At 43.6% G+C, this 57,671-nt stretch carries 49 protein-coding genes and 1 pseudogene (1 of these 50 running past the window's edge); 23 read left to right on the forward strand and 27 right to left on the reverse strand.

All coding sequences use genetic code 11. From position 1 onward, the window contains the following. From QL898_RS10385 to QL898_RS10395, 3 genes and pseudogenes are all read left to right on the forward strand, one after another. Window positions 1-110 (forward strand): annotated as a pseudogene (locus tag QL898_RS10385) (IS1595 family transposase); the annotation flags it as partial. 209 nt (window positions 111-319) lie between these two features. Beyond that, on the forward strand, window positions 320-2,017 hold the full coding sequence (locus tag QL898_RS10390) for an ATP-binding protein (protein ID WP_102093131.1): 1,698 nt from the start codon (window positions 320-322) through the stop codon (window positions 2,015-2,017). 204 nt (window positions 2,018-2,221) lie between these two features. Further along, the gene (locus QL898_RS10395) at window positions 2,222-2,401 is read left to right on the forward strand and encodes a hypothetical protein (RefSeq protein WP_201548390.1); all 180 of its coding nucleotides are present in this window, start codon (window positions 2,222-2,224) and stop codon (window positions 2,399-2,401) included. Window positions 2,402-2,439: 38 nt separating this feature from the next. Here QL898_RS10395 and QL898_RS10400 read toward each other — a convergent pair whose 3' ends face one another. Next, the gene (locus QL898_RS10400) at window positions 2,440-3,915 is read right to left on the reverse strand and encodes an ATP-binding protein (RefSeq protein ID WP_290176740.1); all 1,476 of its coding nucleotides are present in this window, start codon (window positions 3,913-3,915) and stop codon (window positions 2,440-2,442) included. Between the two features lie 426 nt (window positions 3,916-4,341). On the opposite strand from QL898_RS10400, the gene rpsP reads away from it, so the two are divergent. The 4 genes from rpsP (at window position 4,342) to rplS (ending at window position 6,777) form a co-directional block, all read left to right on the forward strand. After that, on the forward strand, window positions 4,342-4,611 hold the full coding sequence (gene rpsP / locus QL898_RS10405) for a 30S ribosomal protein S16 (RefSeq protein WP_290176741.1): 270 nt from the start codon (window positions 4,342-4,344) through the stop codon (window positions 4,609-4,611). A gap of 165 nt (window positions 4,612-4,776) precedes the next feature. Beyond that, entirely contained in the window at window positions 4,777-5,310 is a 534-nt protein-coding gene (rimM, locus tag QL898_RS10410) for a ribosome maturation factor RimM (protein WP_290176742.1), read from the forward strand. Window positions 5,311-5,387: 77 nt separating this feature from the next. Next, the gene (trmD, locus tag QL898_RS10415) at window positions 5,388-6,152 is read left to right on the forward strand and encodes a tRNA (guanosine(37)-N1)-methyltransferase TrmD (protein WP_290176743.1); all 765 of its coding nucleotides are present in this window, start codon (window positions 5,388-5,390) and stop codon (window positions 6,150-6,152) included. Window positions 6,153-6,357: 205 nt separating this feature from the next. Next, window positions 6,358-6,777 (forward strand): 50S ribosomal protein L19, encoded by a 420-nt coding sequence (gene rplS / locus QL898_RS10420; RefSeq protein ID WP_290176744.1) that lies wholly within the window; start codon window positions 6,358-6,360, stop codon window positions 6,775-6,777. Between the two features lie 239 nt (window positions 6,778-7,016). Here the strand turns inward: rplS and QL898_RS10425 are convergent, their stop codons facing one another. After that, on the reverse strand, window positions 7,017-7,577 hold the full coding sequence (locus tag QL898_RS10425) for a DUF4442 domain-containing protein (protein WP_290176745.1): 561 nt from the start codon (window positions 7,575-7,577) through the stop codon (window positions 7,017-7,019). 512 nt (window positions 7,578-8,089) lie between these two features. Here QL898_RS10425 and QL898_RS10430 point away from each other — a divergent pair. Together QL898_RS10430 and uvrC are read left to right on the forward strand one after the other, a co-directional pair. After that, window positions 8,090-9,613, forward strand: coding sequence for a DUF3360 family protein (locus QL898_RS10430; RefSeq protein WP_290176746.1), 1,524 nt, complete (start codon window positions 8,090-8,092; stop codon window positions 9,611-9,613). A 154-nt stretch (window positions 9,614-9,767) separates the two neighbouring features. After that, window positions 9,768-11,612, forward strand: coding sequence for an excinuclease ABC subunit UvrC (gene uvrC / locus QL898_RS10435; protein WP_290176747.1), 1,845 nt, complete (start codon window positions 9,768-9,770; stop codon window positions 11,610-11,612). A 134-nt stretch (window positions 11,613-11,746) separates the two neighbouring features. Here the strand turns inward: uvrC and QL898_RS10440 are convergent, their stop codons facing one another. The 8 genes from QL898_RS10440 to urtA form a co-directional block, all read right to left on the reverse strand. Continuing rightward, window positions 11,747-12,319 (reverse strand): dihydrofolate reductase, encoded by a 573-nt coding sequence (locus QL898_RS10440; protein ID WP_102093125.1) that lies wholly within the window; start codon window positions 12,317-12,319, stop codon window positions 11,747-11,749. A gap of 64 nt (window positions 12,320-12,383) precedes the next feature. Continuing rightward, window positions 12,384-13,253 (reverse strand): thymidylate synthase, encoded by an 870-nt coding sequence (locus tag QL898_RS10445; RefSeq protein WP_290176748.1) that lies wholly within the window; start codon window positions 13,251-13,253, stop codon window positions 12,384-12,386. A 148-nt stretch (window positions 13,254-13,401) separates the two neighbouring features. Beyond that, window positions 13,402-14,286, reverse strand: a complete 885-nt coding sequence (gene lgt / locus QL898_RS10450; protein ID WP_290176749.1) for a prolipoprotein diacylglyceryl transferase — start codon at window positions 14,284-14,286, stop codon at window positions 13,402-13,404. 320 nt (window positions 14,287-14,606) lie between these two features. Then, window positions 14,607-15,305, reverse strand: a complete 699-nt coding sequence (gene urtE, locus QL898_RS10455) for an urea ABC transporter ATP-binding subunit UrtE (protein WP_057761967.1) — start codon at window positions 15,303-15,305, stop codon at window positions 14,607-14,609. Window positions 15,306-15,383: 78 nt separating this feature from the next. Beyond that, window positions 15,384-16,238 carry an urea ABC transporter ATP-binding protein UrtD gene (gene urtD, locus QL898_RS10460; protein ID WP_290176750.1) on the reverse strand — a complete coding sequence of 285 codons (855 nt, stop codon included), beginning with the start codon at window positions 16,236-16,238 and terminating at the stop codon, window positions 15,384-15,386. Then, window positions 16,238-17,308 carry an urea ABC transporter permease subunit UrtC gene (gene urtC / locus QL898_RS10465; protein WP_201549058.1) on the reverse strand — a complete coding sequence of 357 codons (1,071 nt, stop codon included), beginning with the start codon at window positions 17,306-17,308 and terminating at the stop codon, window positions 16,238-16,240. The genes urtD and urtC overlap by 1 nt, the downstream gene beginning before the upstream one ends. A gap of 10 nt (window positions 17,309-17,318) precedes the next feature. After that, window positions 17,319-19,157 carry an urea ABC transporter permease subunit UrtB gene (gene urtB, locus QL898_RS10470; protein WP_290176751.1) on the reverse strand — a complete coding sequence of 613 codons (1,839 nt, stop codon included), beginning with the start codon at window positions 19,155-19,157 and terminating at the stop codon, window positions 17,319-17,321. Window positions 19,158-19,371: 214 nt separating this feature from the next. After that, window positions 19,372-20,724 carry an urea ABC transporter substrate-binding protein gene (gene urtA, locus QL898_RS10475; protein ID WP_201549056.1) on the reverse strand — a complete coding sequence of 451 codons (1,353 nt, stop codon included), beginning with the start codon at window positions 20,722-20,724 and terminating at the stop codon, window positions 19,372-19,374. Window positions 20,725-21,136: 412 nt separating this feature from the next. Here urtA and QL898_RS10480 point away from each other — a divergent pair, with 412 nt between their 5' ends. Next, complete coding sequence (locus QL898_RS10480; RefSeq protein WP_290176752.1) at window positions 21,137-22,789, forward strand: DUF4139 domain-containing protein; 1,653 nt, start codon at window positions 21,137-21,139, stop codon at window positions 22,787-22,789. Between the two features lie 108 nt (window positions 22,790-22,897). Further along, a complete protein-coding gene (locus QL898_RS10485; protein WP_290176753.1) occupies window positions 22,898-23,725 on the forward strand; it encodes an NRDE family protein in 828 nt (275 codons plus the stop codon). A 91-nt stretch (window positions 23,726-23,816) separates the two neighbouring features. On the opposite strand, the gene QL898_RS10490 is transcribed toward QL898_RS10485, so the two are convergent. Further along, entirely contained in the window at window positions 23,817-24,335 is a 519-nt protein-coding gene (locus QL898_RS10490; RefSeq protein WP_057761956.1) for an RNA pyrophosphohydrolase, read from the reverse strand. 475 nt (window positions 24,336-24,810) lie between these two features. Here QL898_RS10490 and QL898_RS10495 point away from each other — a divergent pair, with 475 nt between their 5' ends. Further along, on the forward strand, window positions 24,811-25,224 hold the full coding sequence (locus QL898_RS10495; RefSeq protein ID WP_201549050.1) for an OsmC family protein: 414 nt from the start codon (window positions 24,811-24,813) through the stop codon (window positions 25,222-25,224). A 14-nt stretch (window positions 25,225-25,238) separates the two neighbouring features. Next, window positions 25,239-25,664 carry an MAPEG family protein gene (locus QL898_RS10500; RefSeq protein WP_201608040.1) on the forward strand — a complete coding sequence of 142 codons (426 nt, stop codon included), beginning with the start codon at window positions 25,239-25,241 and terminating at the stop codon, window positions 25,662-25,664. Window positions 25,665-25,709: 45 nt separating this feature from the next. Here the strand turns inward: QL898_RS10500 and QL898_RS10505 are convergent, their stop codons facing one another. The 7 genes from QL898_RS10505 to QL898_RS10535 form a co-directional block, all read right to left on the reverse strand. Beyond that, window positions 25,710-26,744 carry a tRNA-dihydrouridine synthase gene (locus QL898_RS10505; RefSeq protein ID WP_290176754.1) on the reverse strand — a complete coding sequence of 345 codons (1,035 nt, stop codon included), beginning with the start codon at window positions 26,742-26,744 and terminating at the stop codon, window positions 25,710-25,712. 75 nt (window positions 26,745-26,819) lie between these two features. Beyond that, on the reverse strand, window positions 26,820-28,319 hold the full coding sequence (locus QL898_RS10510) for a UvrD-helicase domain-containing protein (RefSeq protein WP_057761950.1): 1,500 nt from the start codon (window positions 28,317-28,319) through the stop codon (window positions 26,820-26,822). 216 nt (window positions 28,320-28,535) lie between these two features. Further along, a complete protein-coding gene (tatC, locus tag QL898_RS10515) occupies window positions 28,536-29,453 on the reverse strand; it encodes a twin-arginine translocase subunit TatC (RefSeq protein ID WP_290176755.1) in 918 nt (305 codons plus the stop codon). Further along, the gene (tatB, locus tag QL898_RS10520; RefSeq protein WP_290176756.1) at window positions 29,453-30,163 is read right to left on the reverse strand and encodes a Sec-independent protein translocase protein TatB; all 711 of its coding nucleotides are present in this window, start codon (window positions 30,161-30,163) and stop codon (window positions 29,453-29,455) included. The genes tatC and tatB overlap by 1 nt, the downstream gene beginning before the upstream one ends. A 26-nt stretch (window positions 30,164-30,189) precedes the next feature. After that, window positions 30,190-30,429 carry a Sec-independent protein translocase subunit TatA gene (gene tatA / locus QL898_RS10525; RefSeq protein WP_290176757.1) on the reverse strand — a complete coding sequence of 80 codons (240 nt, stop codon included), beginning with the start codon at window positions 30,427-30,429 and terminating at the stop codon, window positions 30,190-30,192. A 218-nt stretch (window positions 30,430-30,647) separates the two neighbouring features. Beyond that, window positions 30,648-31,517 carry a bifunctional phosphoribosyl-AMP cyclohydrolase/phosphoribosyl-ATP diphosphatase HisIE gene (gene hisIE, locus QL898_RS10530; protein ID WP_290176758.1) on the reverse strand — a complete coding sequence of 290 codons (870 nt, stop codon included), beginning with the start codon at window positions 31,515-31,517 and terminating at the stop codon, window positions 30,648-30,650. Between the two features lie 170 nt (window positions 31,518-31,687). Beyond that, a complete protein-coding gene (locus QL898_RS10535; protein ID WP_102093896.1) occupies window positions 31,688-32,131 on the reverse strand; it encodes a thioesterase family protein in 444 nt (147 codons plus the stop codon). Between the two features lie 435 nt (window positions 32,132-32,566). Here QL898_RS10535 and rpmI point away from each other — a divergent pair, with 435 nt between their 5' ends. The 5 genes from rpmI to QL898_RS10560 all read left to right on the forward strand — a co-directional run bounded on the left by rpmI (window position 32,567) and on the right by QL898_RS10560 (window position 37,726). Further along, window positions 32,567-32,764 carry a 50S ribosomal protein L35 gene (gene rpmI, locus QL898_RS10540; protein WP_057761939.1) on the forward strand — a complete coding sequence of 66 codons (198 nt, stop codon included), beginning with the start codon at window positions 32,567-32,569 and terminating at the stop codon, window positions 32,762-32,764. A gap of 119 nt (window positions 32,765-32,883) precedes the next feature. Then, window positions 32,884-33,240 carry a 50S ribosomal protein L20 gene (gene rplT / locus QL898_RS10545; protein ID WP_011281252.1) on the forward strand — a complete coding sequence of 119 codons (357 nt, stop codon included), beginning with the start codon at window positions 32,884-32,886 and terminating at the stop codon, window positions 33,238-33,240. Between the two features lie 327 nt (window positions 33,241-33,567). Further along, complete coding sequence (gene pheS / locus QL898_RS10550; RefSeq protein WP_201549041.1) at window positions 33,568-34,623, forward strand: phenylalanine--tRNA ligase subunit alpha; 1,056 nt, start codon at window positions 33,568-33,570, stop codon at window positions 34,621-34,623. A gap of 188 nt (window positions 34,624-34,811) precedes the next feature. Further along, window positions 34,812-37,211, forward strand: a complete 2,400-nt coding sequence (gene pheT / locus QL898_RS10555) for a phenylalanine--tRNA ligase subunit beta (RefSeq protein ID WP_290176759.1) — start codon at window positions 34,812-34,814, stop codon at window positions 37,209-37,211. Between the two features lie 215 nt (window positions 37,212-37,426). Continuing rightward, entirely contained in the window at window positions 37,427-37,726 is a 300-nt protein-coding gene (locus tag QL898_RS10560) for an integration host factor subunit alpha (protein ID WP_057761935.1), read from the forward strand. Between the two features lie 246 nt (window positions 37,727-37,972). On the opposite strand, the gene QL898_RS10565 is transcribed toward QL898_RS10560, so the two are convergent. Continuing rightward, window positions 37,973-38,329: a hypothetical protein gene (locus tag QL898_RS10565; protein ID WP_201549039.1), complete on the reverse strand. Its 357-nt coding sequence runs from the start codon at window positions 38,327-38,329 to the stop codon at window positions 37,973-37,975. A 528-nt stretch (window positions 38,330-38,857) separates the two neighbouring features. Here QL898_RS10565 and QL898_RS10570 point away from each other — a divergent pair. Next, a complete protein-coding gene (locus QL898_RS10570; protein ID WP_290176760.1) occupies window positions 38,858-39,745 on the forward strand; it encodes a neutral zinc metallopeptidase in 888 nt (295 codons plus the stop codon). A 196-nt stretch (window positions 39,746-39,941) separates the two neighbouring features. On the opposite strand, the gene QL898_RS10575 is transcribed toward QL898_RS10570, so the two are convergent. The 3 genes from QL898_RS10575 to trxA all read right to left on the reverse strand — a co-directional run bounded on the left by QL898_RS10575 (window position 39,942) and on the right by trxA (window position 42,609). Then, the gene (locus QL898_RS10575; protein WP_101204904.1) at window positions 39,942-40,169 is read right to left on the reverse strand and encodes a hypothetical protein; all 228 of its coding nucleotides are present in this window, start codon (window positions 40,167-40,169) and stop codon (window positions 39,942-39,944) included. Between the two features lie 319 nt (window positions 40,170-40,488). Next, entirely contained in the window at window positions 40,489-41,757 is a 1,269-nt protein-coding gene (gene rho / locus QL898_RS10580; protein ID WP_055125334.1) for a transcription termination factor Rho, read from the reverse strand. A 525-nt stretch (window positions 41,758-42,282) separates the two neighbouring features. Beyond that, the gene (trxA, locus tag QL898_RS10585) at window positions 42,283-42,609 is read right to left on the reverse strand and encodes a thioredoxin (protein WP_057761928.1); all 327 of its coding nucleotides are present in this window, start codon (window positions 42,607-42,609) and stop codon (window positions 42,283-42,285) included. A 480-nt stretch (window positions 42,610-43,089) separates the two neighbouring features. Between trxA and QL898_RS10590 the strand changes: the two genes are divergently transcribed. Together QL898_RS10590 and QL898_RS10595 are read left to right on the forward strand one after the other, a co-directional pair. After that, window positions 43,090-43,803, forward strand: a complete 714-nt coding sequence (locus tag QL898_RS10590) for an RluA family pseudouridine synthase (protein ID WP_290176761.1) — start codon at window positions 43,090-43,092, stop codon at window positions 43,801-43,803. Window positions 43,804-43,900: 97 nt separating this feature from the next. Beyond that, on the forward strand, window positions 43,901-45,526 hold the full coding sequence (locus QL898_RS10595) for an NAD(P)/FAD-dependent oxidoreductase (protein WP_290176762.1): 1,626 nt from the start codon (window positions 43,901-43,903) through the stop codon (window positions 45,524-45,526). A gap of 11 nt (window positions 45,527-45,537) precedes the next feature. Here the strand turns inward: QL898_RS10595 and QL898_RS10600 are convergent, their stop codons facing one another. Continuing rightward, a complete protein-coding gene (locus QL898_RS10600) occupies window positions 45,538-46,485 on the reverse strand; it encodes an NAD(P)-dependent oxidoreductase (RefSeq protein ID WP_290176763.1) in 948 nt (315 codons plus the stop codon). Between the two features lie 435 nt (window positions 46,486-46,920). On the opposite strand from QL898_RS10600, the gene rapA reads away from it, so the two are divergent. Both rapA and QL898_RS10610 read left to right on the forward strand, forming a co-directional pair. Beyond that, the gene (rapA, locus tag QL898_RS10605; RefSeq protein ID WP_290176764.1) at window positions 46,921-49,809 is read left to right on the forward strand and encodes an RNA polymerase-associated protein RapA; all 2,889 of its coding nucleotides are present in this window, start codon (window positions 46,921-46,923) and stop codon (window positions 49,807-49,809) included. Window positions 49,810-50,169: 360 nt separating this feature from the next. Beyond that, window positions 50,170-51,072: an acyl-CoA thioesterase II gene (locus tag QL898_RS10610; RefSeq protein WP_057761915.1), complete on the forward strand. Its 903-nt coding sequence runs from the start codon at window positions 50,170-50,172 to the stop codon at window positions 51,070-51,072. A gap of 86 nt (window positions 51,073-51,158) precedes the next feature. Here the strand turns inward: QL898_RS10610 and mutY are convergent, their stop codons facing one another. The 4 genes from mutY to QL898_RS10630 form a co-directional block, all read right to left on the reverse strand. Next, window positions 51,159-52,403 (reverse strand): A/G-specific adenine glycosylase, encoded by a 1,245-nt coding sequence (gene mutY, locus QL898_RS10615; protein WP_290176765.1) that lies wholly within the window; start codon window positions 52,401-52,403, stop codon window positions 51,159-51,161. A 153-nt stretch (window positions 52,404-52,556) separates the two neighbouring features. Next, window positions 52,557-53,495, reverse strand: coding sequence for a GIY-YIG nuclease family protein (locus QL898_RS10620; RefSeq protein WP_290176766.1), 939 nt, complete (start codon window positions 53,493-53,495; stop codon window positions 52,557-52,559). 23 nt (window positions 53,496-53,518) lie between these two features. Beyond that, a complete protein-coding gene (gene ylqF / locus QL898_RS10625) occupies window positions 53,519-54,475 on the reverse strand; it encodes a ribosome biogenesis GTPase YlqF (protein ID WP_290176767.1) in 957 nt (318 codons plus the stop codon). A 125-nt stretch (window positions 54,476-54,600) separates the two neighbouring features. Beyond that, on the reverse strand, window positions 54,601-57,671 hold the 3' portion of the coding sequence (locus QL898_RS10630; RefSeq protein WP_290176768.1) for a DUF2339 domain-containing protein. 148 nt of this gene lie beyond the right edge of the window; the window shows 3,071 of its 3,219 coding nt (coding positions 149-3,219); its start codon lies beyond the right edge, outside the window; it ends in the stop codon at window positions 54,601-54,603.

Genomic DNA, 57,671 nt, shown 5'->3' on the forward strand with positions numbered 1-57,671 from the left:
AAGAACATTTTCACCTCTATTTAAAGGAATGTGAGTGGCGTTTTAATCACAGTGACCCAAAGTCGCAATTACTACAATTAAAACAATGGGTTAAACAGGGTTTGAACTAGTTATCTAGGACAGCCCCCTCATTATTATAGACGCTGACTAAATATATGTCATACATATAAGTCTTTGGATGATTGCTGCATATGAATTAAAATGCGGTAATTAAAAGTCTATCTCTATTCGATCATGCTCGATATCATCAAACACATAGCACTATCTATATGTTTGATGATATTAGCAATCCCTATTTATTAAGTTGGTCACGGCACGTATGTCATTAGTCTCTTCTTTAAAACACAGTATTTTTGTTCGTATCTATGCTGGGCTACTTATAGTATGCTTGTGTGTGGCACTCTTTGCGCAGTTATTGATGGATACCATCAATAAGGAGCGTGTGCAGTCCTATCGTGAAAATATGGCAATGGGGGCGTTCCATTTGGTGAGTGAAGGAATCTCTCACCAAAATAGCGAGGAAGAGCGTGAATATTGGTTATCAGATGCGAGCAGTTTGTTTGGTACTACTTTTAAAGTCTTGCCTATTGACGAAGTAGACTTTAGTGCCAGTGAGCTACGCCGCTTTAAAAATGATAATACCGTTGTACGTTATTTTAACCAGCCTGTATATGCAGATGTTTATTATCGTTTGCCGGATAACAAGAGTGTTTTAACAGCGAGAATCTCTCAAGTTACCGAACAGCAAGTGCGGGCAATCGCGGTCTTTTTGTTAGACGATTTGTCTTATCACATGACACTGTCGGACAAACGCGCACGTTTGGCTGAATTGGAGAAAAAGTTTTCTTTTCCTTTAGCGTTCAAAGCAGTCAATACACTTGAGTTAGATTCAGATCAGATGTCTCGTCTGCGTCGTGATGAAGTGGTCATATCGCTGCAAGATACTAACAGTAGTACGAGTAACTCTGCGATTAGGGTAATAGTACCCTCTGAAATCAATGATATGGCAATTTTGATTGGGCCTATACCGTTATTTAATTGGTTCCCGCTTAACTTAATTATTAGTATGATTCTTATTAGCATGTTCCTAATTAGCTTAGGTGTATATGCGCTCATCTTCCCGCTTGAACGTAAGCTACAATTGATTCAGGTAGGTGTGAATGAGGTCAGTCAAGGTAACCTTGATATTCAAGTACAGGTTATTGGTCAAGATGAAATAGCACGTTTGTCAGCGACTTTTAATGCCATGACCTCGCATATTAAGCGTTTGATTGAATCACAGCGAGAGCTTACCCGAGCGGTTTCACATGAGCTTCGTACGCCAGTGGCTCGTATTCGATTTGCAGTAGATATGCTTGCTGATACGGATGACGAAGACTCACGTTTTATGCAGCGTGATTATATTGATGAAGATATTGAGTCGCTTAATGGTTTGATTGATGAGATTTTGACCTATGCTAAGCTTGAGGAAGGGTCACCAAAGTTAGATTTAGAACCAGTGAACTTAAGAGAACTGTTAGAGCAGATCGAGCGCGAAACCAATGCACTCGGTAAACCGATTAAAATAGTAACCAGTTTGCCAAATGCAAAAGTAACAGCAGTGGCGGACAGACGCTACTTACACCGTGTGATTCAGAACCTTGCAGGTAATGCGTTACGCTATGCAGAAACAACCATTATTATTAGTGCTGGTGTCAAAAAAGGCAATGCCTTCGTCAGTGTCGAAGATGATGGACATGGTATTCCTGAAGCGGATCGCGAAAAAGTATTCATTCCATTCTCACGCTTAGATGACAGCCGTACACGCGCGTCAGGTGGCTACGGTTTAGGCTTGTCTATTGTATCGCGCATTGCCTTTTGGTTTAATGGTAGTATGAAGGTAGATGAGAGTCGTGAATTAGGCGGTGCAAGGTTCGTAATGACATGGCCTATTAAACCATTGACGCAAATTCTTGCTGCTGATGAGTTAACGCAAGAGAAAAGCGAGCGTGACTTCGATACTAAGTTGTCAGATTAAACCAAGTTATAGGGCTAAGCTATAAGAGCAAGCTATCAGACTAAATCATCAGACTAAATCATCAGACTACGCCATAATTATTAGTCATGATACTAAAGACAATCAGCGCCATTTTAATGGTATAGCACGATAGCGCTTTATAGCCAGGTGACGCACTTGTCGCTATTTTTAAGACAGTTGGGCAATGTCATAGGAGGGCATAGGATGCCATATTTATTTGGTGGCTTGGTAGTGTTGAATGCGATTACGCTAGGCTATTATTTGTTCTTAAAACAGCCGTCAACGACCCAAACACTACAAGCAGCTCAGGCTGAAATTACCCAGCCATTAGCTTTTACTAACAGTGCTGAGTATATCCCGCCGGCTATTGGTAGCAAAGACTAGTTTTGACCTCTTTGCTTATTTAGCTTGAAGTCTGATGACTATTTTGACTCAGGCACCGTACTGCCTACCTCAGTCACTTCGTCTATGTCAGCCGCTAGCCTAGTATCTCCAGCGACTTTGGAGAGTAGGGGAATACGTACGCATACTTGTAGCCCACCTTCAGGGTGGTTAATGGCTTCGACGGTACCGTGATGTAATCGTGCAATACGATCAACAATCGCAAGACCTAGTCCGCTACCTTGAGTAGTCCGTGCTGTTTCTCCACGTTCAAACGGTTGCATAATCCGCTCTAATTGATCGTCAGCGACGCCATCACCGCAATCACGCACACAAATTACTAATTGTTCTTGTGCTTCTTTGTTCACCACATTTTCGCTGACCACATCCGTATCTTCGTCTTCCACAGTGTCTATAAATGTCGGTACGACCGTTGCCGATAAATAAATAGGTGGTTTTCCATAACGATTGGCATTATTGACCAAGTTGATAATCAAGCGTTTAATAGACAATGGCCTTACAGGAACGACCTTGTCGCACTCTGATTCATATACAAACTTCATTGGCGCAAACTGCACCATGATTTCGTTAAATATGATGTCTAAATTGGTCAGACTGACTGGCTCATCAGAACCATCTTTCATAAATGAGATGAATTGCTCCAAAATAGCATCCATATCCTCAATATCGTAAATCAGCCCTTCACGGAAAAAGTCATCTGGTAGCATCTCTGCGGTCAAACGCATACGAGTCAGCGGGGTGCGCAGGTCGTGTGAGATACCGGCGAGCATAATCGTTCGCTCTTTCTGAGCTTGATTTAATGTCGTAAACAGTCGATTAAACGCCATATTAACCTGACGTATTTCTGTGGGGCCTTTTTGAGTTGGCAGTGTAGTTGCATGACCAAGACGAATATAATTAGTAGCTGCGCGCTGTAAGTAGCGTAGAGGACGATTTAACTGACGGGCTAATAGAATAATCGTTAGCAGCGATAGGATAGGCAGTCCAATCAAGAATAGGACTAATAACGTTGGGCTATATTGTGAATAGTAAACCACAGGCTCACGTATCCAAAAACTGCTATCACGGCTATCTTGTACCCATAGCTGGGGTGTTGGCTTAAATTTAAAATAAACTTCTACAGGGCGACCGAGCTGTGCACCGATTTCACGTTGTAGTACGTCAGTGAAAAAGCTCACGAATGGCTTGTCAGCGACTTCTGGAAAGTCGCTCGGATTATTTACCACGACGACATGAGAGTGCTGGTAAATCCATTGGCGTACTTCGGGACGACCTTGCCAGTCTTTATTAACACTATTGATCAGCTGCAACTCACTCGTCAAATAACGCGCATGGTTTTTTAACTCTGGCAGATACAGACTACGCCAAAAGAACAAAATTGATAAGCTCACACTAATAAGCACGATAAAGGCAACCATCAAGGTCGTTAGCCAAGTGTTGGAATAAGAGCGTGGTAGCCAACTTTTACGACGTGGCTTTGAGTTTGGAGAAATCATATGTGTCCAACAGAGTAAAAGAAAAATTATTGTGATATAGCGTGTAGTTTTCTGAATATAATCGTTTTAAGGCTAGTCCATGCATCAATCTATAGCGATATATCATAGAATAGCATAACCAATAAATAGTACTGATACAGTATGCAATCGACGAGCGAGCCAGATAGTTATCGGAATAGATGTAAAGTTAAGCTTAAGGATAAATGTATTTAGTAATCATCTATTTTTCAAAGAGAGCGATAGTAATCTATAGAACCTAAAGAAAAACTGTAAAAATGAGCCATTATCATCAGTTATATTTTACTTAGGCCGACATTTAAGCTATTGTTAATAAATAATTAAATATGCACAGTTTATGTTTTCAACAAATAAAGACTGTGATATAATTATGCCCTTTTTGGTATACCTGCGAAAGAGAGAATTCACATGGTTGTTATTCGTTTAGCACGGGGCGGTGCCAAGAAACGCCCATTTTATCAAGTAGTTGTTGCTGATCAACGCCGCGCGCGTGACGGTCGCTATATTGAAAACATCGGCTTTTTTAACCCACTCGCTAAAGAGTCTGAAGAAGCAGTACGCCTAAACATGGAAGCGTACAATGCGTGGATCGCAAAAGGTGCACAACCTTCAGATCGCGTTGCTTCATTAGCAAAAGCTTACAACAAGTCTGCAGCTCAAATTGAAGCAACTGCTTAAGTTTTGGTTGTTACTGAGACGTTCGTAGCAAAACTATGACATGACTCAGTAGACTTTAGAATACATAGCGTAACTGGTCTGACCAGGGTGCGCCATTAACTGTTTATCGCTTTTGACGCAATTGTTTTTGCAATTGCTGTTTTAATCATTGTTAGGTTAGCTGCTATGTCATCCACTCCAAACACTAGTGCCCTTATGAAAATTGGTCAGCTTAAGAAGCCTTATGGCATTAAAGGCTGGCTTTGGGTATTCAGTGATACGGATGACCGTACAGCAATATTCGACATGAAGCCGTGGTGGATGAAAACTGCCACTGGCATGAAACCTTTAACTGTGAAGGCTTGGCGTGAGCAAGGAACAGGAATTGTGGCTCAATTTGAGCAGATTCCTGATCGTAATGTTGCTGAGACTATGAACGGTGTTACCGTTTGGGTCGAACAAAACGTTCTACCTGAAACAGCTGAAGACGAATATTATTGGTCGGATTTGGTCAGTCTGCGCGTGATGAACGAGCAGGATGAGTATCTAGGTAATATCACTGAAATGTTTGAAACCGGTGCCCATGACATCATGCGTGTAACGGCAAATTCAGACAGTTTGGATAATGAAGAACGCCTGATTCCATGGCATAAGCAGACTGTGATAGAAGTCAATATGACTGAAAAAACAGTGCTTGTGGCATGGCCGAGTGATTACTGATAGCGTTTCTGGCTTTTTAGTCAGACATTATTAGTACTTACACCGATTGTTTTAGCCTTAACGCAAGTAGACATCAGATGTATTTTGCCGTAATTAGTATTTTTCCTGAGATGTTTGCCACGATTCGTGAATTTGGAATCACGGGCCGAGCAGTGACTCAAGAGCAAGTTACGATTGAATGCATTAATCCACGTGATTATACCACCGATAACTATCGCCGTATTGATGAGCGCCCTTATGGGGGTGGTCCTGGGATGGTGATGATGGCTGAGCCATTATCGAAAGCCATTGAGGATGCACGATTGCGTGCCAGTCAGCATGGTTGCCGTGTCGATAGTGAGCACTGTCCGGTGATTTATATGTCGCCGCAAGGACAGACGCTTAGTGAGAGTAGCGTAGTCAATATGACTGATTACGATGGCATGATTTTATTATGCGGTCGTTATGAAGGTATTGACGAGCGTTTACTATCACAATATGTCGACATGGAAGTATCGTTAGGTGACTACGTGTTGACTGGTGGCGAGTTGCCAGCAATGGTGCTGATGGATAGTGTGATACGTCGTCTGCCCGATATCATGGGTGATGACAAGTCAGCGGAGCAAGACTCTTTTGTCGATGGCTTGCTTGACTGTCCACACTATACTAAGCCGCATGAGTTTGCGGGTATGGCAGTTCCTGAGGTATTACTTTCAGGTCACCATGCCAATATCGCCAAGTGGCGTTTTAGTCAGCAAGTCAGTCGTACGCAAACGCGTCGTCCAGACTTATGGCAAGCGTTTACCCCAACGGTAGAGCAAACGAAGTGGCTGAAAGCATTGGCCAAAGCAGATAAAAAGTAGGTTTTTAAAATCTAACTTTATCGTTACCAAGTTTGATAAACAGTTAAGAAACAGAATTTTGAGCAATAATAAAACGAGTCATAGCATAGTGGCCGTTGGTTATAACCCATTTACGTTGTGTCTCACTATAAAGAGATGCGATTAATTATTACAAACAGGTGATATGCGTCAAGCCTCTATTATCTAATGTGAGGAGATAACTCTCATGAGCAACAAGCATCCATTGGTTCAGGTCATCGAAAATGCTCAATTGATTGAGCGCCCAAGCTTTGCACCCGGCGATACCGTTGTGGTACAAGTAAAAGTACGTGAAGGTGAGCGTGAGCGTTTACAGGCTTTTGAAGGCGTTGTAATTGCTAAGCGTAACCGCGGTTTAAACTCAGCGTTTACCGTACGTAAAATTTCAAGCGGCGTTGGTGTTGAGCGTGCATTCCAGTTGCACTCACCAATCATCGATAGCATTGAAGTGAAACGCCGCGGTGCTGTTCGCCGTGCGAAACTGTACTACTTACGTGAGCGTTCTGGTAAATCAGCACGTATCCGCGAAAAACTTGCGCCACGTCCAGCTCAGAAAAAGACTGATGCTGGCGTACCTGATGCCGTTGATACTGCACCTGGTATTTAAGCACAAGTTTGCCGTTTTGAGTTAGTCCTATAATTTTAGGATTGGCTCAAGACAAGGTAATAGTAGATACAAGCCCTTATTCATAGGTTTATTTATAAATAAGCGGGCCATACCAAAAAAGACGAAACCCCAATCTATGCGAAAGCTAGATTGGGGTTTTTGTATGTATAGCATTAATAATTTGAGTTTTATCAGCTCTAATATTACCTGCTCTAATAGTGCCAGTTGTAGGCTAAAGTTTATTGAGCATCAAATGTATCGATGCGATTGACTTGCTCTTTGGACTTACTGTATTTGCGCAGTCTGATGTATAAAGTCTTGGTGACAGTTGCAATAAGCTTTTGCTGCTCATCCACGATGTCGACTTTATACTCACGAAATACCGCTTCACCTTCTTTTGCCAGCTCTTGAATAGTGATGATTTCAGAGCTAGGTATTTTCATGCGTGCAGTGACTTTGTTATTACCAGGCGCAACAAAATCAATGTGCGAGCTTTTGTCCCAGACCACATAATTGCTACCCAGTTGATGCATCAGCATGAGCATATAAAAAGGGTCAACCATCGAATATAAGCTACCGCCGAACTGAGTACCGACGATATTTTTGTTCAGAGTGTTTAGTCCCATGCTTACCACGCACAAACCCTGATCGAGACTGACATGATCGATTTTGATACCTGCGCCAATGTATGGTGCATAAGTGTTAAGGCGCAGCTTTAATAAATGCGGTGTCAGCAATGGCATGATGCTTTGCTTGGCCCGACGCTTCAAAGTCTCAAGGTTGGTAGGTAATACGCTCATAAATTTGTCCTGTTGCCTTTTCTCAATTTTTTGATTGTATTAATAATGCGGTTTTAAACAGTATCACTGAGAAATAAATCAATAAAAAGTATTTATCATAATTAAAAAGTACTCAGCCCGCTAGCTCTAAAGCGTAACCAAAATGACATATTTATGCCCACTTACAGGTAACAATCGTTATTTATTATAACTATCTTTGCTATTCATCTATGTGATAAAAAATCATCTAGATGTAAATAATTATCAATAAAACGGTCGCTTATTCTAATTCAAAGTCTATAAAAGAGAGATTTTTTCCTCATGGTTTTCTATTAAGGTTAATTTTGTCTTAAATAGAAACTTTAGTTTATATATTATAATGAGATATATAGTATCTTTAAATGGTTTTAGGTTCGCATTTCATCAAGTCTTGGCATACAATAGTTCGCAGTTTGTAATAGGCGCTTTGGTCTATGACATTAGAGCAGAGCGTGTGCAGTTAATCAAAGACGTAATCGACACAAGGAAATGTGATGAGTAACCCTCAGACCCCCTCTTCAGGGTCTAATACGCCGACCTCGAACATAAACCACGACAATCAAGTACAAGGCAGTTATGTAGATTTGCATAAGCCCAGTTCTAGTTTCGACAGTCGTGATGCTTATTTAAACCATGAATTACAAATCATGCAGCCGAAACGCTGGCGTCCTAATTTACCATTCCGTGATTACCGTTTTGAATACGAAGATACTATTCCAGCAATGGCCGCGACCATCGGTAAAGTTGTTATGGTGGGCGCCATTGCAGCAACCTTTGCAGGTCCACTTGGCCTAGGTGATGCGTTTGTTCTAGAAAACGTGCGCTATGAGCTATTGATTGTCTCCTTCTTTATTATTTTATTTTCGGGCTTTTTATTGCCGACGGCCAACCTTGCTGGTACTCACGGTCCATTAATCCCTCTGATTCCTATTGTGGTAGCAGCTGGTGGGCACCCGATGGCCTTTGGTCTGCTTATTGGTGCTTTTGGTCTGCTCCTCGCAATTAGTAAAGGGGGGAGTCTGCTTGCTAATTTGACCAGTAAAGGTGTGTGCGGTGGCCTCTTGATTTACTTGGGCTTTATCGGAACGACGTCACAGGTCAAAAACCTCTTCGCTTGGGCAGAAGGGATTGGCATGTCGCATATTGCTTTCTTTATTATTCTGGCGACTATCCTACTGTATGCATTGCTTGAGCATTGGCAAAAACGCTGGCTCGCGGTTCCGCTAAGCTGTGTGCTGGGTGGTGGTCTTGCATTTGCATTGGGTGCACCTTTTGAGTTCAAAACAGCACCAGGATTACCAAACATGAACCCAATGTATTGGTGGGGCGAAAACACAGGTTGGATGTTAGGTCTGCCGACGATTGAAAGCTTCATTGTAGTACTGCCGTTTGCTATTTTGGCCGTGGCAATGTGGTCGCCAGATTTCTTGGGCCATCAGGTGTTCCAAAAAATCAGCTATCCTAAGCGTACTGAAAAAGTGCTTATGGATATTGATGACACCATGACTAGCGCATCATTTCGTCAGGTAGTCGGCTCTGTATTGGGCGGTGCCAACTTTGCGTCATCGTGGGGAACGTATATTGTTCCTGCAGCGATTGCTAAACGTCCGATTCCTGCTGGTGCTTTATTAACGGCTCTATTCTGTATCATCGCAGGGGTTTGGGGCTATCCGATGGATTTGGCCATTTGGCAGCCAGTGATGTGTGTGGCCTTGATCGTTGGGGTATTTATTCCATTACTAGAAGCTGGTATGGAGATGACGCGTGAAGGTAAAACCACGCAATCTGCTGCGATTGTGGTGTTTGCCTCTGCATTGGTTAACCCAGCCTTTGGTTGGTCGCTCACGTTGTTGCTTGATAACTTGGGACTGATTGGCTCTAAAGAACGTAGTGCAAATTTGACTAAAATGAGCCGCTGGATCATACCGGGTATTATGTTTGTGGTACTGACAGGCGTCATGGCTATCGTCGGTATGCTGCCGGGTATCCCAGCACTGATGGCAAACTTCCGTCATTAATAGTATGTGATTGTATAAACGATAATAGAACAAACTAAGCCGGCGAAAGCTGGCTTTTTTATGAGTAGCACTGCGATAATAATTGGCTTGTAAAACAATGACTCCCGCCCCATAACTAGCAGTATTACTAAGATTTTTAAGAGCAATAAATTCTATGGTTAATGTCTCAGAATCGAGTCCTATCGATGATAAAAAAGCCCGTCTTAAGCATTTGATTAAACGCCTTCCTAACTTGCCAGGAGTGTATAAGATGCTGGGTAAGAACGGCGATATATTATACGTTGGTAAAGCTAAGTCGCTAAAAAGCCGAGTAAATAGCTATTTTGCCAAAACGATTGATCATCCAAAGACACGGGCGCTAGTGGCGCGGATTCATAATATTGAGACTATCATCACGCGTAGTGAGACCGAAGCGCTGTTGCTTGAACAGAATCTGATCAAAGAGCATCGTCCACCTTATAATGTACTGCTGCGTGATGATAAATCCTATCTGTATGTGTTTATCTCAGCCGATAAGCCTTATCCACGCTTGGCTTATGGTCGCGGCAAAGGCAATCATCAAAAAGGTCGATTCTTTGGCCCGTTTCCCTCTGCACATGCGGCAAAAGAAACGTTGGTGTTGATGCAGAAGATGTTTCAAATGCGTCAATGTACCAATACCTTTTTTAAGCAGCGTCAGCGTCCTTGCCTTGAGTATCAGATTAAACGTTGCCGTGCGCCTTGTGTCGGTTTGGTATCGCCAGAAGAGTACGCAGAAGATGTGAACAATACCATCCGTTTTTTAAAAGGCGACTCTAGTGACATCCATAGTACGCTGATTGAAAAGATGGAAGCGTCAGCTGAGGCGTTAGATTTTGAAAAGGCGGTATTTTATCGCGATCAGCTGTCCATGCTACGTGAAGTACAAGCAAGGCAAGCAGTCTACACAGTACAAGGTGAGGCAGATGTGATTGCGATTGCCAGTCAGGCTGGCATGACCTGTGTGAACGTACTGACGGTACGTGGTGGACGTGTATTGGGTGGAAAAAATTATTTCCCAGATGTGGATAGTAGTGAGTCATTAGCAGACAATTTATCAGCCTTCATTACGTCATTTTATTTCCAAGTGACCGATGATTTGCCTGCCGAAATCATATTGAGCCATCAGATACCAGATCAAATGGCAGTGAGTGAAGCATTGGCAACGCACTTTGGTAATAAAGTAGTCATCAAGACCAATGTGCGTGAGCACCGTTCAGAGTGGCTGGACTTAGCCACATTGAATACCAGTAATGCACTAAAAACCAAGCTTGGCGATTATTTAGAGCTGCATGCGCGCTTTGGTGCACTAAAAGACGTATTGGCGACTGTCACAGATCGGACGATAGATCGCATTGAGTGTTTTGATATCTCTCATACAATGGGTGAAGCGACCATTGGTAGCTGCGTGGTGTTTGACCAAGGTGGCTCGCGCCGTCGCGATTACCGTCAGTATGCTATCCATGATATCCAAGGCGGCGATGATTATGCAGCGATGAAACAAGTGCTGACTCGACGTTATAAAAAGCAGCCATTGCCGGATTTGCTATTGGTTGATGGTGGTAAAGGTCAGCTTGGTATTGCTAAAGAAGTATTAACTGAGTTGAGTATTCTTGGTGACACCTTGCTCATTAGTGTGGCAAAAGGGGAAGGGCGAAAGGCTGGGCTTGAGGTATTGCACTTTATCGATCATGAGCCGTTAGATCTACCGATGGATAGCAAAGCACTGCATTTGCTGATGCATATTCGTGATGAGGCGCATCGTTTTGCGATTACTGCTCACCGTAAAAAACGCGATAAGCGTCGCTCGTCATCAGTGCTAGAGGTAATACCGGGATTGGGTGAAAAACGTCGTCGTGATTTGCTCAATCACTTTGGTGGTATGCAGCAGCTGCTTGGTGCTTCACAGCAGGAGTTGGCAGGCGTACAAGGTATCGGTCCCGTACTCGCAAAAACGGTTTATAAAGTATTGCACGAGTAATGGATTAGATATTATCAAGCAGCAGTTTCTATTGATTGTCTATAAATAAGACTGTGTGAAGATTAAACAAAAAAGGGGGCAGTCTTGGATAAGTAAAATTATCCAAGACTGCCCCCTTTTTTAATAGGCTTTTACTACTTATCAGTTTCTACTTTATAAGTCGTAAACTTAAAGCTTAAATCGCTTTTCTCATCGTGCATTTGCTCAGATTCGTCTGCTACTTTAAATCGTTCTGGCAACTCAGGATAAAATGCATCACCGTCTGCAATATCAGTATCTACATGAGTCAGCTCAATACGGTCGGTGTACATCAGAGCATCACTAAATACGCGCTCACCGCCAATTACCCAAATCGTATCGAGATGCGCGCCATGAGCAAGGCTAGCTGCTTGTGTCAGGGCATCATCTAAGTTGTGTACCACATAAGCATTGCTGCTATCTGCAAGACCTTTTGTCTCAGCATAATCCATCTGTGTCGTGACAATAAAGCTCACACGCTTTGGTAATGGTTTGCTACCCATCGACTCAAATGTCTTACGACCCATGATCACGATACCTTGAATCTTGCTATCATTTTCTTTGGTCGTCATGCTTTTGAAATGTTGCAAATCTGCTGAGATATGCCACGGTAGCTCATTGTTTTTGCCGATACAACGATTGCTACTAATAGCAGCGATTTGGGCAACTTCGGTATGGGCATAGCTCATAATATATCCTTTTTATTGTATTCTTAAGTTTTGCTCTTATTTAGCGTAGTTAACCAGACTAACTTTATACGGCAACTTTGGCTTTGATAGCAGGGTGCGACTCATAGTCGTTGACACTGATGTCTTCGTACTCAAACGCAAATATGTCTTTTACTTCATGGTTCAAAGACAACGTTGGCAGTTTATATAGCGAGCGTGTCAACTGTAGCTCGGCCTGCTCACGGTGGTTTTGATAGATATGGCAATCACCACCTGTCCAGACAAACTCTCCAACTTCTAGACCACACACCTGCGCGATCATATGAGTCAATAGCGCATAGCTCGCAATGTTGAAAGGCACGCCTAGGAATAAGTCAGCAGAACGCTGATACAGCTGGCATGACAGCTTATTGTCTGCGACAAAGAACTGAAATAACGTATGACATGGTGGTAGGGCTACTTGCTCTGCCTCACCTGGGTTCCAGCCAGAAACAATCAAACGGCGCGAATTCGGATTGGTCTTTATCTGTTCAACGACCTGTGCGATTTGATCGACGCCATCATCGTTATAGCTGCCGTCCGCACCTTTACTTGCTCCATAGTTACGCCATTGATGACCATAGATAGGACCTAAATCACCAGCAGGTCTGTTAAAGCGCGCGGTCTGTTCTGCTGTCGCCCACTCATTCCAGATACGAACGTTATTTTGTTGTAGATAATCGACATGAGTGCTGCCACTTAAAAACCATAATAGCTCATAAGCGATAGATTTAAAGTGAACCTTTTTGGTCGTTAGCAGTGGAAAGCCATCTGCTAAGTCAAAGCGTAGCTGCGCGCCGAAATGGCTAAGCGTACCCGTACCAGTACGATCGCCTTTTTCAGTGCCATTGTCGAGAACGTGGCGTAGTAAATCTAAATAGCCTTGCTCGTTATTACTTTGGGTGCCATTGATCATAAGATGCTCTTTAGTTACTGCTGACAGCGCATACAGGCTAGATGAGTAGTCGATATATACACTGTCATTATTGAAAGTATTGCTAGGGTAGGTGTTTTGACAGCTTACCCTATTTTAAGTCCTCAACCTTTATCACGAAAGGGTAGGCTTAATAAGCAGCTTGCTTACCCCAGTCGTAGATGCCGCGTTTGTAAGCGTAACCGATCAAGAACAGACCGACAATTATCATTGGGGCGCTTAGTATCTGACCTTTGGTCATCCAACCTAGCAAGATGAATCCTTGGTCGATGTCTGGCTGGCGGAAGAACTCAATGATAAAGCGGCTAAAGCCATAACCAAGCATAAAGACACCGGTCACTGCCATACGAGGACGGGGCTTTGATGAGTACCACCACAAGAATAAAAACAACAGAAGACCTTCTGCAAGGGCTTCATACAGTTGCGACGGGTGACGAGGCAACAGGTACTGACCATTGACTTCAGTCATAAGATCTTGTAGCGCAGGGTTGGCTTGTAGCTGCTGCATATCAACACTAGCGGCCTGCGGGAAGTAGGTCAACCAGTTATAGCCACCGTCAGAAACGCGGCCCCATAGCTCGGCATTGATGTAGTTACCAATACGTCCGAACAATAAACCAGTTGGTACACAGGGAACGACAAAATCGAGCACTTGGAAAGGTGTCTTTTTATATTTGCGGGCAAAATACAGCATACCCAACATGACACCAATCAGGCCACCATGGAATGACATACCGCCTTCCCAGACTTTGAACAGATAGGCAGGGTTTTGGAGCAGCTCACCGAACTGATAAAACAATACATAGCCGACACGGCCACCTAATATCACACCAAGTGCGCCAAAGAACACTAGGTCAGAGACCATATCTGTCGTCCAGCCTTCACGCTTGGTACTGCGATACCATGCCAGTCCGTAGGCGGCGGCAAATGCCAACAAATACATCAGCCCATACCAATGGACTTCGACAGGCCCAACTGCTAATGCTACAGGATCGTACTGAGGATGAATCATCATAAGGGCATCATAATATTGATAATAAAATGCTGACTATAATAGCAAATTTCGTTCGCTGGGCATACATAATTGCTCTGGTGCTAATCAGAGTGTATGAGTAATTTGAGTTTTTGAGATGGTACAGAATGTATAGGCTAAGAGTCAAAAAAGATAAGAAGTGAGTGAAAAAAGTGACTTTAATTAAGGAGTGTTTTCGTGATGATATGTAATCTTGGTAGCTAACAGCTTAGAATAAAACCGTGATTTCTGTTGTTTTAAGCGGTCACTACCAAGTGTTCGTAAATAAACGCAGTTAAGCAAATATAGCTAAGTAAATGCAGCTAGATGGCGACCAGATCTTGTACTTTATTTTCGACCATCGTATCGCCAGCACCTTGAGAAACTACTTTGCCGCGTGATAGCACCGTGTAATTATCAGCCAATTCTTCGGCGAACTCGTAAAACTGCTCAACCAGTACAATTGCCATGTCACCTTTGTCCGCTAAGTCACGTAGGACTCGGCCAATATCTTTGATAATAGAGGGTTGGATACCTTCAGTTGGCTCGTCTAAAATCAACACAGTCGGCTCGGAGGCTAAGGCGCGTGCAATGGCAAGCTGCTGCTGCTGACCACCAGACAAATCACCACCGCGGCGATGTTTCATCTCATCGAGTACGGGGAAAATATCGTATAAATGCTTAGGTACATGTTTGGCCTTACTGCGTGAAAACTTGGCCATACCAATTAATATGTTCTCTTCTACCGTCAGTGTCGAAAAAATATCGCGTCCTTGTGGTACATAAGCCAGTCCTGCTCGGACACGTTGCTCTGGAGACATTTTGCTGATGTCTTTATCATTAAGCAAAATCTCTCCTGATTTAATCGGTAGTATCCCCATCAGGCACTTAAGTAAGGTGGTTTTGCCCACGCCATTGCGTCCAAGCACCACACTGCACGCGCCTACGGGCGCTGTAAACGAGACGTCTCTTAAAATATGGCTGCCGCCGTAATACTGATTGATATCGTTCACTTGTAACATGGCTGTCTCCTAAACTCTAAAACTTTTCTAATGTTTTAAATGGAATATTCGTTTGGCTCGTCTAGATGATTCGTTCGGCTATCGACCTAAGTAGGACTCAATCACTGCCTCATTGGCTTGCACTTCAGCTAACGTACCTTCGGCTAAAATCGCCCCTTGTGCCAATACCGTGACTTTTTCACTGATAGCATCGATAAAGGTCATGTCATGTTCGACTACTACTAAAGTGTGGTTTTTTTTAAGACGCAAACACAGCTCGGCGGTATGCTCAGTTTCTGCATCAGTCATACCAGCCACAGGCTCATCAAGCAGAATTAGCTTGGGGCTTTGCATCAAAAGCATGCCAATCTCTAACCATTGTTTTTGCCCATGTGAGAGCAAACCAGCTGGCTTATTGATTTTGTCGGTCAGGCGAATCTGCTGTAGAGTCGCGTCAAGGGTATGGCGAGTATCGGCATCGAGTTTGTTAAACAAGCTTTTAACCACACGTTTGTCTTTCGGCGCAGCAAGTAGTAAGTTATCCATCACCGTAAAATTTTCAAAGACAGTAGGTTTTTGAAACTTACGGCCGATACCCGCTTCAGCGATTTGTTCGGTAGATAAGCTGGCAAGGTTGTGAGTCTGACCAAAAAACACGCTGCCTTCGGTAGGGCGGGTTTTACCTGTAATGACATCCATTAGCGTGGTTTTACCAGCGCCGTTGGGGCCGATGATACAGCGTAGCTCGCCTTCTTCGATATAGAGCGACAAATTATTGAGTGCGCGAAACGAATCAAACCAGACACTCACGTCTTCTAAGTACAGAGCAATACCATGGCTAAAGTCGACGCCTGATTTTTTGGGATGACTGAGACCGTCACGTCCATCAGTATGATCATATTCGGATAGTGCTTTGGTCGATTGTTCAGTCGATGAGGACTTATCGTTTAGCATTATTGTTTCTCCTTTTTGAATCGATCGAACAAGCCCATAATGCCATTGGGTAAAAACAACGTCACGACGACGAATAGTCCGCCTAAAATCAATAGCCAAAACTCAGGGTAGGCGACCGTAAAGTAGGTTTTTACAGCGTTTACCACACCAGTTCCTAAAATCGCGCCAATTAAGCTTCCTCGACCACCAGTCGCTACCCAGACGGCTATCTCAATTGAGTTCACTGGGTTCATCTCACTCGGGTTAATAATTCCGACTTGTGGTACGTATAGCGCACCAGCGACACCAGCGATGACGGCGGACAGCACCCAAGCGGATAGCTTGTACCACAACGTACGGTAACCTAAATACTGCAAGCGGTTTTCGCTGTCACGAATCGCACCAAGTACTCGCCCATAAGGCTGATTCATTAAATGACGCAAACCCATATAAGAGACTAACAATGCTAAGGCCGTGACAAAGCAAAGCATTGAACGAGTAGAGGCAGCGGTAATGTCATAGCCGAGTAAGGTGGTAAAACCAGTAAAGCCATTGTTACCGCCGAAGCCTGTCTCATTACGGAAGAACAGCAAGGCTGCTGCATAGACCATGGCTTGAGTGATGATGGAAAAATAAACGCCTTTGATTTTTGAGCGAAAGGCAAAAAAACCAAAGATAAAAGCAACCAAGCCAGGCACTAATACGACCAGTGCGACTGCCCACCAAAAATGCTGCGTGCCAGCCCAGTACCATGGCATCTCAGTCCAGCTCAAAAAGCGCATAAAGTCCGGTAAGCCATCACCTGCTGTCTCACGTGTTAGGTACATGCCAAACGCATAACCCCCTAAGGCAAAGTATAAGCCATGTCCCAAGCTCAAAATACCAGCATAGCCCCAGACGAGATCTAGTGCCAAAGCGACCATGGCTAAAGCCATGATTTTGCCAATCAGGGTAATCCAGTAGGCTGAAAGGTGAAAAGCTGAAGTCTCCGGCATAAGATGTAGCCAAGGCAGTATCAGTAGTACAGCAAAACATAAGCCAATTAAAACAGCACTACGCGGCGTATCAGACAGTAATTTGGTCAGTATCATAGGAGTCTCCTTATTCGACAAAGCGGCCTTTGAGTGCAAATAAACCTTGTGGCCGTTTCTGAATAAACAGAATCACAAGAACCAACAACACAATCTTAGCCAATACCGCACCGATACCAATCTCAAGTACCGTACCGCTGACTCCAAGTCCCAAGGCGGCTAGTACAGCGCCCCATACTTGTCCGACCCCGCCAACAACGACGACTAAGAATGTATCAATAATATAGGTTTGACCTAAATCAGGACCTACGTTGCCTACTTGAGCAAGGGCACAGCCAGCCATACCAGCCAGCCCAGAGCCCAGACCAAATGCCATCATATCGATACGTGCAGAAGGAATACCAACAGAACGCGCCATTTGGCGGTTTTGAGTGACGGCTCGTATAAACAGACCAAAGCGGGTTTTGTTAAGTAAGTAAACCAGTAGCGCCACGACGATGACCGTGAATACGATAATGGCAATACGGTTATAAGGTAGTACAAGGCTTGATGACACTTGATACGCGCCGCTGAGCCATGCCACGTTACTGACTTCAACGTTTTGCGCACCAAAAATCATCCGCACCAGTTGCATCAAAATCAGACTAACGCCAAAGGTCGCTAGTAAAGTCTCTAGCTCACGACCATATAGTGGGCGAATCACGATACGTTCAATAATCATACCGATGACAGCGCTGACTAAAAAAGCGGCTGGAATAGCGGCAAGCAAATACCAACCTGCCATATCTGGCATATAAGCTTGAAAGAAATTTTGCACCATATAAGTGGTATAAGCCCCAATCATAATCAGCTCACCATGCGCCATATTAATCACGCCAAGCAAGCCAAAGGTAATGGCAAGGCCAAGCGCTGCTAGTAGTAAAATACTAGCGGTACTCATACCGGTAAAGATATGACCCGTCCATGTGCTGATTTCGATACGGCGTGACACGCTAGATTCAGCATCGATAAGTGCAGCTTTAAGCGAGGCATCTAAGCCATCAGCCGCGAGGGCAGATTCAATATCGACCAAAACTTGTGGGTTATCACTATCTGCAAGTAGGTTCACAGCTGCGATTTGAGTGGGTAGGTCACCATTTTTGAAATCTATACGAGCCTGTAATGCGGTTAGTGCTTTTTTAACTTTAGTGTTGTCTTCATTTGCCGCTGCTGTCGTAATAGTTGCTGGATCTACTTGGTCAATATTGTCGGCCAAAATGTCCACAGCTTGTAGTCGCTGTGCAGGTTTGTCAGATGCTAGCTTTACCTTAGCTTGTCCAAAAATGAGCGCCGAGCGTAGCGCATTGGTCAAGGTGATTTGTGATAAGTCACTAGGCCAATCGGCTGTCTCTTCTTTATTGGGATAGGTAAATAACTGATCATCTTTATTCAGTAAATACGTTTGCCCACTGTTACCTTGATATAGCTCATCATTGGCAATGAATTCAACCAAGCTATCTAAACTTTCAACGGATCCTGGCCAATCACTTAACATGGTTTGACGCTTACTAAAATCACCCGCTACAAATTGTTGAATGGCATCGCCTGAACTTGTAGAAGTTACTGTTGAAATATTTGAGGTACCTGATGTGCTGGCTTGAGTAGAAGTAGCTACGTTGACAGGTGTGACCAAAGATTGCTCACTATGAGCAGTATTTGTATCGTCGTCATGTACCTGACCATCATGATCCGCATACGCTGTGGTGGTGAAAGTTGTTATGCATAATGCCATCAATGCAAGTAAACGCAGAGGCGCATAAATTGAAAAATGAGCCGCCTGCTGCATGACTTCACTGACTGATGCTTGTGGGTTGTTACCATTTTCGGACGATGTTTGCCCTACAAACGGGCGTAAAGTATGGTGCTGCATGTGCGGCTCCCTGTTTTTCACAGACAACAAACCCTTAGCCACTACTGCTTAGCGTACTAAGCGATAGAAGTATTGATAAGGTTTGGCGTTATTTAAAAGTTAAGAATAAGTGTGAAAAGTAGGCGTTAGGACGGTTATTGGTATCGTTTATCCATCCGCCTACTTTTCAGTTACTATATACGTGCTTTTCAGTACTGATTTATTTAGGGATAGCCTATTTAGGAATGTACTCGCTCCATGGCTGGGCTTGGATAACTTCTGGCGTTTTGAAAATCGTATCAAACTGTCCGTCGGCACGAATTTGACCAATCATGACAGGCTTCCATAGGTGATGGTTTTCTTCATCCATTTTTAGCGTGTAGCCAGAAGGTGCATCAAACGTTTGTCCCGCCATGCTGATACGCACTTTGTCGACATCAGTCGTACCTGCTTTTTCGACAGCTTGCTTCCACATGTTGATACCGACATAAGTCGCTTCCATTGGATCATTGGTCACGACTTTTTCAGCATTTGGTAGTTTTTGGTCCAATGCATACTGCTTATAGCGTTTGGTGAAGGCACTGTTGGTTGGGTTTTTGATCGACATAAAATAGTTCCACGCCGCCAAATGCCCTTGTAGCAGGCTGGTATCGATACCACGTAGCTCTTCTTCACCGACTGAGAATGCCATGACTGGAATGTCTGACGCTTTGATACCTTGGTTCGCTAGTTCACGATAAAACGGAACGTTTGAATCGCCATTGATGGTCGAGATAACCGCGGTCTTTTTGCCCGTTGAGAACTTTTTGACGTTAGATACGATGGTTTGATAATTGCTGAAACCGAATGGGGTGTATTCTTCCATGATGTCTGCATCAGCCACGCCTTTTGATTTCAAAAATGCCTTTAAAATCTGGTTGGTGGTGCGTGGATAGACGTAATCAGTACCTAACAACACAAAGCGCTCTGCACCGCCGCCTTCTTCGCTCATCAAGTACTCTACAGCCGGAATAGCTTGCTGATTTGGTGCCGCACCAGTATAAAAGATGTTTTCTGACTGCTCTTGTCCTTCGTACTGTACTGGATAGAACATCAACCCGTTTAACTCTTCAACCACAGGCAACACGGATTTGCGTGATACTGATGTCCAACCGCCAAAGATAACATCTACTTTGTCTTGAGTGAGTAGCTGACGGGCTTTTTCAGCGAATAGTGGCCAATCAGAAGCAGGGTCGACGACGACTGGTTCGAGTTGCTTACCGAGCACACCGCCATTGGCATTGATTTCATCAATCGTCATCAACGCGGTATCTTTTAGAGAAGTTTCAGAGATAGCCATGGTGCCAGACAGCGAATGTAGTATGCCGACTTTGATGGTGTCGCCATCAGCAGCAGGCTCGGTGGTCGTTTCTGTGCTGGTTTCAGCGGTTGTCTCTGTCGATGCCGCAGTTTCGGCAGGTTTTTGACAACCAATAAGACTTAAGCTGCCAACGACGGCCACCGCTAGTAACGAAAAACGCGATTTGATTTTTCCGTGTGATTGAGGGTCTACTACTTGAGTATTGGCTAAAATTGGTAACGAAAACATGGACATCTCCTAATACATACAAAAGGTAAAATAATTTTCCTGAACACCTATTAAGAGTTCAAGTTCCGTGCCAAGTTGAAAAAGCCAATAATCGAGTAATAATTGAGCAATAATTAAGTTCTGATTAATATATTCATTAATTTAGTGCAGAATGGTTAATAGATTGCACCATAAAGGGGAAATGAACAAAAAAATGGTGCAATATCAAAAACCAAATTTTTAAAACTGAATAGCTGCCACATGAAGAAATTTATCGTTAGAAGTGCTTCTTACTAAAAATGCTGCTTGCTAAAAGCATTTATTGCCAAAGACCTGTAAAACGGCTACGGTAATATCTCTAAGATAGTTACTATTTTGCGCGTTGAGCCAATGCGTGGCTGCCATGATCGATTTTACTGCTAAGGAATGATGTATGAACGCACAATTAACGGATTCGACTGTCTCAACAGGGCATGGCAGCGTATTGCCGCCACTTAATCAAATGACCAGATTTGCTATCTTGCCATTTGTACTTGGTAGTAGTGGCATCTTGGGATTGTCTTCGGCACAAGCAGCCACCAGTAGCGTCGAGCAAGTGACCATTTATCAGGGGCTGGCGAGCGTGACGCGCGCATTGCCTATCACAGGTAGCGGTGAGCAAACGGTGGTGTTTTCGTGCCTGTCACCTTATATGGATAAAGAAAGTCTAAGTGTACAGGCGACAGGTAGTGTCAACGTTGGGGAAGTCAGTATCGAAGAGTTGACAGGTGAGCAGGCAGCCCAGTGCCAATATCAAGGTGACGCCAAGGTACAGACGCAGCAAAATACCTTAGCCAATATCAATGCTGAATTAGAAGCGGCACGGTTAGCAAAGGCTTACTTGCAGAATTTGACCAAAGCTACGCAAGTCAATACAGACAGCACGATTGCCAATAATGCCCGCGATATAGAAACTCAAGCGACCAGTATTAACCAAAGGATTTTAGAGATTCAACAGCGACAAGCGCGTGCCCAAGACGCGCTTAATCAACTGATGGCAGGCAGCGCGACATCGACCTTTAACAAGGTGACACAGGTGAGTGTACGTACGGCAAGCCGCTCGCCAAGTAGTATTAAGTTGTATTATCAAGTGCAAGGTGCAGGTTGGGAACCTGCGTATCAAGCTCGCCTAAATACAAACAGTGATCAATTAAGTATCACAGCCTCTGCGATTATTGCTCAGCAAACTGGCGAGAACTGGACAAACGTACCACTGACACTCAGCACCGTTAATCCCAATCAAAGTACGACGGGGCAACTGCCGTATGTACAACGTCTATCATTGTATGAAGAGAGCGAAGATGCTCGAGTAAGACGTGAGCTACTTATGATGGATGCGTCTCCTGTTATGATGGAAGAGCCTGCTTATAACAAAGGAGCAGGGGCAGCTATGGCACCGCTACCTAATTTTACGGTCAGTAGCCAAAATAAAAATGGCATTATTGAGTATCGTTTACCGCAGTTGGTTAGTATTCCAAGTGACGGGAGACGCGTACGCACAGTGATTGGCGAGCAGGCAGGTAACAGTAAGCTCTGGATTCGTAGTACGCCAAGTGTTGAGACTGCTGCCTACTGGTATGCGTCAGCGCCGTTTTTGACGCCAGACTGGGTTGATGGTTCGCTACAGCTTTACCGTGATGACAACTATGTAGGTCAATCACGTTATAATTATCAAGTGCTAAAAGAGCAGGGGATTGGATTTGGTCGTGACTCAAATATGCTCGTAAAAGAGCTGACCAATGAAGATAAGCAAGGTGAAAAAGGCGTGCTAAACCGTACGCAAACACTGACGACCACCAAGGCATATCAGTTTACCAATCAGCACAATCGTAGCGTACGCTTGCAAGTACTGGGCAGTGAACCTATCAGTCGTGACGATAGTTTAAAAGTTGCGGTGACGCATACGCCGCCTGTAACTGAGCGAGATTGGAATGACAATCAAGGCATGGTAGCGTGGGAATTTGACTTACCAAGTAAGCAATCACAAGTAATACGTTCAACCTCCCAAATTAGTTATCCTGCCAATAAATTATTGACTGGCAATTAATAAGTACTGCCTGTAAGTGCTACCTTATTAATAGGTAAAGTTTGAAATAATATTTTTGCCTTTATTAAGAATTATCCGCATAACGAAAATTATTATAAAAGGAAAGCTATGTGTATTGTCGCTATTGCTTGGCAATTATTTGATGAGTTACCACTGGTATTACTGTCTAATCGTGATGAGTTTTTGCAGCGTCCAACTGAGCCGCTACACCAGTGGTCTGACCAACCTATTTATGCTGGGCGTGATAAACAAAGCAGTGGTACATGGTTAGGCATTCATCAGCAAGCATCGCCAGCGCAGAGTCCAGAGTATTATGAACAAAATGGTCGTTGGGCTGCGGTATTGAATTTTCGTGATGGAGTGCAAGCAAGCAGTGATGAGCGCTCACGTGGTGCACTGGTCACTGAATTCTTAACAGGGGCTTTAAGTCCGATGGATTTTGCACGGCAGATTGATTTGCAGGATTATGCGGGTTTTAATCTGATCATTGGTGACGCTGCGCAAGCTGTGATCGTCAATAATCGTGGTCATGCACCCACGCCATTATATGCAGGTCTGCATGTTATCTCTAATGGTCAACCAGAGGACAGTTGGTTTAAGACAGAGCAATTGCGCGGGCGACTACGTCAAGAAGTGCTGCCATTGATTGCAGAGGATAGCTCGCCTGCGTACTGGCAAGCGGCGGCTTTTAATGTCTTGTCAGATAGTACGAAAGCACCAGAAGATAAACTGCCTGTTACTGGCGTGGCATTTGAGGTGGAGCAGATGTTATCGTCTGTTTATATTGAACCTGTCGCTTTTGGCGACACTGAAACTAGCAAACCTACTTATGGTACCCGCACTCAAAGCATTTTAACGTTGCGCAAAGAGAAAGATACGGGAGCAAACTACACGGCGAATATTATTAGCCGAGAGTTTGACGGTCATTCAAAGTGACCGTTAATAGATAATAAAAAAACACCCACGGTAATTGCTAACATTCTAGCTACTATCGTGGGTGTTTTGCATCGTACTATTGAGTGACTCATTACATCAGCAAATGATTATTTTGCTCAGGAATGATCAGCTCTTGCTTTAGCGGGAGTTCGCGTACCAATTCTTGTAAGGCACGGCGATAAACGCCTCGTTTAAAGTGAATCACTTGTCCGAGTGGATACCAGTAGCTGACCCATTGCCAATGGTCAAATTCAGGTTTCCCTTCATCAAAGCGGATATGTTGAGTATTTGGCTCATCTAAGCGTAGCAAAAACCATTTTTGTTTTTGCCCAATACATAAGGGATGCTGACCGTGACGTACATAACGTTTTGGCAAACGGTAGCGCAACCAGTCTTGCGTGACTGCCAATAAGTCTACGTGACGCGGATGTAAGCCGACCTCTTCCCAGAGCTCGCGATACATTGCATCCATCGGCGTCTCCCCGCGGTCGATACCACCCTGCGGAAATTGCCAAGCGTTGTGACCAATACGTTTTGCCCACAGAACCTGCCCTTGTGTATTTGCCAAGATGATGCCGACGTTGGCGCGAAAGCCATCTGCATCTATCATGACTAAACCTTTTAATTTGTTTAAAAATAGCTTGTTTTGACTTGAAACCGTGACAGCAATCGTAATTATTATAAGGTGATTGTTATCGATATTCGCTCAAAACAAGATTCATTACCGTTATTAAACCAAGAAACAAGCAAAATGTGTAACAGTATTTTGCTATAAAATGTTTCACGAGTTTTACCTTTTAAAATCAACTATTTACAAGCAAACTTTTGTAGGTTTTTATATAGCATTTTTAGACAAGTGTTGAAGAGTAGTAATAGGCATATGGATATAAGATTATTCGGTAAAATATCGAACTCCAATATTCTGATATGTATAAAGTGATAAAAGCATAGATTTCACTGGTGAGCTAACAGCAAAACAATGAGCCTATAAAATCTTGCTTTGGCTTATGCTACACTAGCTGGGCAATATATCATTCACACAATAATAATAGGCAATACGCCATTCAAAACAAGGAACATCTACAATGTCAGAATCAAAAGCAAGCGTCATATGGCAAGAGAACAAAGCTTTTATGGGCGTGTCACCATCAGGACATAATGTACAAATCGATGCTGATAAAGAAAAAGGCTCAAGCCCGATGGAGCTGATTTTGCTAGGACTAGGTGGTTGCGCCAGTTATGATGTCGTAGAAATTTTACAGAAATCACGCCAAGCAGTGACGGATGTACGTTGTGAGCTAACTGCCCAGCGCGCTGAAACCGTACCAGCGGTCTATACCGATATTCATATGCATTTCATTGTCACTGGTCAAGAGGTCAAAGAAAAACAAGTCGAAAAAGCCATCCAGTTATCAGCAGAAAAATACTGCTCTGCCAGCCGTATGTTAGTAGCAGGTGGGGTCAATATTACCCATGATTTCGAAGTGGTTGCAGGCTAGGGACTTATATAATGATAAGTGCATTCTTTGAGTTGGTAACTGACAAAGTGGCGTCTGCCATTTTAGCCATGGTGGTAGCAAGCCTACTGCCATGGGCGGTGTCAATCGTTGCAAAAGTATCTGGTGGCTTTAGAATCAGAAATAATGCACATCCTCGCGAATTTTTTCAAAATGCGACAGGCATGGCAGCACGTGCTAATGCAGCACAACAAAACAGCTATGAAACCTTGCCAGTATTTTTGGCGGCGGTGATAGTCGCTATGCTGTTCTTTGTGCCGCAGTCGATTATTAACGTATTGGCTTGGTTGTATGTGATGATACGAATTGGTTTTTGTGTGGCGTATATTACTAATTTGGCAATGTTCCGCTCTATCCTCTGGGTACTATCAATGGCATGTTGTCTGATGCTATTTTATTTAGCGATACGAGTCAGCGTCTAGTAAAAATATCCGTAACCGCCAAAACGCTCAAACACAAGCAAGTGATTAATCTCGTACGCTTGCTTGTAGGGCGCTAATAATCACCGCTTTATTTTTTTCTCGTTTGATACCTTCCCACACTGTTTGCGCCTCAAAATAGCCTTTGGTGAGCATCCCTAACCATTGCTTATAGCGACCGACCAACACCACATCGTTCTTTGCCTCACCTTCCAAAAACTTAATTTGATGGGCGATCAAATCTTGCCATAGCAAGGTTGCCGTGTTTTTTCCGCTGTCATCATGATTTTCAGTATGGTTATCGACTTGCGCAACCAAATCAGGTCGTGTGACTGCGCCGCGACCTAACATGAGATGCGGTGTACCTGCTTGTGTCATACAATTTTGCGCATGCTCAAAGTTCCAAATTTCTCCATTGGCAATGACTGGAATATCGAGCGCATTAAAACTTTGAATTTTATCCCAATAGGCGGGCGGCTTATAGCCTTGGGTCTTAGTGCGTGCATGAATGGTGAGCCAGTCGGCTCCACTGTCGTTAATTGCGCCGCGAATATCATCCATTCGGCTAGTGTCGGTATAGCCCAGACGAATCTTAGCTGATACTGGTATATGGGCGGGAATGGCTTGGCGTACGGCACTGATAATCTGATACATTGTTTCAGGTTCATCTAACAATACAGAACCACCGCGATGGCTATTTACTGTTTTTGCAGGACAGCCAAAGTTGATATCAATCGCAGGCGCACCGAGCTCACAAGCGTACGCGGCGTTTTCTGCCATCAGCTGCGCTTCGCTACCCAAAATCTGTACATGAATAGGCGTACCAGAGGCTGTTTTGGCATCATGATGTAGCTCAGGCACATATTTATAAAACACGTGCGCAGGCAAGACATGCTGAGTGATGCGAATAAACTCACTGACCGACCAATCATAAGGACGACCCAAGTCAGACGCAATTTGGGTTAAGATTTGGCGCATTAATGGATCGGTCAAGCCTTCCATAGGCGCGAGCAAACGCACGGGAGCTGCAAATAACTGATTGATAGTATTTTGACGCGTTTGAAGTTGCTGGCTATTATTCATGCTGGTGATTCACTGCTAAAGGGTCGTTATAAGAAAGATTGAATAAAACTTGAGGCTGACAGAGGTGTAGGGCAATTAAGTATTACCAAAAATCACTTTTTTGCCCGTCTGTAATCCTGATATCAAGTCTTTAATATTGTGAATATCCAAATTGCTTTGCGCACGCGTGCAAGCAACGTAGAGCAAACGCAATTCTTCTGGACTTATCTTGACCGCATTAGTCGTCACATCGTAGTAAAAATCATCATCTAACTGCACTTTGCCCCATTCGAGCCCTTTGGCTTTATGAGCGGTAGAGATGACATAATCTGCATTTTCGATACTGGTCAGACTATTGACCGCTTGGCTGAGGACATTAGTGCCATGGTCATCGACCAGTTTGACCAGTGTTTTTAGGTCACTACCTTCGTTAGTCTCAGCGTACTCTTGCACATCACCCCAATTATAAAAATAAGCCAACTCAGGTACACCGTAAGCCGATTTACCATTTTTTAAATTTTCGGCTGCTTGGCAGAATTTGAGCATACGATCGGTATCCGCTTGTAGTGCCACGCGATGCCCGTGCTTTAATCCTGTCAACAGTTGTGACATGGCAGCAGCATTGGTACGGCACAAAATAGCATCTTTTTTGCTATGTACCATGCCCTTATCGGTAGAGGACTGTTTATTCGGATTGCCTTTTAGCGGTACGTCCTCTTGTAGTGCTTTTAATAGAGTATTGGCCACTTCTGCAATCGGCTCACCAAAGCGAAAAGATTGCGTCAATAATGTCTGCGGCAATGGCAACTTTTTCATCGCATTGACCGCGCCGCGCCATTCATAAATCTGCTGATGCGCATCGCCCACATAGATGACTTGTCTCGACTGCTGGGTCAAGATACCCATCATCAAGGGATCGGCGTCTTGAGCTTCATCGAATAAGATAAAGTCCGCTGGGATACTAGGCTTAGATAGTGCCCAAAGCTTGAGATAAATATCGTGGCCAATACCAGCAGGGTGACGCGCATCAATCGACTGTAACCAGCGCTGCTCAACAGCAGGGTAGAGCATCTCGCGTAACTGTTCTGCATCTGAGTCATCGAGCCAGCTTGGGAACAGTATGTGCCTTGGCGCAGGGTAGCTGGCATGCGTGCTACAAAAATTACTTACTGCATCGCTGACGAACCGCGATAGTCGTGCTGGCGTGAGCGTAATATATTTATTGACCCCATCCATCTGCCGACGCACTTGTACAGGCTGTAGTCCCAAATCATCACCGAGACGCTTGGGTGAAAAGCGCGGCAAAGATAGCTTGGCGGTAATATCACGAGCAACATGACGATAAGCTAATGAGTGAAAAGTACGGCATTCTACATGCGGCGGAAACTTTGAACGAGCATCATTGGCAATCGCTTTGTTAAAAGCCAGATACAGTCCGCGTCCGCGTAGGCGCTCACCAATTAGCTTGAGCGTCGTTGTCTTACCGGCACCCGCATAAGCGACCACTTTAAACGACTTGTGATCCATCGCCATATTCAGCGCGCTCAGCTGCTCGTCAGTGGGATCGCTCATATAAGCTGGCATAGATGCGGACATAATAAAGCTACCTAAATACAAAAATTGATTAAAAACAAAAGGGGCAAAAAAAGCCACTGGGTAAACAATGGCTTATAGATGATGGTGATGCTAAAACGTGATAATAAGCAATCAGCTTACTAATGAGGCAAGAATAAAACGGTGTAATGGTAGTTTAACGCATAGCTATATGTAATCAATAACTTTATTTTAGTCTGGATTAGACTGATAAGTGTTTTATTCTTTGTCTGTCGATACGAGAGTAGGACGGGGCTCTTCTTTGATTAAAATCTTCGCCAAAAACAAACCAAGCTCAAACAATAACCACATCGGAATCGCTAGCATGAGCATCGATACGCCATCTGGCGGCGTGACAACAGCAGCCACAGCAAAACAGCCCACAATGATATAACGACGTTTTTCTTCTAAGCTCTGAATGGAGACAATACCTGCCAATATCAATAGCAAAGTAACGACTGGAATCTCAAACGTTAAGCCGAATACCATAAATAATTTTAAGGCAAAACTGAGATAGCTGTCGATATCCGTCATGGGTAGTACGTTTTGCGGGGCAAACATAATGAAGAACTTCAAGACCCCTTTGAGCACAATAAAGTAAGAAAAAGCCACACCAGCATAAAACAGAAATATAGAAGATAGCAGCACTGGAATAGCAATTTTCTTTTCTTTTTTATACAGACCGGGCGCTACAAATGACCAAATTTGATAAAGAATGTAGGGCATCGCCAAAAACGCAGCTACGAATACGGTCAGACGTATCGGAGCCATAAAGTTTGACGTGATATCGGTGGCAATCATGGTCGAATTGGCAGGTAACTGCGCAACCAACGGGTCAGACAACAAGTTGTATAGCTCACGCGAATAGCCGACCAAACCTAAAAATATTATCAGTACCGCCACGCATATTTTGATCAAATGCCGACGCAGCTCAATCAAATGCTCGGTAATAGGCATATCAGCCAAAGGGCTTAAGACGTCATCTGATTTTTTATCTTGAGTGGTATTGGTCGTTGCTGCAGCATCTTGCCTAAGGGTGTTTTGATCGATAGCTTCTTGATCAATAACGTCTTGGTCAGTAATGGCAGAAACAGCGATTTTCTCTTGACGACTTTTTTTACGCTTGAATAATGGCATCAATCAGTCTCCTGCTTATGGTCAGAAGTCTGCATGTTGGCAGGACTGTTGAGTAGGGCGTCAGCTTTATAATTTGGCACATATGGCGGCATTGGGAGCCGACGTGCTTTGTCATAAGCACCAAGTCGAAACCACATGTTTTCCCATGGACGGGTAGTGATGGTCTGAACAACTGGCGCTGCTTTGGCATTATCACCTATATTTGCATCATCTACATTTGGATCATTTATATTGTCACCGCTGTGACCGCGCTTCGATAATTGACTATTTTCTAATGTATCTGGCTGCTCGTCAGTGGCATAAGCATAGTCGAATGCTTTTGGCGTGGCTGATTGCTGCTTTTGTGTGCGGTTATTTTCATGAGCTTCGTCATCCTTGCTGTTTTCAGCATTCATAGATGCTTCAGAAGCTATCGAAGCAGGACTATGTGAGCTTTCAAAAGCTTTCATATTGCCGCGCATCTCAGCCATCTCACGCCTCATTTCAGCTTCAGTCTGACGAATTTTGGCAAGCTCTTTTTGCATTTGCTGGCGTGTCTCAGCCAAGTCAAGCTCAGCCTCTATTTCAGACTGCAATGTTGAGACTGTGCGGCGAATTTTGGCATACCATTGTCCAGCCGTGCGCGCTGCCTGTGGCAGTTTTTCTGGGCCCAGTACGATGAGGGCGATAACGCCAAAGAGAAGTAGTTCAGAAAACCCGATATCAAACATAATGGTCCGATGTCACTGTTTAGATGCTATACGTTATGCTTATCATCAACCTTGTTGGTTGAGCGCTCTTCAGTGTGTGCCGTCGCATCGTGGTCAAGAACCGCATGTTTTTTGGCATGCTCTGTATTTTCATCTTTGACAGCTTCTTTAAAGCCTTTCACAGCACCGCCCAAATCTTTACCAGCATTTCTGAGTTTTGAGGTGCCAAACACGACAACGACAACGACCAATAGTATCAGCCAATGTGTAATAGAAAAACTACCCATAATGGTATCCTTGTGACCTGGTTTTGTGACCTGGTTTTATGACTTGGTTTTCAGTCTTTATATGCCTGCTTTTAGTTTGCAAAAAGGTCTATCTAGCAAACAAAAAGCATCGGCATATAATGCGAGATAAAACAGAGCTATATTATAACCTGCACTTATTACAAATAGGTGAAAGCAACAATAATCCAATAAAATAGACGTTTATTTTTTATTTAGGCTTATCTAGCGGCTTTTTCATCGATACCGGATAACCCAAAACGTCTGCCTAGCTCGTTTAACACGGCATCCGACTCTATATCAAACCATGCTAGCCCAACCAAGGTATGGAACCAGACATCTGCGACTTCATAAATTAGCTCATGACGAGCTTCATCATAGCTTTCTTTGTCTGTACTCTCATTGCAGTTAGCAAAATCTTTGGCAGCGATGATACTTTCTGTACTCTCTTCACCGACTTTTTCTAATATCTTATTTAATCCTTTGGCATACAGACTAGCCACATAAGAGCTGTCGGCATCGGCTTTTTTACGCTCTGCTAATACGCTATCAAGCTGCTGTAATACAGAGGCTTTATCGACTTGTGCTTGAGTAGTATTAGATTGTGCTTGGATGGTATCAGAATCAGTATTCGCACCAGTATTCGCGCCAGTGTTTTCCGTTTCATAAGTGTCGCTAGTAGATTCATGAGAATGATAAATATCTGCAGGGTCTTTTAATACTTTATCGACAGTTTGCCATTCAGGCGTTTGACCTGATAAATCCAACCGCTGATAAAAGCACGACTCACGTCCTGTATGACAAGCAATGCCGCCAGCCTGAGTGACACTAAGCACAATCACATCTGCATCACAGTCTAGACGAATATCATGCACAGTTTGTGTATGACCTGATGACTCACCTTTGTGCCACAGCTTGGCACGCGAGCGCGAAAAATAAACCGCTGTCTGTGTTTGTGCAGTGAGCTGTAATGCTTCTGCATTCATCCACGCCATCATCAAAATACGACCTGTTTGATGATCTTGAGCAATTGCAGGAATCAAACCATCATCATTAAAAGTTACGGCAGTCAGCCAAGCAGGTAAAGTCATAATGTATTTGTCGTCTTATAGGTAGAAAGTGAAAAAGAGTGATAAGCAATTATACTACTTATGATTAAAGCGGGGAGATTATCTGAAATGCTCTGCAATATGATGTCAACTAAATGTGCTATAGAGTGCAACTATGCTAAATGACAGCATACTATTTATAACAAGCGATTCTACAGTCTAAATAAATGCGGATACAGTGCTTCTTTGATCGTGTTATCAAGCTTAGTCACTTTATTGAGGTTAAAGTCGTAACCTCGAAAGTGCTGGCGCGCTTTTGCTACTATCTCGCCCGTGTGCATCCGCGTGACCTTTAGGATTATATTACCGCCATTATCATATATTGGCTCAACACCAACTTCAAATAACAACTCTTCTCGTACGCGGATACGGCTCACAATATCTAGCTGCAATTTATCAATAATCAAGCCTTGATGGTCTGCGTTGATTTCTTTGACACCTTTAGCGTATAGAAATCTTAGCCGTGCTTCGGACAATAGCGCTGTCAGAGATTCTACCGTCATGTGCTGTCCTGCGTCGGCTTCCGTATGACGCACACGCATCACTGTCTCAAAAACAAACAAGTCGTCGTCGAATACTAACTCTTGTTTTGACACACTATCTCCTAGAGTGATGGCCAAAGATTGTTCTACTTATCGCGCTATATGTTGGCAGCATTGTTATCGTTATAGCTATACATTACAGCCTAAATATTCATGGTGAAAAAGCGGGTTTTAATAGGGTTTATATGAAGATATAGCTCAGTCTCTACTTAAGCACAGCTTAGGCTGACATTCAATCTATTTGGAGAAAAATTAGCCGTTTTATTGGCGTTTTTAGGAGAGCCGCTATCGCTTATTTGATGCTGATTACTTGTCTATATTGTCTACTAAAACCTCGCCAAAACTTTACTTGGCAAAACAAGGCACTATCTGCTAAAATAGCGCCTCCCACCTCGAGGCAAATAGAGGTTTAGTGGTTATCTATATAACGATTATTCAGTATGACTATTTGACGACCAGGTTCTAAAACAGAAAAAGAGGCAAATCATCATGAAAGTTAAGATGAAAACCAGAAGCGGCGCAGCTAAACGCTTCAAAAAAACAGCGAATGGCTTCAAGCGTAAGCAAGCATTCAAAAGCCATATTTTGACCAAGAAATCAGCTAAGCGTATTCGCCAATTGCGTGGTCTTAAGTTGGTGCACAAGTCTGACGAAGCAGCAGTTCGTCGTATGTGCCCATACATTTAATAGCCTACCGTCATCTATCTTTGATTGAAAATATTTGACTTTGCAATCTGACAATGATGTTTGTTATTTAACGGCATCATCACTCGCTTAACAGTGATTAAAAAATCTTGGAGTAAATTATGGCCCGTGTAAAACGTGGTGTACAGGCAAATCGCCGTCACAAAAAAATCTTAAAGCGCGCAAAAGGCTACTACGGTGCCCGTTCACGTGTTTACCGCGTAGCGGTACAGGCAGTGACCAAAGCTGGTCAATATGCTTATCGTGACCGTCGCAACAAGAAACGTACTTTCCGTCGTCTTTGGATCGCACGTATCAATGCTGGTGCACGCTTAAACGGCTTAAGCTATAGCCGCTTCATCAATGGCATGAAAAAAGCAAACATCGCAATCGATCGTCGCGTTCTAGCAGATATCGCTATGCATGATGCAGCGACTTTCACAGCATTGGTCGAAAAAGCAAAAGCGGAATTGGCCTAAATATTAACCGTCCTTTAGGTATGATGCTTTTAAATAATTATTTATAAGCAATTGTCTAAATGGATAGGACTAATATTGATTAATAGTATGATATTAATAAAAGCTACCGCTGGTCGGTGGCTTTTTTTATATTAAATTATTCTAAGCATGCTTTATATTGTACTTTATTGAGTAAAAATACGCTTATTATCGTCTAAATATTCAAGCCATTCTTCTAACCAGCCTTTATATTAATCTTTTATATAAACATAACTGGATAAATGGTTTGCAATATTTGGTCAAATCCCTACAATTAATAGTCCGTTCAAATCAGGAATAATGCGTCTTATGACTAACCCTGCTGCCACCAACGACTTGTCGGCGCTACCGACCTTGTCTCCAGAGCTCAATGAGCTTAACGAAGCTCAGCTTACCGAATTTGCGAGTGCTGCTGAAGCCCTAATCCTACAAGTAACTGATGCGCGTACACTGCAAGATTTGCGTGTGCAATTGACTGGTAAAAAGAGTCCGTTAACGGGCTGGTCAAAGCAGATGGGCAAGCTCAATGCTGATGATAAAAAAACTTATGGCGGCTGGTTGCATCAAGTACGTAGCCGCATTCAGCAAGCATTGACAGACCAACAGCAGCAACTAGAAGTCGCAGCGCTCAATGCCAAGTTGGAGGCCGAGAGTATTGATATTACTTTGCCTGCTCGCGGTGGTCAAAAAGGTCATCTACATCCAGTAACTATGATTACTCAGCGTATGCAGCAGTACTTTATTCAAGCGGGTTTCAATGTCGCAACTGGCCCTGAAGTCGAGAGCGACTACTATAATTTTGAAGCGTTGAATATCCCGTCGCACCATCCTGCACGCGCGATGCATGATACTTTTTATTTTGATGCGCATTATCTATTGCGTACGCATACTAGTCCTGTCCAGATTCGTACCATGGAAAAGAACGAACCGCCGATTCGCATCATTTGCCCAGGTCGTGTTTATCGTAACGACTCAGATCAAACTCATTCGCCGATGTTCCATCAGCTAGAAGGCCTTATGGTCACCGAGTCGAGCACTTTTGCTGAGCTAAAAGGTTTAATCAGTGAGTTTCTAGAAGCATTTTTTGCCAAAGAGCTGACCGTACGTTTCCGTCCGTCGTTTTTCCCATTCACTGAGCCGTCTGCAGAAGTGGATATCTTAGATGACAATGGCAAGTGGCTTGAAGTAATGGGTTGCGGCATGGTGCATCCACAAGTATTGACCAATTGCGGTATTGATAGCGATAAATACACTGGCTTTGCTTTTGGTATGGGTATCGAGCGCTTTGCGATGCTGTATTACGGTATTGATGACTTGCGCTTGTTTTTCCAAAATGACGTGCGCTTCTTAAAGCAATTTGGCTAGAGTTTTCTTTATACCTATATAGTCAGTTCAAGATAATTTAGATCTAAGGAAGGCGTGTGAAAGTGCTACCAATTGTAGACTGAGCGAGCCTGACGCTGTATCTAATTTATATAGGATTGACTATAGCAAGCGAATTCGCCAAGCTTTACTCCAACATCTTTATTATAAAATTCTGATCCGAGATATTTATGAAAATTAGCGAACAGTGGCTACGTCAGTGGGTAAACCCTACAAATACTAGCGAACAGTTAGCCGAACAGTTGACTATGGCAGGTCTTGAGATTGATGATCGCTATGCGGTTGCCCGTGCTTTTAGCGGTGTGGTTGTCGGTGAAGTCATCAGCATTGAGCAGCATCCTGATGCAGATAAATTGCGTGTTACTCAAGTAAATATCGGTGACGCTGAGCCATTACAAATTGTCTGCGGTGCTCCTAACGTGACCGTCGGTATGAAAGCACCGGTTGCTACCGTTGGTGCAATATTACCAAGCGATGATAAAAAAGGGTTTAAAATCAAAAAGAGTAAGCTACGCGGTGTGGCCTCAAACGGTATGCTATGCGGCGCTTCTGAGATTGACTTGGTCGATGATATAGATGGTCTGCTTGAGTTACCTGAAGATGCACCAATTGGTACAGATATTCGTGAATATCTAGGTTTAGATAATCAAATATTGGATATCTCAATCACCCCAAACCGTGGTGATTGCTTTAGCGTACGTGGTATCGCTCGTGAAATATCTGTCATTAACGATTTACCTGTACAAACGCCAGAAATCTCGGCCAATACCGCTGGCACTGCCGCAACACCAGCTGTGACAGTCGATGCAAAGGAAGCGTGCCCTCGCTATCTGTTGCAGTCGATTCGCAATATTGATCGTAGCATCGATACTCCGAAATGGATGCAAGATGCGCTGGTACAATCAGGACTACGTTCACACAACTTCTTGGTCGATGTGACCAACTATGTGTTGATGGAGTTGGGTCAACCGTTACATGCGTTTGACGCAGACATGATTGAAGGTGATATCGTTGTACGTTTGGCAAAGCCTGATGAAACCATTACTTTGCTAAATGAGCAAACCGTTACCTTGACCGGTGATGAGCTTGTGATTGCTGATGATAAAGGTGCCTTGGCACTGGCTGGTATTATGGGTGGTCAGCGTAGCAGTGTCACTGATAGCACTACCAATATCGTTGTAGAAAGTGCTTTCTTTAATCAGCTAGCTATTGCTGCACGCGCACGTCGTTTTGGGCTACATACGGACGCATCACAGCGTTTTGAGCGTGGCGTCGACTTTGAATTGCCAGCATTAGCGTTGGCACGAGCTTGTGATTTAATCACCAGTATTACTAGCGGGGAAGCAGGTCAAATAGTCACGGCTGAAAACCTTGAGCATTTGCCAGCACGCGCACCGATTACATTACCAATCGCGAAAGTTCGTGATGTCATTGGGATTGATATTGAACCATCTGAGATGGTACGTATCTTGACCCAATTGGGTTTTGACGTAGAGCAGCAAAGCGATTCACTGATTTGCAAGCCGCCATCTTATCGTTTTGATATGAGTATCCGCGAGGATTTAATCGAAGAAATTGCTCGTATCTATGGCTATGACAATATTCCAAGCGTCCTGCCACATTTGCAAGTCAGTATGGATTATGATGATACTGCAGATTTGACGCATGAGATGAAGCTCGCATTGGTCGACAACGGCTATATGGAAGCGATCAGCTTTAGTTTTAGTGATGCAAAACTAGAAGCATTGCTTGACGACGAAGCGCTAGGGGAGGTATTGGCACTTGCAAACCCTATCTCTAGTGATTTGGCCGTTATGCGTCGTACCTTGCTATCGAGCCTACTGCCTTGCGTTCAATATAACTTAAATCGTCAGCAGCCACGTGTACGTTTCTTCGAGACAGGTCTTAGCTTTGTTGGACAAAGTATTAGTGACTTAGTACAAACGCCAAGTATCGCTTTAGTTGCAGTTGGTGATATATGGAGCGAGCAAGCTTATCAAAACCGTGCGTTAGATTTTTATGACCTAAAGCATGATATTGAGCAGCTATTACCAGCACAAATCGATAGCGCACGTATTCGCTACGAGCGTAGCACGCTAAGCTTCCTGCATCCAGGACAAAGCGCTGAGTTGTATATTGATGATGTATATGTTGGTTGGTTGGGTCAGTTGCACCCAAATACTGCTAAGCAATTAGATCTGCCGACTACATGGGTCGCTCAATTGTCACTGGCACCGCTATTGACGATTGCACGTGAGCAGCATGCTATCACAACACCAAGCAAGTTCCCGCAAGTACGCCGCGATATTGCTATCTTGGTAGACAGTGACATCAGTTTGCAGACGCTAGAGACAACGGTGCGAACTGCGGCAGGTGATTTGTTGACTGATCTTTGGTTATTTGATGTTTATCAAGGTGACAAAGTACCAGAAGGTCAGCGCTCACTAGCGTTTGCACTGATATGGCAAGATAGTACGCAAACGTTGTCTGACGAAGCCGTCAAGACTGCCACAGATAAAGTGGTACAAGCGCTAACTGACCAGCATTCAGTACAGCTGCGCGATAGCTAACATTTAGTAAGTATTATACCCAATGCTCTGTAGTCTTTTTACCATGAGGCTATGGAGCATTGCTATTCATAGAATAAGTTAAGTGGTTATTAATAAAGGATTTTAATGAAGACTTTGTTAAAAAATGGTCAAAAAACCTTTATAATAGCTAGCCTTAACCCTCATACCGCTAAACCATGATATTCGACATCACGACATAGCATAGGAGTCGTACTGTGAGCACCTTAACCAAATCTGACATGATTGAGCATTTAATGAGTCACCTAAACCTAACACGCCAAGAAGGTCGCTGTCTGGTGGAGAACTTTTTTGATGAGCTGTCAGAGAGTTTGATTGATGGCAAAGAGGTCAAGCTTTCAGGCTTTGGCAACTTTGAGCTTAAAGATAAAAACAGCCGTCCAGGCCGTAACCCGAAAACAGGGGAGCCTGTTGCAGTATCCGCGCGCCGTGTGGTTACTTTCAAGACAGGACAGAAATTTCGTCAGAAGGTTGACGAGCGTTTGTTTGATAGCTAATACTTAGTTTGGCACTGCGCTGAACGATAGTGTGTCTGTTTTATCGTGAGTTTATAAGAATGCTAGTGCGTATTTGCACTTAGTTATTTTTGCGTACATCTATATATTTCGATATTGCAGCATGCATCGTATATTAGGGTTATCTATAAAGTAGAGTCCTACTAAGATCATAAATCATAGACATAAAAAAAGAGAGCATAGGCTCTCTTTTTTTTACTACAGTTTATCTATTGTATGAACAATAAATTACTGAGCTTCTTCAACTACTACTTCGTCAGAAGCTTCAACAGCAGCAGTATCAGTTTCGCTAGCTACGTCCATGCTAGTGGTGTCGCCGTCTACAGGAACTTCAGCGTCCATTTCGTCAGTAGCAGTTGCAGCTTGTGCATCAGCGATGTCAGCTTCAGCGCCAGCAACAGCAGCGTCAGCATCAGCAGTCATTTCGCCTTCAGCAGCAGCTTCGTTTAGCTCTTCAGAAGCGTCTTGCACTTCTTCTTGCGCGTCAGATAAATCTTCAGCAGCATTTTCTTTGCTGCTATCACAGGCAGTAAGGCCCATAGTTGCAGTCATGATACCAGCTAGAGCAAGTAATTTAAGTTTCATATGGTTTTCTCCGGAAAAATGAAATGAGCAGTAGCAGCAACAAAGGTCGAAATCCGAGATTTCTCAGAATTCAACTAGTCTTAGTCACAGCTACTCAGCTTCCACGCATTCTATAGGTTTTCTAAGTAAATAGAAATAGCCTGTACAATTAAGTAACAATAAAATTTAAAATAATATTTTACTTTCTCTATCCGATATACTTTTTAATACATGAAGCCAAATTAATCGAAGTATAATCAATGACATCAGAAGGATTGAGCGTTTTTTTAGTTCTTATTTATTGTCCCGAATTGTCGATATTAATCTCGTTTTTATGGGTAAAAATGAAGTTAAGTAGTCCGATTATCGTCCTGTATTACATAAATCATAGTTAAGTTAGCAATTTTATAAGTTTCTACTTGCTTTTAGGATAGTAGACTAGGTCATAGCGTGGATTAACCAGCCAAATAACATATAACATAAGTAAAGATTAATAGAAGTAGTGGTTAATAGAAATAATGAATCAATCTATATTTGAGGAATAGAATTATGAAATGGCAAGGTAGACGAGGCAGCTCGAATGTGCGCTCTAGCACAGGTGGCGGTAAGATGATCGGCGGTGGTATTGGCGGTATTATCATCGCAGGTATTTTATGGTTGGTATTTGGGGTAAACCCAATGACCGCATTACAGACAGGTCAAACGGTTACAGGTGGTGGCAGTGAGTCATCTACCGAGCTGGCAACCAGCACAGACCGAGACACGCAGTTTGTGAAAGTTGTACTAGCAGATACAGAAGAAGTCTGGCATCAAATCTTTAACGAAGCTGGTAGCACTTATCAAGAACCGTCATTGATTTTGTTTAATGGTCAGGTTAGCTCGGCATGTGGTAGTGCTAGCTCTGCAACAGGTCCATTTTATTGTCCAGGGGATCAGACTGTTTATTTGGATACGTCATTCTTCGTAGAGATGCGTCAGAATCTTGGTATTTCAGGCGATCAGCAAGGCTCTGGTGGTGAAGAGAACCAAGGTAAGGCTGGCGATTTCGCACAGGCCTACGTGATAGCACATGAGGTAGGTCATCATGTACAGACACTACTGGGCATTAGCCAACAGGTCAATGAAGCTCGTCAGCAAGTGACCCAAGCACAGTCCAATAAGCTATCAGTATTGCAAGAGTTGCAAGCGGATTGTTTTGCTGGTGTATGGGCCCAGCGCAATCAAGAACGTGTACAGTTTTTAGAGGCTGGTGATCTTGATGAAGCGGTGAATGCAGCTAGTCAAATCGGTGATGATCGTCTAGCAAAAGCGAGTGGTGGTGCAGTAGTGCCTGACAACTTTACTCATGGTACCAGTCAACAACGTGTCGAATGGTTCACCCGTGGTCTAGAAAGCGGTAATGTACAATCTTGCGATACGTTCAGCGGTGCACTTTAATGGCCATATGTATTAATAACTGTGTATTTGACTAATGATGTATTTCTAATACTAATGTTTTTGATTATAAGTCTAGCGCATGGACTTATAATCAAAATTAAGACATAAAAAAGTCTGCAACGAATTGCAGGCTTTTTTATCATCTTTTATCTGATATTACTCAATCAATTGTCAAATAATATCAGCGTAGAAAGATTTAGTTGTTATCAAGAACATAACCACCAGCACCGCCAATCGCTGCACCAGCCAATGCGCCACGAGCGATATCTTTGCTGTCGCCTTTGCTTCTAATAAGAGCACCAGCGGCTGCGCCAGCGGTAGCACCTTTAGCTGTATTGCTCATACCGCTATAAGAGTTACAACCAGTCATGATTAGGGCTGAGCTAGTAATTGCAGTCATTGCGATCGTTTTAGCAAATTTCATATTATCACCTATTAAGTCATCAAGTTTAAAATACAATACCTTCAAAATACTGTGTCCATGATATTTTCAAGTATATTCCTACTGTCTGTCATAATAGTCGGTTACTAATAATATAGTCGTAGTAAAAGCGCTAAACTTTGCAAACGAGATGTAAGCGATGTTGCCGTACTGTATCATCAGCAACGCATGTGAGCGACAGTGCAGATTACGTCCTAATGGGTTTAACCATTAATATTTTGATGCTGTCATAAAAAAGACTACCTATAGGTAGTCTTAATATCAAATCGAAGCTGAATATGTCTAGCAAACTAACTAAGAATTAGTTTTGTGATTTACGCTTCATTTGCTCAAAGAATTCATCATTGGTTTTCGCTTCTTTTAGGCGGTCCAACAAGAACTCAGTGGCTTGTACGCCATCCATCGGTTGAAGCAGTTTGCGTAAAATCCATACTTTACGCAGCTTGTCTTCGTCCAATAGACGCTCTTCGCGGCGTGTACCAGATTTTTTGATATTAATCGCAGGGAATACACGTTTCTCAGCCAAGTCACGCTCAAGCGTGATCTCTTGGTTACCCGTTCCCTTAAACTCTTCAAAAATGACGCTATCCATCTTACTACCAGTATCAATCAATGCACTGGCAATAATAGTCAAACTACCACCTTCTTCCACGTTACGCGCAGCACCAAAGAAGCGTTTTGGACGTTCTAGAGCATTGGCATCTAGACCACCCGTCAATACTTTGCCTGATGATGGGATAACCGTGTTATAAGCACGGGCTAGACGAGTGATTGAATCAAGCAAAATAACCACGTCTTGCTTATGTTCAACCAAACGCTTGGCCTTTTCGATGACCATTTCAGCCACTTGTACGTGACGCTGTGGCGGCTCATCAAAGGTAGAAGCGACCACTTCACCGCGTACTGTACGTACCATCTCAGTGACTTCTTCTGGACGCTCATCAATCAATAGTACGATTAAATAACATTCAGGGTTATTACGAGTGATTGATTGCGCGATGGTTTGTAGCAACATCGTTTTACCCGCTTTTGGCGGTGCGACGATGATAGAACGCTGACCTTTACCAATCGGAGCGATTAGGTCGATGATACGACCAGTCAAATCTTCAGTGGTTCCGTTACCAAGCTCAAGTTTTAAATGCTCAGTTGGGAATAGGGGCGTCAGGTTCTCAAAGATAAGCTTATGACGTGAGCGATCTGGCGTATCAAAGTTGATTTCGCCAACTTTTAATAATGCAAAATAACGCTCAGAATCTTTTGGTGGACGAATCGTACCAGCGATACTGTCACCAGTTTTTAGGCTAAAGCGGCGAATTTGGCTTGGGCTGACATAAATATCATCAGGACCGGCTAAATATGAGCCTTCTGATGAGCGCAAAAATCCAAAACCATCAGGAAGAACCTCAAGTACGCCGTCACCATAGATGGCTTCACCGTTACGCGCATGGGTTTTTAGAATAGCAAAGATAATGTCCTGTTTACGGCTACGCGCCATATTATCAAGACCCATTTCTTTGGCGATAGCCAATAGCTCAGCGATTGATTTTTTCTTTAATTCAGTAAGATTCATAGATAGGTCATTAGCAATTGATCAGATGAGAGATGCCATTAGCAGCACAAGTCACGACAGTGATTAAAACAACGGTAATATGATGATATGGGTGTGTGCACAGCGCTGTAGTTTATGTAGTTCTGGTTTTATATGTCTGCTTATGTACGCACTGCCATCATTGGATGCAAGGTAATAAGAAATAGGGATAATAAAGGCTACATAAGAGTCTGCGTCAAAAACTCAATATCAGTAATTGCGTTTAGTCATTTTGTTCAGCAATGGTGTTTATAATGACGATTGTGTTTTTGTTGATAAACACGAGGAGAATAGCGACAAGATACTTAGGAAAACAGTTGGTTTTCTCTTGTCAGCAGACTATACGGTCTTCACAATAGCGTTGTCAATAAATTTTGCCAAAAAAGTCACATTATCGAGTTTTTTGCACAAAAAACAAGCAAAAAAGCCACTATCTTAGTCAGATAATGGCTTTCTCGGTTATTCTATTTTACCCGCTCAAGGTAACCTAGAGCGAGCAAATTTAACTTATAAATGCTTGTCTAGTACTTTAGCCAATTCAGCTTTTGGTTGTAGGCCCATTACTGAATCAACTTTTTCGCCATCTTTGAATACAAATAGTGTTGGGATGTTACGAATGCCGAAACGGCTAGCCGCTTGTGGGTTGTTGTCTACGTCTACTTTCACGATTTTAACTTTACCTTGGTACTCAGTCGCTAGATCTTCTAAAATAGGAGCGATGGCTTTACAAGGACCACACCATGGCGCCCAGAAGTCTACTAATACAGGTACGTCTGATTGTAGTACGTCTTGATCAAAGTCTGTGTCGGTAGTATGTACAATAAGGTCTGACATAATTTTATCTCTCTTGTTTTATTACTTCTATCACCACTCATCAACCTATATATTGGTTTAATAATAAATCAGTTGGTGGTCAAAGAATTGTTTAGAAGGGGTGAAAATGTGCCATTATATTAACATGTTTGCCCTAATTTGACAGATACAGGCTGGTTAAATTGTTTAACAACTAGTATTAGCACAATAAATCGAAACGGTGCAGCACAAGAGTGTCTAATCTGTTATTTAATACGATTATCCTTATCAAAGTATATATCCCAGCAAGGTAGAAGTCTTATGTTTACCTCGTTTACATAGTAGCTAGTGATTAGTAGCTAGCGATATTAATAACGTTAAAAATCAGTCAAAGTTTTGCCCTTTTGTCCATATAACCGTTGCTCATAAAGTGGCTATCGTGCCAAATATAGCTATCATGTCCAAAAGATTAACCACCAAAAATCCTTATCTTAAAACCAATTTACATAAGTAGTTAAATTTATGCCTTTTACCGATGAAGAAGTTAATGCCCTCAATGCCCAAGAAGGCGCTTATCCGCTTGAGTTTTTCAAAAAATTTGCGCAAGAAATTACGGTTTACGAAGACGATGACATTTGGGTGGTTGATAAACCTGCAGGCCTATTAAGCGTCGATGGTAAAACACTCAAAGTCAGTCTGCTTGCTCGTCTTGAGCGTGCCAATCCAGCTGTCAAACTGATTCATCGTTTAGATATGGACACGTCGGGACTGCTTATTTTTGCAAAAAATGCAGCAGCGCAAACCAATATCAGTAAGCAATTCATCGAGCGTTTACCACAAAAGAAGTACCAAGCGCGTGTCTTTGGTGAGTGGGAGCAAGTCGGCGCAACTGGTGAGATATCGGTGCCAGTGCGCTATGAGCCAAGTACCAAACCGCGTCATATCGTCGATCACGACTGGTCAAAGCATGCACTGACGTTGTATGAAGTTGTGGCTCATGAAACCTGTAATGGCGAGGCAGTCACTCGGGTCATGCTAAAGCCAGTCACGGGTCGTAGCCATCAGCTACGCGTACATATGGTGCATGTCGATCATGTGATGATTGGCGATCCGATTTATGCTGAAGGTGCGGCATTAGAGATAGCCCCAAGGCTCAACTTACATGCACAGCAATTGCGTTTAAAGCATCCGGTAATAGGTGCTTGGATGGACTGGGAGAGTCCCTGCCCATTTTAAATCGTTAAATTTTGCCACTTGCTGTTAATAGATGCGATAAACAACTGCTCTAAAGCCAGCTATAAAATGCCAGTCATGCAAACACAAGGATGAAAGTATGCTTGATATCACCACGACCAAACAGGCCATTAAAAACCGCCTTAAAGGTAGAAAGTTAAAGACGGATAAAGTAGCCGACTATGAAGTATTGATTATCGGTGCGGGTATCGCAGGTATTGGTATGGCTTGCCGTTTACAGCAACAGGAGCATAAAGGTCTATTCGGTCATAAAGCTTCCAAAAAGCAAAAGCAGGCAAAACTGACTAATAAGCAAAAACCTCCACAGCGCTTTGCTATCTTAGAAAAGCGTGCTGATTTGGGTGGTACATGGGATTTATTTACCTATCCGGGGATTCGCTCTGACTCTGACGCCTTGACCTTTGGCTATAATTTTAGGCCGTGGCTTGATTATAGAATGCTTGCAGCAGGCGATGATATCAAACGCTATATCGCCGATACGGCACGCGAGTTTGGGGTGACCAAACATATCCATTATCAGCATGAAGTTCAGCAGATATCATGGTCTAGTGAGGAACAACAGTGGTCAGCAACTATTAAAAACCATGCAAGCGGTGAGATTTTTGTTAAGACTGCCAAGTTTATTGTAGGTGCCACTGGTTATTATGATTATGAGCAAGGCTATCGCCCTCGTTTTGAAGGAGAAGAGAATTTCCACGGTCAAATCGTCCATCCACAGCACTGGAATAATCTAGATTATAATGATAAAAAAGTCGTCGTTATTGGTAGCGGTGCCACAGCGATGACATTGCTACCTGCGCTAGTAGACAAAGACAGTAATCAGTGTGCGCGTCATGTCACGATGCTGCAGCGTACGCCGACCTATGTGGCAAGCGTGCCGGGTGATGACCATGCTATTGACTGGTTATCAGGCAAGTTTTCACCATTATCAAAAGAGCAGGCATATACGCTACTGCGTGCGCGTAATGTGCTGAGGCAGCAAGGCCTGTACAAAGTTGCGACTCATGCACCCAAGGTGATGAAGGCAGTCTTAAGAAGTGGGGTGAAAAAAGAGTTAAAAGGTAGCGACGTCGACAGCAAGCATTTTATGCCTGACTATAATCCATGGGATCAACGAGTATGTGCGGTACCTGACGGTGATTTATTCAAAGCCCTGCAGGACAAACGCGCAACAGTAGTGACCGATCAAATCAGCCACTTTACGGCAACGGGAATTATGCTGCAATCTGGCCAGCATCTCGACGCTGATATCATCGTTACTGCGACTGGCTTAAAGCTACAGATGTTGGGTGGGGCCGCGGTATATATCGACGGTCAGGCCGTCGATATCGGCACGCGTATGACTTATAAGGCAGTCATGATAGAAGGCATACCTAATATGGCTGCACTGTTTGGCTATACCAATGCCTCGTGGACACTAAAAATCGATTTAGCTTGTCAGTATGTAGTGAGGCTGTTGGGGTATATGCATAAGAACCGCTATCAAGTCGCCATGCCACAAGCACAGACTGACGATATGACAGCCTGTGCTCAAGCAGATACCGTAATGGGTTCGCTATCGTCTGGTTATGTCAGACGCGGCAAAGACGAGCTACCTAAGCAAGGCGATCGCTATCCTTGGTTCGTGACCAACAACTATCTAAGCGATCGAATCATGCTTAAGTATCGCAAGATAAAAGACGACTGGTTACGGTTTAGTCATTAGCGTCTTGATAGTTATTGAGGATGGTTGTCGATGTAGTCAGCCACTTGCTTGCTTAACATCTGCCACAAGGTCTCTTGGGCGCTTTTGCTGCCCCATGCATTGTGCGGACTAAAGATAACACGCGGATGGTCGCTGATACTGAGCAGTGGGTCATTGTCAGCGATCGGTTCTTGTTCAAACACATCGCTAGCATAGCCGAGGATTTGCTCACTATTAATCGCATCAGTTAATGCTTGGCTATCAACGATGCCGCCACGGGCGACGTTGACGATGATCGGCTGTTTAACCATTTTCGCCAGAGTGCCTTTATTGATAAGATGCTCAGTTTGTTCATTCAATGGACAGTGCAGACTGATCACATCCGCACGTGCCAGCACTTCATCAAACGCGGTATAGTCGTCGCTGCGTGGTTCGCGTTCTTGGTGCTCTGCCCATAGTACGGTCATACCAAAGGCACGAGCGATTTCGGTTACGCGTTTGCCGATAGTGCCAATACCGATGATACCTAGTGTCTTATCTTCCAAATCTATCAGCGGAATATCCAGCAGACAAAAATTACCGTTTGCCAGCCATGTGCCATCAGTGACTTTCTGATGGTAGTGGATGCCTGCGCGCATTGCATTTAACATAAGCATAAATGTGTGTTCAGGCACGCTTTTGACTGCATAACCAGCGACATTGAACAGCGCAACACCGTGCTTATCGCAAGCCTCTTGATCGACGTTATTCATGCCAGTAGCAGTCAGCTGTATCAGCTTAAGTTTCGGTAGTTGCTCTATTACTTCTGCACCGATTTGCACTTTATTGGTGATAATAATGTCAGCATCTTTGCAACGTTCAATGATGACAGCCGTGTCTTTTGGCGTGTCGTTATAAGTGATGTAATCGCTCACACCTATTGGCGCTGGCAGGTCAATACCTTCAGAAAAAGTACCTTTATCTAAAAAAACGGCGTGCATGGCTAGTCCTTACTTATTGTTGTCTTATAGATAATCAGCGAATAAATGTCTATCGCATGAATCCTTATCGGCTTAATGTAGCACGTTGGTATTTTTAGTCAAAAACGAATCGGCCAAATATCGATTGAATAGATATAAGCTGCTGATAAAGCAGGACAATCTGTATTATTTAACAATCGCGTATTTGTTTGACATAGTAACGATTAAATAACTTATAAAATCATAGCTATCGCAAGCTGCCTCTTGAAAAGTCAACTTAACGCACTCATCTACCCGCTAACGTTATATAATGGTGTGACTGAGCTGCTGGCTCTACTAAGATTACGACATTTATTTTGCGTCTATTGACGATCTATGTTCTTTGTAATCTTACCGCTATCACAATCTACCATTGCTATCTAAATTTCATTATCTGAGTACAAAAGACATCGCCTTATGACTATCTCTATTGCTTCATTGCACAGTACTGAATTCGCCGTTGGTCAACGTTATTTATCTGATACGGAGTCTGAGCTTGGCTTAGGTGTGGTCATCGATGTTGACGACCGATGCGTGCATATTTTATTTCCGCAAAGTGAAGAGACACGCGTCTACGCCAAAAACTCTGCGCCATTATCGCGCGTGGTGTTTAAAGTAGGCGATAGCATCTACGATCAAGATGGCAAAAGCTATACGGTCAATGCTGTTGATGAAGTGATGGGTGTACTGAAATATGGCGTCGATGAGCACGAGCGCGGCATCATGGAAACCCGCCTTGCTGCCAATATTACATTGGCCAAGCCGCTTGAGCGTTTGCTTGCTGGCCGTATTGAACGTGGTGACTGGTATGAGCTGCGTCAAGATATCTTGCGCATGCAGTCAGCGCTGGCAGGTCATCCACTAAAAGGCCTAATGGGTGCACGTGTCGATATCATCGAGCATCAGCTGTATATCGCACATGAAGTCGGCAAACGTATCGCACCGCGTGTACTACTGGCTGATGAAGTTGGCCTTGGTAAAACCATCGAAGCGGGCATGATTATTCATCAGCAGTTGCTAACGGGCAAAGCTGAGCGTGTATTGATTTTAGTGCCAGATAGTTTGCAGTACCAATGGATGATTGAGCTGCGTCGTCGCTTTAACCTAAACTTTGCCTTGTTTGATCTAGTGCGTACTGCAGCTATTAAAGAACACGATCCTGAACAAAACGTCTTTGCCACTGAGCAATGTATCATTGGTGGTATGGATCTGTTACTCGATCACCCAGACTTATACGATCAAGCGATGGATGCAGGGTTTGATTTATTGGTCGTTGATGAGGCACATCATCTGCATTGGGATGAAGCACAGGGCGGCAATGATAAGTATGACCTGATTGCAGATTTCGCCGAAGAAACGCCAGGCGTGATGCTATTGACGGCAACGCCAGAGCAGCTTGGTGCGCAAAGCCACTTTGCCCGTCTGCGTTTGCTGGATCCAGATCGCTTTGATGATTTGGATGAATTTATCGATGGGCAAGAAGCTTTTGCAGAGACAGCAGCAGTTGCTGGCGTCTTGATAGAAGAAAAGCCACTGAATGAAGGTCAAATCGCTGCTTTAAGTAGCTTATTAGATATTAGTATTGAAGAGTTATCTTCAATCAATGAAGATGAAAAACTGCGTACACATGCATTGAATGAGCTATTAGATCGTCATGGTACAGGTCGTATTTTGTTCCGTAATACTCGTGAGAGTGTCAAAGGGTTCTATGGCCGTAGTAGCCAACCATATCCATTGCCACTTCCTGAGGCATGGAAAGACAGCTATCAAACCAATGGTAAGTTGCGTGAGCAGCTATGGGGCGAAGAAAACCAACCAGACGGTGGCTGGCTAGAAGATGATCCACGTGTTTCTTGGTTGATTGATATTTTGCGCGGTGAGCTTAAGCATCAAAAAGTCCTATTAATCGCTCGTAGTGGTGCGACGGTAGAGAGTTTAGAGGCGGTATTGCGTCTGCATGCAGGCATTAAGACAGCTATCTTTACTGAGCAGATGACTTTGCTTGAGCGTGACCAAGCAGCTGCATTCTTTGCAGATAGTGAAGGCGCACAGATACTACTGTGTTCGGAGATTGGTTCAGAAGGTCGTAACTTCCAGTTTGCAAGCCAATTAATACTATGGGATCTACCTGCTAACCCAGATACGTTAGAGCAGCGTATCGGCCGTCTAGATCGTATCGGTCAGACGCAGCAAATCATGCTACATGTGCCTTATGTGCAAGGTACAGCGCAAGAGCGTCTGTATCAGTGGTATAACGATGCGCTGAACATGTTCAATCAGATATCGCCAACCGCACAAAGCGTACAAGAGCAATATATCCAAGAGCTTAAGCCAATGCTTGAGGGTGCTGATACCGCTGAAAATAATGTCATCTTGCAAGACATCATTGACGAGGCGCTACAGACACGTTTGGGACTAGAAGCACAGCTACAAGCTGGTCGTGACCGTCTGCTAGAGTATAACTCATGCCGTCCGCGTGTCGCTGGTCGTATCGCCGATGCTATGCGTGACTTTGATGGTAATAATTTGCTGCCGCACTTTATTGAGCGTTTCTTTGCGTCTGCTAATATCGATCATAACATTCAACGTGATGGCTCGTGGGTTATCGCGCCTATCGATAGCACCGAGATCAGTGACTATATTGATGGTTTGCCACTTGGTGATGAAGACGGTATGACCCTGACCTTTGAGCGTGAGCAAGCGCTTCAGCGTGAAGATATCGAATTCATCACTCACGAGCATCCATTGATGCGGGCAATTTATGAGCTAGCGAGTACCAGCACTTTTGGTAATACGACAGTTGCTATGCTAAAAAGTGCCGCGGTTCCGCAAGGTATGGTACTGCTAGAGGTAAACTTCCGTGTTGAAGCAATCGCGCCAAAAGTGCTTAATCTGCCAGCGACTTTGTCCACGCAAAATATCCGTGTCTTTATCAGTGAGCAGGGCAGCGACTTATCGGCTCGTATCAGTGCTGAGATGATTATGCCGCACGTTGAGCGATTGGATAAAAACCGTGCTCGCCAAGTCATTAAAGTACGCGGCGATGTGATTGAGCAGCGTTATTACGAAGCTGAAGACATCGCTCGTCAGCAGATCGCTGAAATTGGTGAGCAAGCAAGTACACGCTTTAGCCAGCAGTGGTCACGCGAAATCAAGCGTCTAAAACATCTACAGACGATCAATCCAAACGTACGTCCTGAAGAGATTGAGCGTCTAGAGCAGCTTAAAGCTCAAGGTGAGCAAGCGCTTGGTAACTTGTCATTAGTACCGGACTCTATTCGCGTACTCGTAGCAGTTAAGCCATAAACATCGGCGTATTTGTCAAAAACGAGGTGTTATTATACATCTCGTTTTTTTATGGTTGAGATTACTTGTTTTGATCTTTAGTTGTGATTTGTCTGGCAAAAACAGACAAGCAATACTTATGAGTAAGCCGACAGCAACTAGTCAAAGCCACCAATATTGGGTAAGATGTTTACCTTTTCTATAGAAAATAAATATTCGGTGATAACATCGCTAACGATGTCTGTATGTTTATTTTAAGGTCTCCTTCGACAGATCTTAACAAGTGATCTCGCATTATTTTACATTCAAATATGATGGCTATATGGCATCAATATCATCAGATGCTGAGCGTTTTTGATAAAAATAAGGAAACATATCGTCATGTCCGATAATCTACAACTGATTGATGAGCTGCTGGCTACTATCGCGCTTATTGAAGTTACCCCTGATGTGTTTGAGGGTAAAAGCCATGACTATGTGGGCAGTCGTATATTTGGTGGGCAAGTGCTCGCTCAAGCGATTATGGCAGCGGCGCATACATTAGATAAAGACAAACCTTGTCACTCACTGCATGGGTATTTTTTGCGTGGTGGCGATATCAACCAACCAGTGATATACCAAGTCCGTCGATTGCGTGATGGTCGTAGCTTGTCTGCACGTGAAGTCACGGCTATTCAGTACAAAGAAGTACGTGGTAAGCCGCCTGTTGAGCAAGTGATATTTTCAATGATTGCCTCGTTTTCACCGATGGAAGATGGGCTTGAGTATCAAGAAGACATGCCTGTCTATCCACCGCCAGAAGACTTGCTGACAGAGCAAGATTTAAAAGAAGAGAATGTCGGAAAAGTACCAGAAGCGTTAAAAGCAAGATTTATGCGCCGCCGTCATGTTGAGATTAAGCCAGTTAAGCCGCGTAATCCGATTAGCCCAGAACCTATGAAGCCTAAGCAAGCAAACTGGCTACGCATTCGTGAATTGGGCAATCAGCCAGTGGCTATTCAGCAAGCGCTATTGGCATTTTCGTCTGACTTTTATTTGGTTGGTACAGGGCTGATGTCACATGGTGTTAGCTTTATGACCAGTGGTCTACAAGCTGCCAGTATCGATCACTCAATGCATTTCCATCGTGATTTTGATTTGAATAAATGGATGCTGTATGACATGTGGAGTGATACCACGTCTAATGCGAAAGGATTGAATCATGGCCAGTTTTGGCAAGATGGCAAACTGGTCGCTACCGTGCAACAAGAAGGCCTCATGCGTTTACGTGTGCCAAAGTCTTAGAGTACTGTAGGCTTAGTTATCTTTATATTATCATCATAAAAAAGCGACTCATTATTAATAGTGAGTCGCTTTTTTTATTCCAATTTTTATTCTAAGATTTTAACCATCGCGCGAGGCAGTCCTAGGCTGTCTTGCGCTTTTTGTTCGGTTAACCACTTAAATTCAATTTCAGCCGCTGCTAATTTTTGATTTAGCTCAGTTACCTGCGTCGCGTTAATCATCAGTTTACATGGTGTCAAATACCAGTGAAAATGCGTCAGCGAATGCTTGATAGGGGCGTCATCGAGCAAGGTATTGCTGACTGACTTTGCCACCAGTTCATTTTTTATCAGCCATTCATTTATGATTTGCTCGGCAGTGGTAAATTCTGCTTCGTATACTTTTTCATTACTGCGGACATCGTTTGCTACGTTTGATGGCTTATCAGCGCTAGCTAGCGTCTTTTTAACAGTAGCCTTAGTGTTTTCTTTACCATTAATTTTCTCCATAAACTGCAATGGCAAACTCCATAATCCACCCCAGATACCATTGTCAGGGCGTTGTAGCCATAGTATGTCACCATCTACACTTTCGATGAGCAGTGCATCACTGAATTTACTAGGTTTGGGCTGCTTTTTTGCTTTGACGGGATAATCAGTCTCGCGCCCTTGCGCATGGGCTATGCAGTCTTCTTTCAGTGGGCATAATAGACAGGCAGGCTTGCTACGGGTACATAATGTCGCGCCCATATCCATCATGGCTTGCGCAAACAATCCTGAGTTCTCTGTCGGTGTCAGTCGCTCTGCCAATGCCCATAAATCTTTGGTGGTAGCAGATTTGGTGATATCGCCGTCGATAGCGGCCCAACGTGTCAGCACTCGTTTGACATTGCCATCACAGATGACGCCATAATGATGCAATCCCATCGCCATAATCGCGCCAGCAGTCGATGGCCCAACGCCCGAAATCGCCTCCCATCCTGATAGCGTCTGTGGAAACTCGCCCGTTTCATCGATGACCTCAACCAATTGCTTAGCACCTTTATGCAAATTACGCGCGCGTGCATAGTAGCCAAGCCCTGCCCAATGCTCTGCTACGGTATCCCATTCTGCTGCGGCTAAATCCTGCACAGTCGGAAACGATGCCATAAATCGTGCAAAGTAGGGCAGTACAGTGGTCACTTGTGTTTGCTGAAGCATCACTTCGGATAACCAAACGATATAAGGATTGGGCGTATCAGTTTGGTGCTGTTGCCAAGGTAAATCATGGCGACCATTTTCGGCAAACCAATCAAGTAGGCGCGGGGCAAAGGAGTTTAGAGCAGTAGATGATTGAGAAAATTGAGTAGGCAAAAGTATTCCTTGTAAGTTGAACAGGGATATATAGGATTTGGATTTATAGTTGGGAAGTGAGAAGGTAAATAGTTAAAACTATCTACCAGTATATGAGGCTTAACCACTTATAAATAAAGGAAGTAGATAGTATCGCTATAGAGAAGTAACGGGTTATCGATAAACACTGTCTAAAGTTTCGCCCGATTCATTTTTCCACTCAATCCATCCGTTGGTCGAACGTCCTGATACTAGAGCACTGGCTCCACTGGGTGTCTTAAATAAATGGTTTTCAGTGAGTTTATAGCTTGTATTGTTTACGGCTACGAGTTTGCCGCTACTGAGCAGACTCTCTTTTAATTTAGTCACGAATGGCGGAGCTGATGACGTTTGTGTTTGCCGTATGAGAGAACCTGCTAATATTACAAAGCCATCGTCGTCATAGTATCCTTTAGCATCACCATCTTTTACCTTATAGTAAAACAGAGATGGAATAGGTTTCGATGGAGCTTCATCGATTATTTGAGCAACTTTAGCAATGGTGGAGTCAATCGATTTACTTTTATAAGTCTCGTTGCTATAAAGACTATCATGAATAGCCAAGGACTCAAAAATAGGCTGTCCTAAGGTGGATAGTAAAACGTCAAGGGTGTGGAATAATTCCTCGCAATCAGCCTTTAATGGGTCAGGTGTATGCGGTTTATTACCATTATTTCCATTTTTTAGTTCGTAACGTCCCACCTCTATAGCAGTTGCGATAGCCTTATGTTCCATATATAGCGCATGGGTTTGCGTCATAGAGTTATTGGTCGAGAGCATGACAAAAGCCCGTGTCCAGAAATCTTTGTCATCATGTTGGTTAAGACGTCTTTTAAGATCGCCAGTTTGTCCAACATAAAGTAACGGCTTCTCTACACTGTCGGTATCACCAATCAAAAAATACAAACCAACTTGATTGGCATCGGGCATCGCAAAAAAGTCGTCAATGTGGATACGTGGGATTTCAATCAATCTTACTGTGCGCGTAGTCATCTCTGCCAAACGCAACCCACGAGGGTTACCTTTTGGCAGATAAATTTGGATGGTTTTAGCTGATGGTATTAATGGATTCATAGTAGCTTATATTATTGGTGAATCTACTTCCGATTCTTCCGCGTTTTTAGACGACGTAAGCGCTTTTCTTCCTCTTTCGCCTTTTTCTTCTCTTCAGCAGCGAGTCGTTTTTCAGCGACGACGATTTCTTCCGCTTCAGTCATTGCTGGTGTCTCTAGCGTAATGCGACCAATCTTCGCACTACGCAATTCGTTAATGAGAATCTCAGACATACGGTACGTATCGACTTGGTTGCCAGCGCGTACACAGCCGCGATTACGTCCAGCGACTTCAAAAAATTCCCAATCAGTCTTTGGCAGCTCTTCAATTTTATAGCGAGTTTTTAGCAGCTCAGGATAGGCTTGCATTAGGTACTCAGCGGTATAGCTGGCTACATCAGCGAAGTCAAAAGCCGTATCACGGATACCGCCCGTCGCTGCTAAACGATAACCTGAGTTTTCGTTTTCAACTTTCGGCCATAGCATACCAGGTGTGTCATAGAGCATGATGTCATCGTCGAGCTTAATCAGCTGCTGTGACTTGGTCACGGCTGGCTCGTCGCCTGTTTTTGCCACAGCGCGTCCTGCTAGCGTATTGATCAGCGTTGATTTGCCAACGTTTGGAATACCCATAATCATCGCTTTGATTTGACGACCAGTCCCGACTTTGTTGGGTACGAGATGCTTACAGATGGCGATGATGCGTTTAACATCATTGGCTTTTTCAGTATCGCAAGCAATGGCTTTGACCCCATCTTGCTGCTCAAGATAATCCATCCATGCTTGAGTCAACTCAGGATCGGCAAGGTCAGCTTTGTTCAGGATTTTGATAACAGGTTTTTCGCCGCGCAGTGCTGCGACCATTGGGTTTTCACTACTATATGGAATACGCGCATCGATGACCTCGATGACCAAATCCATCTGCGGCATGACTTCTTTGATTTCGTTACGGGCTTTGTTCATATGCCCAGGGAACCACTGAATACTTGCTCTCTTATCCATCTGCTTTCATAACCTTTTATAAAAAATGCTAAAAGTAAAACAATCAACGTTTACTTTCTAATGGTGTCCAGTTTACTACAGAACCACATTGCTCACGGCACAATTTCACCCAATCAGCTTTGTCATCACGCCTGATTTTGGTTTTCTGCTTCCTCATGCGCGGGTGGTAATGGGGCAAGGTAACCAATTAATAGTATTAAACTGCCTGCACCAAGGAAGGATATCACTCGCCAAATTGCCTCAGTCTGTGACAAATCTACCAAAACCAGCTTAAGTACGACAATGCCTAACAACCCAATACCCATGAACCAAAGCGCGCGCTGCCAATAGCGACTCGCCATGATGGTGGCGACCAATGCTAAGAGCGTCCACAAAATCGTCAGTCCAGTTTGTACCTGCTCGCTTTGCCATGCGCCGCCTTGATAGTCATTCCAAAGTGGCGTGCCAATAAAGGCGTGTAGCGTTCTGACCAACATGCTGGAGATTAACCAAAAGCTGATCAGCCCCAATATAATTAGCAGACTCTCAGCGGTGAATACGCGCTTAGATTTGGCAGCAGCGCTCGAATCGATAACGGCTTCATTGTGGCGGCGTTGGCTGATGTAATACAGACTAAAGCCAACCGATAGTGTCAACCAAGATGTGATGTCATATAGGTTAAATAATGGAACATAAGACAGTCCCCAAATCACACCGTCATAAGACCAATTGGTCAGAACAACCCACAGTAAAGCAATGGGAGCAAAGATGGCAGCGCATCCTAATAGTGCCTGTTTCCAATCAAACCAATACAGTAGACCGTGTTCTGAAACTTTATTAGTTGAGGTGTTTTCTACGTTTTGTCTCGTATAACGATGATTTAACCATAACCCAAATAATATGAGTGTCGCTGAAAACAAGAAAGCCATTACGCCATCAGAGTCTGGTAGGCCATAATGCGCCGCGGCAGCAATGAGTAAGATGCCCGTACCTAGCCAGCTTGCAGCAGTATAACGTGAGGTATTCTTATTATCAGACCATGTATCAGACCATGTTTTTAGCCATAGCTGCCCCATGATTAACCATCCGACTATCAACCCTGCAAACACTAGCCATTCCGCTATTGCCCATGTTAGATTTCGCTCAAATTTTTGTGGCAGTTGTAGTATTAGCATGAAGTAGAACAAGGCTAATAATCCATGACTAAGCTGTCTAATTTCTGCCCATGGACGATAGCGATTGATGACCCAATAAGTGATCAAGCTGATGAGTGCTGCCAGTGCAATTACGGTCGTGCTTGATTGCCAGATATCAAACCAATGATGCAAGTCAAGCATCAGTACTTGTAGCACCCAAGCCATCGCGGTCAATGTTAAAAATTTGGTTAATCTAGGGCTATGCCAAACAAATTTGAATACGCGGCTCTGATTATTGATTGAGGTCAGCCATTGATGCGCCGCTTGCGTACTGTCACCCAGCGCACGCGCATAACTAGTTAATGGATCTGATGTGCTGTCCAGTGATTGTGATTGTATGACTGAGGATGTTGTAGCGCCTTTATTGTTAAGGTTATTACTGCCGTCTAACGTATTAATCAGCGCGGCAGGGGAGTTGCTAGCGCGTAATATAAAGACGGTCGCTAGATAACTGAGCGCTGAAATACTAAAGGCTAAAACGGGATAGTCTTCGATAGAGAATATCGCTGTTGTGACTAGCATACCAATACTGACGAGCTGTAATAGTAAGCCGAATAACACAGACCACGACCGCAGCGAGCGTCGTCCAAACCATACTAGCGCCAATCCTTGTACAGACCAACCAAAAGCAATCCATTCAGCATCTAGCGCCAGCGGAATAACGAGTGCAAAAAATCCTAATCCTAATGCCAATATGCCTTCGGTGATTAAAGCATAGCGTTTACTGCGCTGGATGAATAGCCAGCCTAAGCCAAGATAAACCGCAGCCAAAATGGCACTGGTAATCGTGAGGGCGTTAGAGATGTCGTTTAGTAAGGCAGAAAATAAACCAAAAGCCAGTAGCGGTACTGAAAACAGTAAACCCGTATCAATGGGGAATACATAGGAGCTGCCTACATGGGCTCTGTCCAAGTGTTTTGTGTCATCTACATTATCAGCATGACTGAGGTCTTTTTCGTTTAGCGCATTATAGGTAATGATTTGTTGCGCATAACGAATGACGACAAATAAGTAAAGCAGCAAGTGTAAGGCTACTAATGCTACCAATGACCAACGCTGCGTTTCAATGACGGCGCTCAGGTTTTTGCTGACACCCCAATAGTATGCCAAGCCAAATGTCACAGTCACACCGAATAGATTCAATATTTTCCACGGTCGATAGTGAGCAATGACGGCAATGGTGACGTTTAGCAGTAGGTAATAGCTGAATAAGGTAACCAAGCTGCCAGTATCTTCACTGGTCAAAATCGGTGCAAAAAATCCACCCGATAATGCTAGTAATGCCAAAGGGAAGGCGTTCTGACGGACGGCGAGAGCAATGGTAATGGCAGACAATAACCCAAGCCCAATAAAGCTTGGAATACTAAGAATGATTTCATAAACACTGTAAGCAAAAAAGGTGCTTAGATACGCAATTGCTAAACCTGCACCTTGTAGCGTAATCCCATATGAAAATCGTTTTGCCGTCAGCTTTAATCCAAGCGCTGCCAATGCTAACCCTGTAACGCCAACTGCTATCAACTTCGTGGCAATCGAAATTTCGATATATTCGCTTAATAAGCGAAGCAGGAGCACCACACCTACCAACAGCACCAATACGCCGACTCGCACGACTAAATTGCCACCAAAAAACCAGTTTTTGATTGAGTGAATTAGTGAGGTCACAATAGGCAATGAGCGTTCATCTGGCTCAATCGGTGCGGTAGACGTCGTGTTTTTCGTATTTATCGAGGCGTTATCATCTATAGATTTATCGTCTATAGATGTATTGTCATAGATGTTTGATGCTGCATTTATAGTTGAGTTTGAAGCAACGGTAGGAAGCGGTGGTGGTGATACAGGCAGCTGATTATCTGGAGAAGAGTGTTGTGAGTCAAAAGCTATTTCTTTAGCATCATGGTCTTTAGCGTCACTGTCTTTAGGAGCATTGTCTTTAAGATCATGATCGTCAGTAGCAGTGTTGCGCGCATAATTGCTTCCATCGACGAAAGGTGCAGACGGAGGCGTCATGCTACGATGTC

It is taken from the genome of Psychrobacter sp. APC 3279 (genome assembly GCF_030407795.1).
Lineage (GTDB): Bacteria > Pseudomonadota > Gammaproteobacteria > Pseudomonadales > Moraxellaceae > Psychrobacter.

Bases quoted from the DNA above. Each gene is read 5' to 3' on its own strand.
- QL898_RS10390 (WP_102093131.1), top strand. From the start codon at position 320: ATGTCATTAGTCTCTTCTTTAAAACACAGTATTTTTGTTCGTATCTAT.
- QL898_RS10395 (WP_201548390.1), top strand. From the start codon at position 2,222: ATGCCATATTTATTTGGTGGCTTGGTAGTGTTGAATGCGATTACGCTA.
- QL898_RS10400 (WP_290176740.1), bottom strand. From the start codon at position 3,915: ATGATTTCTCCAAACTCAAAGCCACGTCGTAAAAGTTGGCTACCACGC.
- rpsP (WP_290176741.1), top strand. From the start codon at position 4,342: ATGGTTGTTATTCGTTTAGCACGGGGCGGTGCCAAGAAACGCCCATTT.
- rimM (WP_290176742.1), top strand. From the start codon at position 4,777: ATGTCATCCACTCCAAACACTAGTGCCCTTATGAAAATTGGTCAGCTT.
- trmD (WP_290176743.1), top strand. From the start codon at position 5,388: ATGTATTTTGCCGTAATTAGTATTTTTCCTGAGATGTTTGCCACGATT.
- rplS (WP_290176744.1), top strand. From the start codon at position 6,358: ATGAGCAACAAGCATCCATTGGTTCAGGTCATCGAAAATGCTCAATTG.
- QL898_RS10425 (WP_290176745.1), bottom strand. From the start codon at position 7,577: ATGAGCGTATTACCTACCAACCTTGAGACTTTGAAGCGTCGGGCCAAG.
- QL898_RS10430 (WP_290176746.1), top strand. From the start codon at position 8,090: ATGAGTAACCCTCAGACCCCCTCTTCAGGGTCTAATACGCCGACCTCG.
- uvrC (WP_290176747.1), top strand. From the start codon at position 9,768: ATGGTTAATGTCTCAGAATCGAGTCCTATCGATGATAAAAAAGCCCGT.
- QL898_RS10440 (WP_102093125.1), bottom strand. From the start codon at position 12,319: ATGAGCTATGCCCATACCGAAGTTGCCCAAATCGCTGCTATTAGTAGC.
- QL898_RS10445 (WP_290176748.1), bottom strand. From the start codon at position 13,253: ATGATCAATGGCACCCAAAGTAATAACGAGCAAGGCTATTTAGATTTA.
- lgt (WP_290176749.1), bottom strand. From the start codon at position 14,286: ATGATGATTCATCCTCAGTACGATCCTGTAGCATTAGCAGTTGGGCCT.
- urtE (WP_057761967.1), bottom strand. From the start codon at position 15,305: ATGTTACAAGTGAACGATATCAATCAGTATTACGGCGGCAGCCATATT.
- urtD (WP_290176750.1), bottom strand. From the start codon at position 16,238: ATGCTAAACGATAAGTCCTCATCGACTGAACAATCGACCAAAGCACTA.
- urtC (WP_201549058.1), bottom strand. From the start codon at position 17,308: ATGATACTGACCAAATTACTGTCTGATACGCCGCGTAGTGCTGTTTTA.
- urtB (WP_290176751.1), bottom strand. From the start codon at position 19,157: ATGCAGCACCATACTTTACGCCCGTTTGTAGGGCAAACATCGTCCGAA.
- urtA (WP_201549056.1), bottom strand. From the start codon at position 20,724: ATGTTTTCGTTACCAATTTTAGCCAATACTCAAGTAGTAGACCCTCAA.
- QL898_RS10480 (WP_290176752.1), top strand. From the start codon at position 21,137: ATGAACGCACAATTAACGGATTCGACTGTCTCAACAGGGCATGGCAGC.
- QL898_RS10485 (WP_290176753.1), top strand. From the start codon at position 22,898: ATGTGTATTGTCGCTATTGCTTGGCAATTATTTGATGAGTTACCACTG.
- QL898_RS10490 (WP_057761956.1), bottom strand. From the start codon at position 24,335: ATGATAGATGCAGATGGCTTTCGCGCCAACGTCGGCATCATCTTGGCA.
- QL898_RS10495 (WP_201549050.1), top strand. From the start codon at position 24,811: ATGTCAGAATCAAAAGCAAGCGTCATATGGCAAGAGAACAAAGCTTTT.
- QL898_RS10505 (WP_290176754.1), bottom strand. From the start codon at position 26,744: ATGAATAATAGCCAGCAACTTCAAACGCGTCAAAATACTATCAATCAG.
- QL898_RS10510 (WP_057761950.1), bottom strand. From the start codon at position 28,319: ATGTCCGCATCTATGCCAGCTTATATGAGCGATCCCACTGACGAGCAG.
- tatC (WP_290176755.1), bottom strand. From the start codon at position 29,453: ATGCCATTATTCAAGCGTAAAAAAAGTCGTCAAGAGAAAATCGCTGTT.
- tatB (WP_290176756.1), bottom strand. From the start codon at position 30,163: ATGTTTGATATCGGGTTTTCTGAACTACTTCTCTTTGGCGTTATCGCC.
- tatA (WP_290176757.1), bottom strand. From the start codon at position 30,429: ATGGGTAGTTTTTCTATTACACATTGGCTGATACTATTGGTCGTTGTC.
- hisIE (WP_290176758.1), bottom strand. From the start codon at position 31,517: ATGACTTTACCTGCTTGGCTGACTGCCGTAACTTTTAATGATGATGGT.
- rpmI (WP_057761939.1), top strand. From the start codon at position 32,567: ATGAAAGTTAAGATGAAAACCAGAAGCGGCGCAGCTAAACGCTTCAAA.
- rplT (WP_011281252.1), top strand. From the start codon at position 32,884: ATGGCCCGTGTAAAACGTGGTGTACAGGCAAATCGCCGTCACAAAAAA.
- pheS (WP_201549041.1), top strand. From the start codon at position 33,568: ATGACTAACCCTGCTGCCACCAACGACTTGTCGGCGCTACCGACCTTG.
- pheT (WP_290176759.1), top strand. From the start codon at position 34,812: ATGAAAATTAGCGAACAGTGGCTACGTCAGTGGGTAAACCCTACAAAT.
- QL898_RS10565 (WP_201549039.1), bottom strand. From the start codon at position 38,329: ATGAAACTTAAATTACTTGCTCTAGCTGGTATCATGACTGCAACTATG.
- QL898_RS10570 (WP_290176760.1), top strand. From the start codon at position 38,858: ATGAAATGGCAAGGTAGACGAGGCAGCTCGAATGTGCGCTCTAGCACA.
- QL898_RS10575 (WP_101204904.1), bottom strand. From the start codon at position 40,169: ATGAAATTTGCTAAAACGATCGCAATGACTGCAATTACTAGCTCAGCC.
- rho (WP_055125334.1), bottom strand. From the start codon at position 41,757: ATGAATCTTACTGAATTAAAGAAAAAATCAATCGCTGAGCTATTGGCT.
- trxA (WP_057761928.1), bottom strand. From the start codon at position 42,609: ATGTCAGACCTTATTGTACATACTACCGACACAGACTTTGATCAAGAC.
- QL898_RS10590 (WP_290176761.1), top strand. From the start codon at position 43,090: ATGCCTTTTACCGATGAAGAAGTTAATGCCCTCAATGCCCAAGAAGGC.
- QL898_RS10595 (WP_290176762.1), top strand. From the start codon at position 43,901: ATGCTTGATATCACCACGACCAAACAGGCCATTAAAAACCGCCTTAAA.
- QL898_RS10600 (WP_290176763.1), bottom strand. From the start codon at position 46,485: ATGCACGCCGTTTTTTTAGATAAAGGTACTTTTTCTGAAGGTATTGAC.
- rapA (WP_290176764.1), top strand. From the start codon at position 46,921: ATGACTATCTCTATTGCTTCATTGCACAGTACTGAATTCGCCGTTGGT.
- QL898_RS10610 (WP_057761915.1), top strand. From the start codon at position 50,170: ATGTCCGATAATCTACAACTGATTGATGAGCTGCTGGCTACTATCGCG.
- QL898_RS10620 (WP_290176766.1), bottom strand. From the start codon at position 53,495: ATGAATCCATTAATACCATCAGCTAAAACCATCCAAATTTATCTGCCA.
- ylqF (WP_290176767.1), bottom strand. From the start codon at position 54,475: ATGGATAAGAGAGCAAGTATTCAGTGGTTCCCTGGGCATATGAACAAA.